Raw genomic sequence first — 57,671 nt, forward strand, 5'->3', positions numbered from 1 at the left:
CCGGAAGACCCCGCCTCGCCCCTGCGGTTTCACCGCAGCGATGCCACGGAAACCCGCGACAGCATCACGCGCTTTGCCGCAGCGCAGTCGGTGCGCCCGGGCAGCGTGGCGCGCGCGGCCTGGAACGAGCGCACCCTGACCGCGCATGCGGCCCAATCGCAATCGCAGGTCCGGGTCGAGACGCTGCCCGTGCTGGAGGACTACGATTACGCCGGCCACGGCCGCTACGCCGATGACGCCGCCGCCGAGCAGAGCGCGGCGCGTTCGCTGCGCGCGCACGAGTCGCGGCTGCTGCGGTTCGAAGGCGCCGGCACGGCCCGCTCGCTGGCGCCCGGCCGGATCTTCGCCTTGAGCCAGCATGACCGCTACGCGCAAGGCGGCGGCGCACAGGCCATCGACGAGCTTGCCGGCAATCGATACGTGCTGCTCGAAGTCACGCATGAGGCCACCAACAACTTGGGCGGCCAGGCCGCGCAGGTCCTGGACAGGCCGGACCTGGAACACGGCACCTATCGCAACCGTTTCAGCGCGCAGCCCGAGGCGGCGGCGCTGATGCCGGCGTGGCGCGCGCGCCCCACGGCGCCCGAAGGCCTGGCCGCCGTGGTGGTCAGCGCCAACGATGCGCCCATTACGTCTGACCGCGACCTGCGCGTGAAGGTGCAGTTTCCCTGGCAACGCGGTGAGAAGCCGCTGAGTGGCGGCCTGCCGCAGCGCACGCATGGCGACACCCGCGGCAACGCGCCCGGCGACGACCGCTCCGGCACCTGGCTGCGCGTGGCCAGCGCCCAGGCGGGGCCCAACTGGGGCGCCCACCATCTGCCGCGCGGCGGCACCGAAGTCATCGTCGAATTCATCGACGGCGACATCGACCAGCCTGTCGTGGCGGGCCAGCTATACAACGACGCCGATCTGCCGCCCTGGTCCGCGGGCGAAGACGGCGACGCCAATCACGCGGGCGTGCTGAGCGGCTGGCATAGCCAGGGCCTGGATGGCGCCGGCCGCAACCAATGGGTCTTCGACGACACCAAGGGCAAGCTGCGCACGCGCCTGGCCAGTTCCACCGCGGCCACGCAGCTGGGCCTGGGCTATCTGGTGGAACAGGGCCTGGACGAGGCCAGCCGGGGGCCATGGCGCGGCACGGGTTTCGAACTGCGCTCGGATGCCTGGGCCGTGGCACGCTCAGGCCAGGGCATGCTGGTGTCGGCGACGGCGCGCGAACAAGGCAAGTCGACCCAGGCCGATGCCCAGGAGGCCCTGCTGCTGCTGCGCGGCGCGCAGGACGCCTCGCGCCGGCTCAACGACAGCGCCGGCCAGCATCAGGCGCGCCCCTTGGCGGCGGCCGCGGGCTACGACGAACTCCTCCAGGCGCTCGACCCGGAACAGGACGGCCGCTATGCGCCCCAGGTCAATGGCCAGGCCGCGGGAAAGGCCGTCAATGGCCAACGCTCGGCCCAAGCCCACATCGAACGCATCAATGGCCCGCACCTGCTGGTCGACTCCCCCAACTCGCTGAATCTCGCCACGCCGGCCAGCGCCGTGCTGCACGCGGGCGAGCATCTGCATGCCACCGCGCAATCCGATGCGCATGTGGCGGCCACGCAGACGTACGCCGCCGTGTCGGCCCGCTCCGCGAGCGTGTTCGCGCAACAAGGGCCGATCCGCGCGATTTCGGCGCAGGCGCCCGTGTCGCTGCATGCGCACACCGACATCCTTGAAGCACTGGCGGGACAGGAAATCACCGTGACCTCGTCGGCCGAAGGCATCGAAATCCTGGGCAACCAACGCGTCACCCTGCAGGCGGCGGGCGGCAGCGTCACGCTCGACGGTGCGGACATCGTGTTCAAGGGACCCGGCCTGTTTTCGGTCAAGGGCGCGACGCACAACTTCGTCGGTCCCGGCAGCGATGCCGCCAGCCTGCCGGCATTGCCCAGCACCACCGTCGACGATCCGCTCATCGTGAGCGCGGAACTGGTGCACAAGGACGGCGCCTTCGCCAAGACGGCCAAGAAGGCCGGAGCCAGCCTGATGGCGGGCTTTGGCGGCGCAACGGGCGCCCTCGGCGATATCGTGCCGGAGGGCCTGGGCGAAACGGCCGCCAGCGCGGCCGGCAAACTGTCGCAGTTGGCCGGCCAGGCCAATGCGCTGGCCGACCTGGCGAAGCATCCCATGGGCGCGCTGTCGGCCGCACCCGGCCTGCTGGGCCAGGCCAGCCCCGCCGCCGGCGGCCTGCTGGCCAAGGCCAGGAACGCCATGGGCCTGGTGTCGCAAGCGCAGGCAATGGCCGCAAATCCCATGTCGGCGCTGCCCGCGGCCAACGGTCTGCTGGGCGCCGTGGCGCCGGGCGCAGGCGGCATGCTGGACAGCGCCGCGTCCGCCGCGGGCGCCGTTTCCCAGGCGGCCGCTCTGGTCAAGGACCCGATGTCCGCCCTGCCCGCCGCCACCGACATGCTGGCAGCCGCCGCGCCGCAAGGTGCGTCCTCGATGATCAGCGGCGCGGCGGGCCTGGCGGGGATGGGAGCGGGCACCGCTGGCACGGATGCCGCCCTGGGTACCGGTGACGCGGCGCGCGCCGGGGCCGGCTCCGCCGCCGCCGCCCCCGTCGCGGCGACCTCCGCTACCGAAGCCACCTCCGCCGCGGGAGCGACTTCTGCTACAGGAGCTACTTCTGCTACAGGAGCGACTTCTGCTACAGGAGCGACTTCTGCTACAGGAGCTACCTCTGCTACAGGAGCTACCTCTGCTACAGGAGCTACCTCTGCTGCAGGAGCTACCTCTGCTACAGGAGCGACTTCTGCTACAGGAGCTACCTCTGCTACAGGAGCCGCCTCGACTGCCGCTGGTGCGCCTGTCGCCGCATCGGCATCTGCCCAGACATCGGCGTCGGCGTCCACCACCGCACCAGCAACGGCTTTCGAAGCCACGGCTTCCTCGCCCTCCCCTTCGGCCAGCGCCGCTGCCCTCGCGGCGCCTGGCGCGGCGACGCTGCAGGCCGCCGGAACGCCCACCGTGTCCGTCCCGGCCTCGCCCGCGACGGGCACGACCTTCGGCGGCGCCCCCGCGACCGCCCCCGCAGCCACCGGCGAGTCCGCCTTCTCCGCCACGGCGGCCGCATCGGCGGACAGCGCCAGCGCCCAGCCGGCGAACGCGGCTCTGGCTGCCGGCGGGGCGCAGACAGGCGCTGCGGCGAATCTCCCCTCGGCCGGCATGGCCGGCGCCGACCTGCCTGACGCGGGAACTGGCGTCCACACCCACAGAGGGGCTCTCGCTGACGCCGGCAGCAGCGCTGGCCTTGCCTCGGCCACGGCAGACGTCAGCAGTACGCCGGGGCTCGCGGCCAGCGCGACGGGCCTGGCCGCCCATGACGCGGGCATGCAGGCGGGCGCTGCCGCCGGCCTGACCGCCCCGAATCCGGCGGACGGCATGCTCGCTGCGGCATCCGCCGCCACCGATCCTGCCGCCACGCCAGCCGCGCCAGCCTCCGCCCCTGACGCGTGGCGCCCCACCGCCCGCCTCGCCGACGCCGCCTTGCAGGACATGGGCCAGGCCGGCGCATCGACAGCGGCCCCCGGCGCACTGGCGGCCGCTGCCGGCACAATGGCGGCCACCGGCCCGGCGCGCCCCCGTCTCGAAGACAGCAGCCCTCGGGCCGCTGACGGGCGCCATCTTGTCGCCGGCCGGGCCGACGCCCATGCCACCCCGGGCGGGCCGGCCAACCCGGCCGCGCCAGGCATCCCGACAGCCACGGGCGCTGCCGCCGCCTTCGCCACGCCGGCATCGTCCACTGCGCTGGCCTTCGTCGCCCCGGCCAGCGCGGCGCCAGATGGCGCCACGCCACCATCCGGATCGGCGCCGGCCCGGCACGCCGCGCAAGCCGCGCCGCAACGGTTCGCCGCCGCCCCTCCGGGCGATTCCCTCGCGCCGGCCTCCGGCAAGCCGAACCACCACGACGCCGCCCGGGCCACGCTTGCCGCCACCGCCCCGACTGGCGGCCACGCGCCACAGGCAACGGACGGCGCCCTCCGGTCCCATCCGGCCACGCCGCCGAACGCGGCCTTGCTCGCCTCGCTCGCTGCGGGCGCGGGCAGCCTGCTCGGCGCCACGACGGCGGCCGCCAGCGAGGCCGCACAACTGGCGCACGCCACGTCCGCCTCGCATGGCGGCTTGCCGGCCGCGGCGGAACCGCCGTCCCTCTCCGTGCCGTCTGGCATGGCCATGCCCGGCGCCGCGGGCCGCGATGTCCCGCCAGCCGCCATGCCGCAAGTCGAGGCGGCAGCCACGCTGTCCGCGGCCATGCCGCAAGGCGAAGCCGCAACCGCGCTGCCGGCGTCCGGCGCGATGGCCCAAGGCGCGCCCGCCATGCCGACGTCGGACGCCATGCCAGGCGACTCCGTGTCCGCCATCGGCGCCCCTGGCGCGCTGCCGACGGCCTCGCCAGCGCCGGCAGTGGACGCGGCGCCCCCCGCCACGCCCTCCTTGGCGGAAACGTCCGCCCCCCCTCCCAGCTTCGTGCCGGGCGCTGGCGCCGCCGACCTGCCGCAAGGCGCGGGACTGCCTGACACGCAATCTGCCCCAGCCGCTGGCCTCACGGGTATTGGCAGCGGTACCGCTACGGGTATCGCCGGCAATGCTGCTGCGGCGGCGGCCGGCGCTTCGCTCGCAACGGCGGGCACCTCCCCCACCGCCACCACCAGCGCCGTCGCCTCCGCCGCCAGCCCCGATACGGTCCTCGGCAGCACCACCGCGCGCGCGGCCGGCATGAGCGCCAGCGCACCGGCTACCCGCGCCACCGACCTGTCGGCCGCGGGCGGCGCCGCCACGGCAGCAAACGCGGGCGCGCCCGCCAGCGCCAATGCCGTCGCCGGCTCCGCGACGACGGGCGGCGTCGGCGCCACGGGCGTCTCCGCGGTGGCAGGTGGCGGCGGACTCGCCACCTTTGCGCAACAGGCCGGCGCCGCCTCCACGGCCATGAGCGGCGCGTCGACGTTTCTGTCCAGCGGGGTCAGCGCCAACGTGGGCGCGGCCATCGTGCCCGTCATGACGCAAGCGCTGAACAGCGCCGGCGACCGGGCCGCCGCCCTCGGGTCGGCCGTCGACACCCTTTTCACGCTGCCCGACGTCAAGCAGGCCAACATCCCGGCCGTCGCCGGCGCCATCCTCAGCATGCCGGGGCTGTCCTCATCGGCTGTGCCGGGCGTGATCGGCGCCATCCTGCAATCGCCCACCCTGGCCACCGAAACACTGCCCAAGGTGGCCGAGGTGCTGATGAAAATCCCGGGCGTGGCCGATTCGCCCCTGCCGCAGATCGCCCGCGACGTGCTGGACACGATCGGCCTGGGTCCCGTGGCGCGCACGCAGGGCACCCATCTGCCTGGCGATACGCCCGCGGCCGGCGACGCCGGCCGGGTGGTGCCCGGCGTCTCGACCTATCGCGGCCGCCAGGACAGCGCGCGCCTGCAGTACGTGAACCTGGAACGCGCCGACGAGCGCTGGAACGACGGCAACGCGCTGACCACCACCGAGCGCCAGACCCGCCGCCCGCGCATCCACGTGGAATTCAACCGTCCCGGCTCGCACCGGTTCACCATCACCGTCAAGGCCGACCCCGGCAACATCGCCTATTCCAGCCGCGAACGCGGCCGCCGCGCCAGCTATCAGGAGCCGCACGCCAACCCGCGCAGCTATGTCACGGACGCGGACGGCACCCGCATCGTCGACGACATCGCCCTGCCCGCCGCCGGCCGCAACGTCTATCTGTTCGAAGTGCGCGACGAACGCGGTCAGTTGATCAAGACGGAACGCGTCGAGACCGCGCGCCGCCTGTACATCCAGGAAGTCATGTGCATGAGCGCGCGTCCGGCCGCCCATCTGGCCGACGTCACCCCGGTCACGGCGGAGTTCGCGCTGCACGGCATCGACATGATCCAACTGCCCCGCCTGCGATTCCGCGGGCGCTCGGCGGTCGACGCGGCCGACAGCCCTACCGCGCAGCAGGCCATCATGGACGCGGTGCGCCGCGTGTACGCCAGTTCCCCGGGCAAGCAGCGCGAGCCCTACACCCTGGTGGTCTGTCACGTCGACCGACTGGCCGCGCCCGGCACCAGTGGCGACATGCGCCTGCCCGTTCCAGCCGGCCCGGGCGGGCGCGTCATGACCGTTCCCATCCTCAACGACGATCGCACGCTTGCCAGCCTCTGGTACGAATTCGACGACGGCGACGATTGGTTGGTGCATGCCCGCTACATCCATACGGACGCCTCGGGCGTGGAGCGGTCGATCCCGATTCCGCGCCACCTGATGACGCCGGTCCGCGAAAGCTCCGGCGCCGTCTTCTCCGTCACCGTCGACCTGACCCGGATTTCCGCCACGCCCTTGCGCGGCATGCTCAATATCCAGTTCAACACGGTGGCCGCGAGCTACGCGGGCCTGGCGCTCACCGGCACCAACCTGCTGTTTGTGTCCACGCTGGACCCGTACGAGCCCAACTCGCAGGCCTACCTGACCGAAACGCTGGCGCACGAAATGGGCCACCTGCTCGGCATGGTGCCCAGCGGCCCGGATTGGCCCGGTCTGCGCGATGAAGACCCCTCGGCCGACGACTCCAAGCTGGATCCGCCGCAACACTTCTACTACAACATGGGAGGCCACTGCTACTTTGGCCTGCCCGACCAGAATGGAGAGTACAGCGACGAGATCGGACAATGCGTGATGTACGGCATCACCTGCGCCAACATCCACTTCTGCCCGAGCTGCAGCAAGGCCGTGCGCAAAGTGGACTGCTCCGAAGGCTGGAGTTCATTCTGATGCCATTCTCTCCGCCACCAAGAATCCTCGCTGCCTGACACATTCAAGATGCCCATCATGACTACCGACTGGATCGAGCCCGCCACTTTCGCCTCGGTGCCCCCGCATTCGCAGCAAGAGCATGCCTGCATGCCGCCGCTGCAGGGCTACGACGCGCAGATGCGCATTGCCGCGCCTTCGCGCGTGAAGATCCGCGACGGCAACACCCTGACGATTCCCATCTGCGCGCGCGGCATCCTGCCCGCGGTCGAGAACCCGCAACTGCCACGCTTCGTGGCGGTGGATACACGCAGCGGCAAGGTCTATCGCGGTGTCGCGTTCGACTACGTGCGTCCCAAGCTGCCCAACGTTGCCGTCGATCCCAGCAAGGGCCCGACACCGCCCAAGATCGCGCTGCCCCCGGGCATGACAGTGGAAACGCGCTTCACCACCGACATGGCCGGCGTGCTGCACCTGCCCGCCACGCCGGCCACGTACGAGGTCTATATCGAGGCCGAGGACGTGAAATCGAACACCGTGACCATCGAGGTCGAAGACGGCGCCAAGTAGGGCGCCACGAAAAAAAAGCGGCCCTGCTTTCCAGGGCCGCCGCCATCACCGCCACGCCGCCGCTCAGGGCCGCGCCGGCGTCATCTGCCGCAGGTTCTGCTCATTGCGCGCGGCCTGGCCTTCCACCCGCTCGGCGTTGCGCATGTCGTCGGCGCGCTGCGCCATCTCCGCCTTCGCATCAGTCTTGGCGAACACGTCTTTGTCGCGCACGCGGAAGTACATCGTGGTGCTGGCCAGCAGATGGTCGGGCCAACTGCTCAGCATGGCGTCGTGCACCAGCCAATCGAACAGCGTCATGACCTTGGCCGGCAGTTGGGTCTTGCCGTCGCGCGCTTCGCGCCAGGCCGTCAGCAGGCGCTGCTGCATCGCGCGCTCGGCCTTCATGTCGGCCAGCGGATCGACCCGCTTTTCCGGCGTGCCGCCGCCGCGCCGGATGATCTCGTCGCGCATGTCCTGGCGGTCGCGCTGGTCCTGCTCCATCTGCTCGATGGCGCGCAGGACCTGCGGGTTATTGCGCGCCAGGTCCTGGCGGCGCTGTTCGGTCGCCGCATCCTGGCGCTCGCTGTTTTCCAAGCGCTTGTATTCCTCTTCCAGGCGCTCCCATAACGGCTTGAACCGCTGTGGCGGCGCCTCGCCCCGACTGGCGTCGGCGCGTTCGCGGCGCTCTTTGACCAGCGCTTCCAGTTCACGCGCCCGCGCCGTGGTCTCGGGCTTGGCAAGCGCTTCCGAAGAGAGCATCGACAGGCGGCGCTGTTCCTGCATGAGCTCCTGCTCAGGCGTGAAGAAATCACGATCCTTGATCCATTGCTCGGCCGGATCGGACAGCCCCGCGCGGAACACCGGGTCCTGATAGCGGACCGCCAGCCAGCGCAGAAACACCTCCATGTGTGGCGCAAAGTCGCAGCCCGGCTCGTACTTGACCAATTCGCGGTAAGCGGCCACCAGATCCTGCACATAGTGCTTCTGGCCCTCGGCCTCGATGGGGCTGGCCAGCGTCAGCATGCTGTAGGCCGTGATATTGGTCTCGTACAGCGACTCCATGCAATGGATGGCGGCGCCCTGCGCGATGGCCAGATTCATCATTTCTCGCAGCGGCACGCGCGACAGCGATGCCCGCGTGCCCAGCGACCCCTGCGGCGCCACGCCCGTCACGTCGCCACTGGAGCCGGGATACAGATACTGCAAACCGCGCGTCTTTTCCAGCGAATCCATCCGCTGGTTGCGGCGCAGTTCATGCGCCGCCGCGAAATGCACCGCCTTCTCCACCGCCGCGGGCACGGCCAGGTTGCGGTCCTTGTGGCTTTGCTTGATCAGGTCGGTGACCGGCAGGAACCCCAGGAAGGTGTTCTCATCCATGATCGAGGCCACGGAATCGAACAGCCCCAGGAAGCGGATACGGATCTGCGCATTGGGCGCGCCGTCTTTTCCAATGATTGCCAGGTCCTGATCGTGGCGGCGCTTGTATTTCTTGACGATATCGTTGACGAATTGCTTGGCGATAATGCCCCCGCGGTCGCCGCCGAATACGGAAATCTCGATCCGCACGACCTTTTCCGTGCCGGCATTGGCCTGCTCGTAAGCCTGCTCGAACTGGCGCTTGGCCGCGTCCAGGCGCGTGTCCACCCCGGTTCCCATCAGGTAGGCCACCGTCTGGTTGTCCCGCACCACCGGCACCCCTTCCAGCAGCGTCGCCTTGGCGACATTCTTCCCCGCGGTCCAGGCCACCTTCAGCGGATTTTTCCTGAAGTCCGCCCAGAACCCGCGCACCGTGGCGCGCGCCCGGTTGCCCAGGCGCTCCGGATCCATCGCATTCCAGATCCGCACCGTCTTCTCGGGCAGGCTCTTGACGTCCTTGATGACATCCTTGTAGGCCTTCACCATGGGCTGGTAGGAGCCGTCCTTGATCGACTGCTTGGTGGCCTTTTTGAGCCGCCCCATGCCATCCATGTCGGGCACTTCATCCAGCCGCGTAATGTTCTTCGCCGCGTCCTTCACGCTCGCCGCCGCCTTGTCGGCCATCTGCCCGCCCGCGATCGCCATGGCGTTGATGATCACATCCCGCTTAGCGTCCTCGTTCAGCTCCACGCCGATGCCGGAATAGTAGAATCGCAGCCAATGCTGCTTCTTCGGCCGGTCGCGGTCGCCCTCGGAAAAGTGCGCCATCCACAGGCGGCTGACGTTCGACAGGAAAGTGGGGTTGGCCTCGTCCAGGTCCTTGTTCCGGCCAAAGCCGTCGAAGAAGAATCCCATGCGCAGCGTCAACCCGCATTCGGTGCAGGAATCCTTGGGATAGGCGGCCGCGTTCTCGGCCATGGCCTTCAACACCGACGCGGGCGTGCGGTCCTGCTCTGGCACTTGCAACTCAGACATTCTTGTCTCCGGGCGCGGTTCCCGCCGCCTTGATCTGCGCGATCCGCTCCTTGGACAGGCGGAACACCGCGCGGCCGAAGTCGCCGGGCTTTCTATTCGCATCCTTCAACAGGGCGGAAAGCGCCGCGTCCTTGTCGAAATCCGACGCGACAACGAAATACAGGTACATATAGCCGCGCATGTCCTCGCCATCCTCGATGCGATAACGCGTCCAGGCCTGCCGGGCGACCTTGCCCAGCACATTGCCGACTTCATGGATGTTCCGGTAAGCGCCGAGCGCATCGCGATGGTTCTCGTAGAGCCAGCGGGTGGTATCGACGATCGGAATCCGCACCTGCCCCAGCAGCTTGCGGCTCAACGCCAGCTCCATGTGCTCGTCCGGATAGATATGCAGTTCAAGAATCACCGGACCTTCGCCGTCCGGCACGCTCGCGGCGGGAAAGTGCACCTTGGTTTCCTTGTTGAACACCACGTCGTCGAGCTTGCCGTCGAACAGGTGCTTGCGCATTTCGTCCACGTCGCCGCCACGCCACTTGACGATGAAATCGGTGCCCTTCAGGGTGTAGCAGCAAGTCACGCTGCCCGCGCCCCCGCCGGACGGAATGGCCGACGTGCCGGCGGCCGCGCCCGATGCGTCGACCAGACGCACCGATGACAGCTCCCACGGCGTGTAGTTGTACGTCACGAAACTGACGCCCTGATAGGTGGGTTCGCCATTGCAGCCGGCCAACAGGCCCAGCCATATCAGCACGCCGATCAAGCCTTTACGCATTCCTTGCTCCCGAATTGTCCGGCTTCATGCCATCTCGTTGCGGCGACGGCGCTTCACGCATCACCTATCTCCCTGGCGGCCCGCTGCCGCGCCTGCACCTCATCCCACACGGCGTCCGGCACGTCCGCCAGCGCTTTGGCCAATCCGCCCTCGACGCCCGGCCGATACGCGCGCAGGCATTCCCGTATCCGCGCGTGTTCGTCAAAGCACGGCGAGATCGACACGCCCCAGGCGACGTAGTCGAACGTGTCCTTGTCGCCCGCCACGCCATGCGCGCGCGCGCGCTCCAACTGTGCCTGCACACGCGGCACCAGCGCGTCCTGGTCGGGATTGCCGGGCAACAGGCCCGGATACAGGCGGCGCAACTGCACCGCCAGTTTGTCGGGGTAATCCAGATCGAACAGCATCTGGTGCTGTTCCGGTGTGAAGCGCTCGATGCCTTGCGCGCGCTCGGCGGGCAGCCGTCCCGTGCCCGGCAGCTCGGCCTGCGAACCATCGCGCAGCGCGTAGCGCAGCGTGATCATGGGCGCCGCGAAACGCGCGCGCTGCTCGGGAGTCCACACCAGCAGGGCGCGCGCGAGAATGCGGCTGTCATACCAGTGCAGGAAGAACTCGCTGGCGTCCGGCAAGGCGTAGTCGCAGAAACGGCCAAAGTGCGCGAGCAGCTTTTCCAGCGGCACCGCCGAGGCAAAGCACTGCATCGCATAGCGGCCGCCGGCGCGCTCATGCAGCGCCTCCAGCACGCGCACCAGCACCGTGTTGAAGCCCGCGTAGCGCGGTCCCCGCAACACGCCCTGCGAGGCGCCATCGATTTCGATCAGCAAAGGCGCCACGTCGGCATAGATGTCCAGCCCTGTCTGCGCCCAGATCGAGCCGAAGCTCAGGTCTGGGGTGGCGCGGATGCGCGCCAGCAGATCGGGGTGGCCGCGGAAATCGACGATCGCGTAAGCGCGCGCGGCTTCGCCGTGGGGGCCGCGGTGATGCGGCAATTCGGAGAACGTGGACCGCAGCGCGTCCTGCCAGGAATAAGCCATCGCCGTCACGCCTTGTCGGTGATGGACTGCACGCTTTCCTGGGCGTCCAGAATGCAGGTCTTGCAGACGGTGAACTGCGGGAACGGATAGGGCATCTGCGTCGGCCCGGCGAATTGCTTGTTGCCGGTCTTGACGTCAATGCGGCCCGGCGCCGTCACGGTGATGTTGCCGCCTTCGATCACGATGCTGGCGCCCGCCGCGTTCGCGATGCGGATGCGCTGGGGCGAGGCGTACTCGATGCCGGCATTGGCGCTGACCATGCGCAGGTCCTGCCGCGCCTGCACCGTCAACACGTCATGTTGCGAAATGACGTCCACCTCGCCAGTACCGGCGATGAGATCCAGGCCGGATTCCGCACCGCCCTTCTGCACCCCCGCCACGATGCCCAACGCCTGGCCCGTATGCACGCGCAACGCGCCGATGACGGCCAGGTTGTGGTCCCGCCCCGATGACCAGTGCACCAGTTCGCCAGCCGCGACCTGCACGTTGCGCCCCGCCGCCTGCGTCAGGCCCGCGCGGCCGGCCATCAACACCAAGGGATCAGTCAGGTGCGGCACCTTACCTTCGGCCGCCTCAGTGTGCTTGGCCGACACATCGCCGACCGCGCCGCCAATCGCCTCGCCCGCCACGGTGCCCGATACCGCATGCGTCATGGCGGCCAGCGGCGGGCGTTCGCCATCCAGCCGGCTCGCGCCCGCCGCGGCAGTGCCGCGCGCCGAAGCCAGCCGCACGCCTTGGTGCGCGCCGATCACCCCGTCGAACGACTGCGCCATGATGTCGGCCTGCCCAGCCAACGCCAGCGGCGCCGCCGCGTCGCCCGCAGGCTCGCTGCCGCCGGCGGCATACGTGGTGAGCAGCACGCCGCCCCCGCCACGCACGGCGCCAAACGCGTCGGTGCGCAGCTCCGCGCCCACGCCGCGCACATTGCCGCGATAGTTGCCGCTCTGGTGGATCAGGTGCCCCAGATTCAATTCGCTAGCCGCCTGCGTGGACTTGATCTGCATGCGCAGCTGGCCATCGCTGTCGTCGAACACGATCTGGTTGTAGCCGTCGCCGCCGAATTCCTTGCTCTTGAAACCGCTCAGGGCGGCCGCGTTGCGATGCTGATCGTCGCCGCCCGCCGCGCCATGCCACGCAGGCGCATTGCCGCTGGCCAGGTTGGCCTGCGCGCTCGGTTTGCCATCGGAAGCGGCCGCGTACACCTCGGCATTCATCGGCTCGCCCGCCCTGCCGCCAGGCGTGGACGGAATGCCGCCTTCGCCGCGCCCGTTGTAGAGCGCGCCGACGACCAGCGGCTGGTCGATGTCTTCATCCAGGAATCGAACCAGCACCTCCTGGCCGATGCGCGGCACGAAGCTCATTCCCATGCCCGCGCCCGCCTGGCGCTGCGCCACCCGCACCCAGCGGCTATTCGCCAAACCCTCGCCTGTGGATTGCCAATGGAAACGCACCCGCACATCGCCCCGCGCATTGCGATGGATCTCGTCTTCACCGCTGGCCTCGGTAGCGCCTTCGGCATTGGTGACGATGGCCGTGTGGACGCCAACGGCGGAAGGCGCGCCCGCCAGCCTTGCGCCACGCGCGGCCACTGGCAAGGCGCGCCACGGCCGGTCGCAGCGCAGCGCGCGAAAGCGGTTGGCGTAGCCGACTTCATGCGCGCGCGCCAGCACCGCCGCGTCGGGGCGTTGCGCATCGAACGCGGCCTCGTCCCGGTCTGGCGAGCGCGACTGGCCAAGCCCGTCGTCCAGTTCGACCAGGGCTCCAGCTCCCGCGTCCGGATCGTCTCCGGCGCCGGCCTCGAAATCCGCGCCGCGGGCATGTTCATCGTCAAAGCAGAGAAAGTCGTCCAGCGCGCCCAACCGGTCAGCCAGGCTGGCATCGTTCTGCCCGGGCAGATTGTTGACGCCCACGTGTTCCACGCGGTCCAGCGCGAACACCGGCTCAAAGCCCGGCTCGCCCGCCGGGCCCAGCGGCGACATCTCGCGCAGCGTAAACCGCGTGCCCGAACGGAAAGTGCGCACATTGCCGCGCCCGATGAAGGTCTCGGCGTGGGCCTGCGTCGCCTGCATCAGCAGGTTGGCCTGGAACTGGGCATGCGCCTGGTTCAGCAGCCCGCCCTGCCCCAACGGCTCAAACCATTCCAGCCCCGCGCGCTCGTCATCGGCGCCGCTGGCGGGGCCGGCCAGCGCCTGCCCGGTGATGGCGTACTTGCCGGTCTCATGCCAGGCCAGCAGCGTCACCCGCTCCACGCTCCGGCGCCGCCGGCGCGCGATGGCCTGCACGCCATCGCGCGATTCGCTCGCATGGGCGCGCTGGAACCGCACGCCCCCGCCCGCCGACTCGGCGTCCTCGCCCAGAACGCGACTGTCGGCAAAGATCAACACGGCGTGACGCGCCGGGGCGCTATCGTCCTCGACCGTGGTCCAGCCCAGCCCGGCTTCCGCGAGCAGACGCGACAGGAAGGCGTAATCGGTTTCACGATACTGCGTGGTGTAGGCGCGCGCGGGCAGTCCGGCCAGGTGGCCCTCGACGTCTGGAGACACTTTGTAGGTGTAGCCCTCGTAGCCGTCCAGCACGTGGCGCACGATATCGAGCACGGACTGCTTCTCATAGATGCGGCTGTCGCGCCGCTGCGTGGCCAGCCACAGCCATGGCGCCAGCGTCAGGCGATAGCGCGCCATGCCCGCGTTGCCGCCCAGCATTTCGGCCGCGCGCACCACGCCGCTGCGGCCGGCCTCGCTGCCGTCGGCGCGTGTGGTCCACAGGGTGGCGGGCCGCGACACCATGTCATTCAGATCCAGCGTGGCGTCCTCGGCCAGCGCCACCACGCGCATCTCGCCGAGCGTGGACAGCCCTTCGCGCGCCACCCAGCCTTCGACCTGCAGGGCCGACAGCGCGCCCTCGCCATCGAGGCGGTAGAGGCGGGACTCGGCGCTGAAACCGGCGTTGCTAGCGTTGACAGCCATGGAACGAAAACCTCGTGCGGACGTGGGCGATGCCGGCCGCTGCGGCCGGAAAGAATTCAGGGTTCGATGTTGGCTTGCGGCGTCGGGCATTCCACCGCGGTGCCCCACTGGCCCGCGCACACGCGCAGGCGGCATTGCTCGCTCTCGATGAAACTCAATCGGCGGCATTCCTTCAGCCGCTCGGACAAGGGCGAACCCGGCATCTCGCGTATGAAGATGCCATCCGATTTATAGACGCGCGTTCCTGGTGGCGATGCGGGCGGCAGGCCATAGCTCATCAACGCCGACAATAGCGCGGCATCGGTATCGGCGGGCTTTGCGTTCTTGCGCGGCGCGGCGGCGGGCTTGGCCGCGCGCGGCGCATTCGCCGATTGCGCGCCCTGGCTCGCGGCCTGGCGCGTGGGCCCGGGCGCCGGCGCCGCGGCGGCCGGCGGCGTCATCGCCAGCACGGACAGCGGATTGGTCGGCGCGCCTGGCGGCTCGGGCTCACCGCGCCCCAGATTCTCATCGCGCGCGGGCGGCGCCTCGTCAATGATGGACGCCACCGCGGGCGGCGCTTCCAGGGCGCTAAGCGGATTATTGCCGGTGGGTGCTGCCGAAAGCGATGCCCGCGGCAATGAAGCGCCGGCGGCCGCTGTGGGCACGGTGCCGGACACGGCGGCGGGCGCCTGCGCCACCATGGGCGCCGCGCCTTCGTCGTGGATCACCCACGCGATGCCGCCCGCCAGCAAAGCCAGCACCAACGCCAGCGCGGTCCAACGCCGCGCGCGCGAGCCATGCGGCGTTGCCATGTGTTTGACCTCGGCTTCCGGCGCGCGTCCTTCCAGCGCGGCCAGGATGCGCGATGAGTCGGCCTCGCCACGCGCGGCCGGTGAAGCGCTGAGCAGACTCGGCGCGGTCATCGTAGGGCGAGCTTTTTCTTTCTCTTCTGCCATGCGGATTCCCGTGTCAGCAGGAGGCGTGTGCAGCCCCCCTGTAACCAAGCCCGACGAGAATACCCGATAGGCTTATCTCGATCATTGCTCCTTGTTACGATTCCTAAGGGTCGGACGCTGTTTGCAACGCCGGATCGCTTGCCTCATGCGCGAATAGAACAAAAGATTACGCCTTCACATGAGGGACCTACCTTGCTGTTACTGCTGCCTCTGTATTTTTTGCTGGCGGTGGGCGTATCCGCTCTCCTGTTTTTCCCCGCTCTGCGCCAAGGCGCGGCCCGGGGTGTGCGCGCGTGCGTAGCAGGCGTGGCACGGGGCGCAACGCGCAGCGCGAGCCAGGTCGGTGACGCCGTGGGCGGCACGGCCGGCGCTGTTGGCAGGGGGGTCGGCGCGTCGCTGGAGTGGGTACGACGCTATCGCTGGCAGGTGCTGATCGGGCTGGCAGTTGTGTCGCTTCCGTCACTTTTTGCTTTCGTCATGCGACACAATCACACATTCGTTTACAGCACCCAGACCACCGGTCCGGACCGCCGGATCCAGGCCTTGCTGGAAGGCGAACGGCTCGCGCCGCCCCCTGCCCTGCCACCCGAAGCCTTCACCACGCGCGAGGTCGAACTGGTGCGTCCGAAGCTGGCTGGCGCGAGCCGCAACTGGGACCTGCTGGACGCCGATTTCCGTCAACGGCTGCTGTTGGCCTACCGCATCATGCGTGAGCAGCACGGCTACGAAATGGCCCTGATCGAAGGCTACCGCAGCCCCGAACGGCAGGAAGAACTGGCGGGCCTGGGATCGCATGTGACGAACGCCGGCGCCTTCCAGAGCTACCACCAGTTTGGCCTGGCCGCGGACAGCGCGTTCTATCGCGATGGCAAGATCGTGATCTCCGAAAAGGATCCCTGGGCCATGCGTGGCTATGAACTGTTCGGCCAGACGGCCGAGCTGGTTGGCCTGACCTGGGGCGGCCGCTGGAAGATGATGGACTTCGGCCATGTGGAACTGCGCCGGCCGGGCGTCATGCAACGTGCGCGGGAGGCCGCGCAATAATGCTCCGCCTGCTCAAAAAAGGACTGATCGTCCTGGCCCTGTTCGCCGTGGTGTGGCTGGCCGTCATCATCTGGTGGCAAGAGTCGCGCACGCTGCCCACCGGCGTGGACATCGGGCTGTACCTGTTCGCGTTGCCGCTAGCGCTCCTGGCCGCATTCTGGCTCGGTGCGCGCCTGGTGCGCGCGGCCCGCGCCCCCCGGGCCGCACCCGCAACGGCCGAGGCCGCGTCGCCGGCCAACGCGCCGCCGCCCGCCGCCGAGTTGCGCCTCATCGCCGTCGCCGCGCGCGCCGCGGTGGGCGCCGACACTGCCGCCATCGCCACGGCGCTGGCCGAACAGAAGCGTCCAGAGCTGGACGCCGAACTCAAAACACCGCAGGGCTTTCCGATCTTCGCCGCGCGCGTGCCCGGCATGGACGATATGGAACTGTACGCCGCCGCGCGGGAACAGGGCGCGCCCGCCGACGCCCTGGCCACGGCCACGCTGCGAGCCACGGCGCTGCTGGCCGAGGTCGCGCGCGCGCTGACCCAAGAGGCGCATGCGCGCGTCACGGATCTGGATGTGCCGGCGCGCGAGGCAGATTGGCCGTTGCTGCGCTTCGAGGTGCTGCTGCCGGCGCACTGGTCCGACGCGGCGCGGCAACGCGCGCTCGCGGCGGTGCGCGCGGCCGCCGGGGTCTGGCCCGACGCCCGTATCCGCGCCGCCGGCCACCCGGCGCGCGACACCATGGCCGCCGAGCAGTTGTTGCGCCAGCTTGCCGCCGAGCCGGGCGATGCCCAGGCCGAGCCGCAATGGTGCATCGTGCTGGCCGGCGATGGCTATCTCGACGCCGAGCAGGTCGCCAGTTGGGACGCCTCGTCGGCGCTATTGACGCACGCCAATCCGCAGGGGCGCGTGCCAGGCGAAGCCGCCGCCGGCCTGCTGCTGGCGCCCGCCGGGACCCAGGCCGAACTGCAGCTCACGCTGTCGCCGGTACTGCCACGGCAGAAGCCGGCCGACGCGCGGGGCGCCCAGGCCGAAGCGCCCCTGACGGACCTGGCGCGCGACCTGCTGCAGGCCGCCCGTGTCGCGCCCGACAGCATCGCCCATATTCTCAGCGATGCCGATCACCGCGGCAGCCGTCCCCTGGAACCGTTGAGCGTGGCCACGCAGTTGTTTGCCCATCTGGATGGCGGCAAAGACTGCCAGGCCCTCGGCGTGGCCTGTGGCCACACGGGCGCGGCGGCCTCGCTGCTGACGCTGGCCGTGGCCGGCGAAACCTGCATGCAGTTGGACCAACCCGTGCTCACCCTTACCCTGCAAGACCCCGCATTGCGCGCCGCGGCGCTGGTCTCCCGACCTGCCGCCAGCGCGACCGCCTGACCCCAAAACAAAAGCGAAAACCATGCGTAGCCCATCAGGATTGCTTTCTCGATTTTCCAGCGCCATGAGCGACTTCCGCTACTGGAGCGGACGCGTGTTCGCCAACCCGCGCACCTTCATGCTGATCGGACTGGTCGCGCTGATCGTGTTCCTGTTCCTGTTCGCCGACACCATGCAGATCGCCATGACCTGGGCCGGCCTGGTGCTGGGCGTGCTGCTGTGCCTGTGGCTCTGCGCCTACCTCTGGCGCCGGCGCCGCGCGCGGCGCGCCAACCAGAAGCTGGGCGACATGCTGGAGCAGCAGGTGCAGACCGGCGCCGCCGCCAGCCCCGCCGCCAACCGCAGCGAAATCGACGCGCTGCGCGCGCGCCTGACACAGGCCGTGCGCACCATCAAGACCTCCAAGATCGGCCAGACGTCGGGCAACGAAGCGCTGTACGAGCTGCCCTGGTACATCGTCATCGGCAATCCCGCGGCGGGCAAGAGCAGCGCCGTCATCAATTCGGGCCTGCAATTTCCCTTCGCCGACAAGAATGGCGCCGCCGTGCGGGGCGTGGGCGGCACCCGCAACTGCGATTGGTTCTTCACCACGGAGGGCATCCTGCTGGACACGGCCGGCCGCTATTCGGTGCACGAAGAAGACCGCAACGAGTGGATGAGCTTTCTGGACCTGCTCAAGCGGCACCGCCCCAAGGCGCCGATTAACGGCATCATCGTGGCGGCCAGTATCAGCGAGCTGACGGATGCCGGCCCGGAATTCGCCATCAACCTGGCCAAGAACCTGCGCCAGCGCGTGCAGGAATTGACCGACAGGCTGGAAGTGTTCGCCCCGGTATACGTGATCTTCACGAAAGCGGACCTGATCGCGGGATTCTCCGAATTCTTCGCCGATGCCGACGCGCGCGAGCGCGACCGCGTCTGGGGCGCAACGCTTCCGTACGGCGCCGACGAAAGCCGCGATGTGCTGACGCTGTTTGACGAGCGCTTCGATGAACTCTACGAAGGCCTGAAGGAAATGGGCACGGCGCAGATCTCGCTGCGCCGCAACGGCGCCCTGCCGCCAGGGCTGCTGACCTTTCCGCTGGAATTCGCCGGCATCAAGCCGGCATTGCGTACCTTCCTATCGACGCTGTTCGAAACCAATCCGTTCCAGTACAAGCCGGTGTTCCGCGGCTTCTACTTCACCAGCGCCTTGCAGGAAGGCGCCTCGCGCAGCACCTCCACCGACAAGCTCGCCGAGCGCTTCGCGTTGCGCCCGGCCTCGCGTGAAGCCGCGCGCAGCGTCGCCTCGCACAATGGATTTTTCCTGCGCGACCTGTTCTCCAGCGTGATCTTCGCCGACAAGAAACTGGTTCGGCAGCACGCCAGCCCGAACAAGGTCCGCATGCGCTACCTGGCGTTTTCCGGCCTGGTGCTGACGCTGGGACTGGTGCTGGGCGGCTGGAGCTGGTCCTATCTGGGCAACCGGCAACTGGCCAGCAATGTGCAGGCCGACCTGGACAAGGTGGTGCGCCTGCAAAGCGAGCGCACCGACCTGCAGAGCCGGCTGGAAGCCATGGAGATCCTTCAGGACCGCATCGAGCAATTGGACCGTTATTCCAACAGCCGGCCGTTGTCGCTCGGGTTGGGCCTGTACCAGGGCGACGTGCTCAAGCAGCGCCTGCTGGCCGAGTATTACAACGGCCTGCGCCAGTTCATGCTGGTGCCGGTCAAAGCCAGCCTGGAGGATTACCTGGGCCGTGTCGACGTGTCGCAGGCGGCGGCCGCCGGCGCGGCTCGCCCGACGCCGCCCCAGGCTCAGCCGGTACGCGACAATGCCGGCGACACCCTGTTCCAGGATGCCTCGCCCACGGACGTCGACGACGCCTACAACGCGCTCAAGACCTATCTGATGATGGCCAATCGCGAGCACGTGGACCCCACTCATCTGTCCGACCAGATCACCCGCTTCTGGCGCGGATGGCTGGAGACCAATCGCGGCGCCATGCCGCGCGACCAGCTGATCCGCAGCGCGGAGCGCCTGATCTCGTTCTACGTGGCGCGCGCGGCCGATGCCGACTGGCCCCAGATCGAAACCAATCTGGCCCTGGTCGAGCGCACGCGCGGCAACCTGCGCAGCGTGATGCAGGGCATGCCGGCGCGCGAACGCGCCTATGCCACGCTCAAGGCGCGCGCGGCCACGCGCTTCCCCGCCATGACCGTCGCCCGCATCCTGGGCGAGGCCGATGCCGCCGTGGTCGCGGGCAGCTATGCGGTGCCGGGCACGTTCACGCGCGAAGCCTGGGAACAATACATCGAGCCGGCAATCGGCGAAGCCGCGCGCCGCGAAGTCCAAACCAGCGACTGGGTGCTGGGGGTGAACGCGCGCGACGACCTCACGCTGGAAGGCAGCCCCGAGCAGATCCAGAAAAGCCTGGCGACGATGTACAAGACCGAGTACGCGCAGGAATGGCAAAAGATGCTGCGCGGCGTCACCATCAAGCCCTTCACCAGCTTCGAGCAGGCGGTGCAAGGTATGAATCGCCTGGGCGACCCGCAGAACTCGCCGCTGGTCAAGCTGATCAACACCACCTATGAACAGACGTCGTGGGACAACCCGTCGCTGATCAATACCGGCATTGCGCAGGCCCAGACCGGCGTGGTCGCCTGGTTCAAGCGCGTGATCCTGCGCCAGGGCCAGCCGAAGCCGGCCGCGGTGGCGCCCGGCGGTGAACAGATCCCGATGGGCCCGGTGGGCCGCGAGTTCTCCGACGTGGCGCGCCTGGTGGTCACGCGCGACAACCAGTCGCTGCTGGGCAACTACATGAACGCGTTGTCCAAGATCCGCACCCGTTTCAACCTGATCAACAACCAGGGCGACCCGGGGCCGGGCGCGTTGCTGCTGATGCGCCAGACGCTGGAAGGCAAGGACTCGGAACTGGCCGATGCGCTCAAGCTGGTGGACGAGCAGATGCTTGCCGGCCTGACGCCGGCGCAGCGCGAGACGCTGCGCCCGCTGCTGGTGCGCCCACTGATCCAGGGCTACGCCGTCGCCATGCAGCCCGCGCAGGTCGAACTGAACAAGGTATGGAATGCCCAGGTCTACCAGGGCTTCATGCAGAACCTGGCCGAAAAGTACCCGTTCTCGACCAAGGCGGGCATCGAGGCCAGCAGCGAGGAGATCGCCCAGGTCTTCGGCCCGCAGGGCAGCATCGCCAGGTATGTCAATGAAACCCTGGGGCCGCTGACGGTGCGCCGGGGCGACATCCTGACCGCCCGCACCTGGGGCGACATGGGCATCGACCTGCAACCGTCCTTCACCGCCAATTTCGCGCAGTGGGTCGCCCCGCTGTCGGGCGGCGCGGCCGGATCGGGCGCGGCCAGCCAGCCGCAGACACTGTTCCAGATCCAGCCCAAGCCGGCCAGCGGCGTCACCGAGTACACGATCGAGATCGACGGCCAGCAGCTGCGCTACCGCAACACGCCTCCGCAATGGGTCAACTTCATCTGGCCCAACGCGCAGGGCGCGCCGGGCGCGCGCATTACGGCCACCGCCTTCGACGGCACCGTGGTCGAAATCGTCAACGAACCAGGCCGTTTCGGCCTGGAGCGCCTGATCTCCGGCGCCCAACGCAAGCCCAACCCGGATGGCAGTTTCGAGATGAGCTGGACCCGATCCAACATCACGGTGCCGGTCAGGCTGCGCATCATCAGCAATGCCCAAGCGGCCAGCGCCGGCGGCACCGAGCCGGGCAGCCAGGGCCTGCGCAACCTGCGCCTGCCCGCCACGGTCGCGGGCGTGTCCCCTCAACCCTCCGTCGCCCCGACGCCTGCCGGAGCGCAGCAATGAGCCATCCGCAGTCCCCCATGTTCCGTACGGCCTACTTCGGCAAGATTCCGTCGCGTGGCGACTTCGTCAAGAACACCTCGCATCCGCAGCTGATGGCGACGCTGGATGCCTGGGTCGCGAACACCATGGAGATCCTGGCCCAGGACCCGCACTGGAAAACGCTGTACGACGAGGCGCAGCCGGTGCCCTTCGCGGTGCTGGGCTCGCGCGGCAAGCTGGCCATCGCAGGCCACTTGCAGCCCAGCCGGGACCAATCCGGGCGGCGCTTCCCGTTCATCAGCGCGACCTCGGTGGAAGTGTCGCGTCCGCTCGACTTCATCGCGCGCAGCCCGCTGGCCTTCAGCCGCATGTGGAACCGCATGGGCAGCGCCGCCGCGCAACTCATGCAGGAAGGCGACCCCGCCGCCGCGCTGCAGACGCTGAACGATCTGGAAGGCGAGATCCGCACCGCCGCCGACGACGGCTTCGACGCCTTCATCGATTTGCAGACAATCGAGCGCGTGCAGGCGATGCTGCGCGGCAACGGCCATGCCGCCAGCATGCACGACATCGTGCTGGCCCTGGGCATCCTGTTGGCGCCGGTCATGTCCAGCGGCTCGTCGCAACTGGACACCGGCCTGGCGCTGCCGCTGCCCGACGACCCGCTCTATATCAACCTGGTGGCGACGTACTGGATGACGCTGATCGCGCCGTTTCTCAACCGCGCCGACTTCGAGATCGCCATGTTCATCGGACAGATCGCGGGCAAGCACCGGCTGGTGGTGGGCTTTCGCGGCGCATCGCCGCAGACGCTGGCAACCCTGCTGTCGACGCCGCAGGCCTTGGCGCAGCATTACATCGTGCTGGAGGATGCCCCCTGGGTGCGTGACCATGTCAGCGCCAGCCACGGCCTGGCCAAGCTATCGAGCTATCTGGATCAACCGCGGCTCTCCCTGCGCCAGGCGCTGGAGACCTTCCGCGAAGTTTTTATCGGAGCCTAGGACATGCGCATAATTTCACTGCTCCTGGCCATCGCCTGCGCCGGCCCGCTCTATGCCCAGGACGCGGCCACGGTGGTGCCCGCCAACGTCATTCCCCAACCCGGCCAGGTCGTCGCCAGTGGCGCGGTGCCCGACGAGGCCACCAAGGCCGACGTGCTGCAACGGCTGCAGAAAGTGTATGGCGTGGGCAATGTGATCGACCGCATCGATGTCGGCGGCGTGGTCGCGCCGCCGAACTGGTCGCAGCACGTGGGCAAGCTGCTCGACAGCCCCCTCAAGCAGATCAATCGCGGCCAACTGGAAATCGACGGCACCCAGATCCGGCTACGTGGCGAGGTGGACAACGAAGCCTCGCGCCAGCGCATCGCCAGCACTTTCGCGACCGCGCTCAACCCCACCTACAAGATCGTCAACGGCCTGCGCGTATCGGCCGGCAAGGACGAGCAGGACGTGCTGGACAACCTGCTGAGCAACCGGGTGGTGGAATTTGAGACCGGCAGCGCCCGCTTGACCGCGCGCGGGCGCGAGTTGCTGGACCGCGTGGCCGACGCCGTGCCGAAGCTGCGCGCCGACAAGATCCAGATCATCGGCCACACCGACAGTTCCGGCAGCCGCAGCACCAACCTGGCGTTGAGCCAGGCGCGCGCCGACGCGGTGCGGGACTACCTGGCGGACAAAGGGCTGCCGGTCTCGCGCTTCGAAGCGGTGGGCGTCGGCCCGGACCAACCGGTGGCCACCAATGCCACGCCGGAAGGCCGCGCCAAGAACCGGCGCATCGAGTTCCGCGCGGCGCGCTGAGCCCCCCGGGACCGCCCCCCGGCGCCGCCGGGGCCGGGAGCGGGCTGACCCGCCCGCCTGGCCGGCCAGGCGCCTCAGTTGCCCTCGCCGGCCTTCTTGATGCCGAGCAGTTCTTCCAGGCCCGACAAGGTCTCGTCGTTCTTGACCACCGTGCGCAACCACAGGTGCAAGGACATTTCACCCCAACTCGCCGCCTTGTCGGCCAGATAGGCCACCGGACTGTGCGGCTCGGTGCGGCGGAAGAAATCCGCCACTTCGCGCAGCTGCGCCAGCGCCTGCTCACGGGTCTGGATCGGGCCGCGCGCGGCGGCCGGCGGCGCGCCATGGGCTGGCGCATCGGCAACAGGAAAATGATCGGCGGCGGGCAAGGTGGGCTCCACACGAACGGGAACGGCGGGCGCGGAAGGCGCGGACGGCGGCGCCAGGTCGGCACGCACCAGCAGGCCGGCGTCGCGCGCGAACCGATGCGCCAGTTCCGTCACATTGCGCAGCGACTCGCGCACCCGGGAGAACGCCGGGCTGTCTTCGCCCAGCCGCTCATCCAGCGTGCGCTCCAATTGCGCGAGCGCCTGCGCGCATCCCTCGAGCTGCGTGTCCAGCTCGGAATAGAACGATGGCGGCGTATCGCGCCGCGCGGCATCGAAACGGTCCAGCGTGAGCTTGCCGCGCGTCAGTTCGTTGGCATTGTCCGGCGTGCGCTTGACGGCATTGGCCAGTTGGCTCGCCGCCTCCCACAGCACCGCGCCGTAGCGCGCGCCATCGGCCTGGGTCAGCGGAATCTCGCCGATGAGTTGCTGCGAGCGCGACAGCAGCCACGCCAGATTGCCGACGCGCTGCTGCACATCGCCATCTTCCGGCACGGGATGCAGCCCGTCCCAGTAATCGCGGCACAGGCCGTCGATCAGCACATAACCATCGCGCAGACCCGCGAACCCGCGCGTCTTGGCCCAGGCCTCGGCAAGCCACGACGCAATGCGTATGTCCTTGCTGCGCTCACGCAGCACCGTGGAGCAAATACGCATCACCTCCGGCCAGTCGGCCTCTTTCAGGTCGATGACCCAATCCCCCTGGTCGAGCTGGGGATCATCGTGCCGGCGGGCCTCGCGGATCGCGTCGAATTCGGGCGAAAACACCAGATCGACGCCGCATGGCGCGTCACCGGGTATCGGTTGCAGCAAAGCGTGGATGTCAGTCATAGGCGCAAGTCGGTGAATAGGCGCAAATCATCCCACAACGGCTTACGTATAACGTTCAAAGATGACACGTCCTATTACAAGGCGCATCACGATGCTTCGCTATGATCTGCGCACCTACCCAAGGAGCATTCATGACGACCAAATCGATCCGTATGCTGCCCGACGGGCGCTTCATCGCAGGCACCCCGCGCCGCGCGCCCGATGGCACCATCGTCGGTGGCGACGGGCCCATCACCCGCGCGCCGGATGGCACCTATGTGGCCGGTACGCCGCAGCGCGCGCCGGACGGCAGCTACAAGGGCGGCGGCGGGCCTGTGCGCATGGCGCCCGACGGCACCTTCGTGGCCGGCCCGGCGCGGCTGGCGCCCGACGGCACGTATCTGTAAACAAATATCTCTCGCGCAACATGTCCCAACGCCCTGTCATCCGCAAAGGCGATAAGACGTCGCACGGCGGCGTGGTCGTGACCGGCGATGAAACCGTCGTCATCTTCGGCCAGCCCATGGCCCGTCTTGGCGACCGTGTCACCTGCCCCAAGTGCGGCGGCACGCACACCATTGTTGAAGGCGTGCAGAACGTTGCCTCGGACCGCATGACCGCGCTGGAAGGCATGCGCACGTCCTGCGGCGCCACCCTGATCGCCAGCCAGCATTTCTATCAGCTGGAATACGGCTGAGCACGCGCCGGAACGGCAGCATCACCGTTCCCAGACCAGCTTTTCGTTGGACAGCACCTCTTCGCCATCCCAACGGTAAGCCACCAACGGCCCTCCCGCCGCCGCCGACCAGTCCAGGCAGGCCAGCTTGCCGCTCTCGATTCTGGGCTGCCCCTTGAACCAGTGATGTCCGATGAAAATGGGCGCGCCGGTGATCGGTGTCCGCCTGAAGTTCTCGGGCAATGCCAGACCATGAATCTGCGGCTCTTGGCCAGCCGGCACCAGGGCGACCTCATGCAGGGCATTGGCCCAATCGCGCCAATTGGCAAGCCGCACCTGGTAATGGCGGTGCCCCTCCTTGTCCTCGATGTAGCGGCCGTCCGGCAAGGCCAACTCCATCCCTGACGTGAGCAGCTTCCTGGCTTGCTCCAGATCCGAGCCCTTTTGGTGAACGGCCAGCAGCACGGCATCGTCCAGTGATTTGCCAGGCGTCCAGCCGGCATCGGTCAGGACCTCGACTGCGCCGTCGTCCCAGCAGGCGTGCGCAAGCCGGATGCCGCCCAAGTCCATCCAGGGCGGCAGTTGGCGAAACCACGCCACCCAGGCGGCATGCTCCGGACTGCCTTCACCGATCTGATTGATGAATGCGCTGTGCTGCTTGCGGTTCTTGCGGCTCGTTTCCGAGTCGCCACGATTGGGCCGCAGGAACTCGCCTGGATTGCGCGGGTCTTCGGTGGCGTAGCCGATGGCGTTGAATTCATGGTTACCCATGATGCACAAGGCCTGGCCGTCATCCATCATGGCCCGCACGATTTCCAGGACCCGCCGCTGCCCCGCGCCTCGATCCACCAGATCGCCAAGAAACACCGCCTGGCGGCCCCGGGGAGCCTGGTAGCCCCTGCCTGCCGGCACGTACCCGAGATGGCGCAACAGGCCCTCGAGCTTCAGGTCTTCGCCGTGAATGTCACCGATGACGTCATACATATGGACTCCATGCGCTGTGTGTTGCCCGCCGTGCGTCAGAGGTGCGGTCGAGCAAGAGAGATCCCGCCAGGCGCACGGTCAAAATCCCCGGAAAGCAAAAAGCCCACCGTTTCCGGTGGGCTTGACGCTTGATACTACTAGAGAATTCTGGTGGGCTGTGAGTGGCTCGAACACTCGACCTACGGATTAAGAGTCCGCTGCTCTACCAACTGAGCTAACAGCCCTGCATGTTCATTCACGACTCCCGCTTTGGAAACCCTGCTTTCGCCAAGTTTTGCCGCGTTTCGTTGTGTTTGATCAGCGAAGAAGCGAGATTATAGAGAGCTTTTTTTGATTGTGCAAGTCAGTGTCCTGGCGATCACAAAAAAGTCGCTAGCCACGAGGATCAGGCCGCGTAGCCGCCGTCCACCGCCAGGCTCGCCCCCGTCACGTAGCGGCCATCCGGCCCGGCCAGGAAAGCCACCATGCCGGCGATATCGCGCGCTTCGCCGTAATGCGGCAAGGACAGCACCGCCACCAGGTCACCGGCGCGTTCGCCGTTGGCCGGGTTCATGTCGGTATCGATCGGTCCCGGATGGACCACGTTGGCCGTGATGCCGCGCGCGCCCAGGTCGCGCGCCAGGCCGCGGGTCATGCCCAGCAGCGCGGATTTGCTGGCCGCGTAAAGCGTCACGCCGGCGCGGCCCGAGCGTTCGGCCAGGCAACTGCCGATGTTGATGATGCGGCCGCCCTGCGGCATCGTGGCCAGCGCCGCCTGGACCGCGACGAACGGCGCGCGCACGTTGATGTTCATGGTGCGCTCGTAGTCGTCCGGCGTCACCTCGTCCAGCGGGCCCGCCAGGAAGATGCCGGCATTGTTCACCAGCACGTCCACCGGCCCCAGCTCGGCGATGGCCTGGCCGACCGCCTGCCGCACCTGCGCCGCGTCGGCCGAATCGGCCTGGATGGCGCGCGCGCGGCGGCCGCCAGACTCGACCTCGCGCGCCAGCGCCGCGGCAGTGTCGCGCGATGCCTCGCTGACATAGGTGAAAGCGACGTCGGCCCCGTGCGCCGCCAGGCGGCGCACGATGGCCGCGCCGATGCCGCGGCTGCCGCCGGTCACGAAAGCGACTTTTCCGTCCAGGTTCTGCATGGCTCAATCCTTATTTGTAGTGATCAATACAAAATATATTCCAATACCGCCGCACGGCCGTCAACAGTTTTTTATCGATCAACACAAAATATCTCCCGCGGGTAAAATTCCCGCTATATGGCAGAACGTGGGCGCCCCCGGAACTTCGACCGAGCCCAGGCCTTGCGCAAGGCCATGGAAGTCTTCTGGTCGAAGGGATACGAAGGAGCATCGCTAACCGATCTGACGGCCGCGATGGGTATCAACTCGCCCAGCCTGTATGGCGCATTCGGTTCAAAAGAGGGGCTCTTTCGCGAAGCGGTTCAGCTTTACCGCGACACCGATGGCGCCGCCTCGCGGCAAGCGCTCGCTGCTGGCGCCACCGCCCGCGAAGGCGTGCGCGGCATGCTGCTGGCGGCGGCCGAGCGCTTCACCGCCCCCGGCGCCCCGCCTGGCTGCCTGATCGTGTTGGGCGCGCCATCCGGCGCCAACAGCCACGACGGCGTCGGCGCCTTCCTCGGAGACAACCGGCGCGACATGCAAGGCTGCATCCTGGCGCGCCTGACCGCCGCCGCGGCCGCGGGTGAACTCCCCCCCGGCGCCGACCTGAAAGGGCTGGCCGCCTTCTACACCACCATCCTGCACGGAATGTCGATCCAGGCGCGCGACGGCGCCAGCCGCAAGACCCTGCAAGCCGTGGCGCGCCAGGCGATGTGCGCCTGGGACGCGATCACCGGCGGCTCGCCGCCGTCCGGCCTTCCGCCCGGACGCGCCCAAGCCTGAAGGGGCTGACCATGTTCCGCATCGACCTGCGGCGCCTCATCCTCTGGGTCAGCCTGCTGTCGATCTTCCTGGTGCTGGCGGCGGGGCTGCACGCCAGCTATCTCGTGCAACGCGACCTGCTGCTGCACAACGCGCTCGAGAGCAATCGCGTCTACGCCGCGAAGCTGGCCGCCACCACCGAGTACTTCCTGGGCGATCTGCGGCGCCACCTGGCCTACAGCGCCGATGTGCTGGCCGATATGGAAACCCAGCCCGGGCTGATGACGGCGGAGGCCCGCCGCCAGGAGGAGCAGCTCGGCCATTTCAATTCCAGCTTTATCGTCTCGTCACAGGGCAAGGTGCTGGCGGCATCGACCTCCTATCCGCAACTGCTGGGCCAACAGATGACCAGCGATGCCGCCCGCACCGCGCTGAGCACCCGCCGTCCGGTCATCAGCGAACCGTTCCGGGCCCGCAACGGCCGCTGGCTCATCCTCTGCACCCACCCCATCTTCTCGCGCGACTATCGCTATCTCGGCTATATCGCCGGCACGCTCTATTTGCACGAAGACAATGTGCTCGACCGGTTGCTCGGCCAGCACTTCAACCGCGACGACTCGCTGCTGTATGTGCTGTCGCGCGACGGCACCCTGATCTATCACCCCGACCGCAGCCGCCTCGGACAGGCTTCCGCCGACAAGGACGCGCTGCGGGCCGCGCTGCGTGGCGAAACCGGCGAATTGCGCTTCACCGATGCCGCGGGGACTGCGATCCTGGCCGGCTATGCCCCGGTGCCCAGCGCTGGCTGGACCATCATCGCGCAACGGCCGGTGGCCAGCACGCTGCTGCCGCTCAACGACCTGCTGATGGCCACGGCCCGCAATACGCTGCCGCTGCTGCTGATTTCGATTGTGCTGCTGTGGCTGCTGTCGCGCTGGATCGCGCGGCCGCTCGGTGAATTGGCCGGCATCGCCAGACACATGCAGGATCCCGACTCGGCCGAGCGCATCCGCAAGGTGCGCTCGTGGTATTTCGAGGCCACCCAGCTCAAACGTGCGCTGTTGATGGGGCTGACGTCGATCCAGCACAAGATCCGCGACCTGCGCCGCGCGTCCACCACCGACACGCTCACCGGCCTGTTGAACCGCCGCGGCCTGAATGAGGCCATGACGCTGCTGCAGGCGGCGGAGACGCCGCTCGCCATCGTGGCGTTGGACATCGACCACTTCAAGGCGATCAATGACCGCCATGGCCATGCCGCCGGCGACCAGGCCCTGCGGGTGCTGGCGAAGCTGCTGGCCGACGGCTCGCGCCAGGGAGACACCGTGGCCCGCAGCGGCGGCGAGGAGTTCGTCATGCTGATGCCGGGCGCGCCCCTGGCGGCGGCGGTGGCCTCGGCCGAACGCCTGCGCCGCAAACTGGCGCGTCTGGGAACCGAAGCGGGCCTGCCCGCGCCCATCACCCTGTCGGCCGGCGTGGCCGGCTATCCGGCCCATGGCGCCACGCTGGACGAGGTCATCCAACGCGCCGACCGGGCGCTCTACTATGCCAAGAACCACGGCCGCAACACGGTCTGCGTCGCCGACAACCAGGCCGACGGCGGCGCGCGCGTGGCGCTGCCGCGCTGACCGCGCTACCTGCCCTTGGGCGCTGGCGCCTTGGGCGGCGTGCGCATCTGCTTGAGCAGCATGCCGCAGGAATTATCGTCGCTGGTGCTGGGCGCGATCAGCGCCAGCAGGCCCGCCGCCGGCGTCAGGATCACGCCCAGCGCCACCATGCCCGCGCCGCGGGCCGCCAGCGGCCCCACATGCACGCCCACGTCCGGCTTGCCGAAGGTGCCGCGCACATACAGCGGCGACCGCAGCGAGAAGATGCGAAACCCCTTGCTGTCCGGCGTGATATCCAGATCGAGCTTCTCGTCCTTGAAGTCGGCGGTGCCGGTGATGTTGATCAGCGCATTCTCGGTGTCGAACACGAACACGCGCGGCGTCATCAGGCCGCGCTTCATTTCCAGGTCCGCGGCGCCGCAATTGATCTTGACCTCGTCGTCGCCGAACAGCTTGGAGACGACGTAGTTGCCCACATTCAGCCCGGCAATCTCCATCAGGCTGCGGCTGATCACGCCATCGTTGACCAGCATCTTCACATCGCCGCTGGCCGACCCGAGCAGCGCGGCCACGGAATTGCCCGTGCCGGAAAGCGCTAGATCGCCATTCAACTCGCCCAGTGTCTTCTGCATGGCCTCGGTAGCGGGGAACAGTTGCTTCAGGCGCAGGCGCCGCGCGTGCATCTCGACGCGGCCGGTCAACGGCGCGTCGGCGCCGTCGAGCCGCACGCTCGCGGCCATGCTGCCGCCCGCCATACCGAAACGCAGCGGGTCGAGCGTCAGCTGGCCGTCCTGCAGCACCAGATGCACCGACAGGTCGGACAACGGCAGCTTGGCGTCATGCACGATGCGGCCGGCCTCCAGCGCCACATCGGCATCCATGTCGCGCCAGCGGTCGGTGCGAAATGCCTGCGTAGGCAGCACCTTGCCGCCCGGCGGCTTGGCCGGCGCATCCTTGGCCTTGTCCTGCGGCGGCGTGGCCTTGCCGGACTGCACGCCGATCAACGGCCCCAGATCGGCCATGCGCAGTTGCCTGGACGACAGCTTGCCGGTCAGCCGGGGACGCGGCGCGGCCAACGAGAACGACACGTCGCCATGCAGGTCGCTGTCGCCGACGCGGCCGTTGAAATCGCGGTAGTCGAACACCGCGCCGCCGGCGTTGCGCAGCCTGGCCACCAGATGGCCGTCGGTGGAATACGGCGGCGTGTCCGGCAGCGTCACGCCGGTCAGCGGATACAACTGCGCCATGGATCCGCCCGACAGCCTCAGGCGCAGGTCCAGCGCGCCCAGGTTGACCGGATCGGTCAGGGTGCCGGCCACGGCCGCCCTGGTGCCGCCGATCGTCACCTCGGCCTGTACCGGAAACGGCTGCCGGGGCTCCTGCAGGGCCAGCATGCCGCCGACCTTGCCCTCGCCCTTGGCGGGCAGGCCCTTGTACCTGCCCGCCACCTTCCAGCCGAAAACGTAGTCGCGCGGCGCGGCTTTCGCATCCTGCGCGGCGAAAGCCGCACCGGCCACGTCGGCGAACGGCACCGGCTTGCCGAGTGGATCGACCTGCACGGTCAGATCGGCCTGCAGGATCGCGTCGGTCAGGCCAATGCGGCCCTTGTCAAAGCCGATTTCATTGATATCCAACACCCAGGGGGATGGCTCGCCGCTCTCTGGCAGGGTAAAGACCCAATTGGCGCGGCCGTCGGCCAGGCGCTCCAGGTCAGCGGACGGCTCGGTCAACTGGATCCGCCGTATCACCACCCGCTGACGCAGCAGGGGCAGCGGCGCCAGGCTGAACTCGCCACGTTTGAGGGTCGCGAACTGCGGCGCCTTGGCCCAATCGGTGTTGCCGATGCGGATATCGTTGGCCACGATGTGCGGCCACGGCACCCAGGCGCGCCATCCGCCCTGGTCCGGTTCCCGCGACCACGCGACGCTCAGGTCGCCGTTGATGGCGAAGGGCCGTCCGATGGCCGCGCTGACGCGCTCATTGATCATCGGCCTGGCGCGATTCCAGTCGAACGTGGCAATCACCACCACCGCTACCGCCACCAGGAGGGCCAGCCCCCCCACGATCCCGCCCACTATTTTTGTTCTGCGCGTCATCGTTATCATCCTTGCCGTTGCCGCCGGCGCGCCGCTGCCCCGGCCCTATTTACCCTCAAGGGTAGCGCGCTGGGCCGGGCGGGTTAAGCTTGCCGGCCTCATAATGTGTACGGATTTTTCCGTGTCACAGAGAGCCCGGTCGGCAAAAGTTACAAAGCGGGCTGGCCCGGCCGGAGACTTCGCCGGACGGGAAGGCATGATTCCTACCGTTTTTTTGACGCCGGCCCTGTTCAAATGCGCGGGGCGATCGACCCGCCGCCGCCGCGCGCGGAACCGCAGTACTACCAGGAGGCCCGATGCGGCATTCAAGCTTGATCTTCGTGGTGGCAGCCTTTGCCCTGCTGACCCTTAGCCGACTGGCCCTGGCCGCCTGGCAATGGCGGCGCGTGCGCGATGCCGGCGGGCTCGCGCCCCTGCTGCTGGGCGGCCTGCGCATCGACGCCCACCAGATCGGCGTGCTGGCGGCGTTGCCGGCGGTGCTGTCGCCCTGGTTCGGCCACCTGCCGTTCGCCGCCACCGCCGCCGGCATCTGGTACCTGGTCGCCTTCATCCTGCTGGCCTTCCTGGAAGTCGCCACGCCACCATTCATCCTGGAATACGACACCCGTCCCAATCGGCTGTTCGTCGAATACCTGAAACACCCGCGCGAGGTTTCCGGCATGCTGTGGCGCGGCTACAAGGGCGCGCTGCTGGGCGGTTTCGGCGCCCTGGGCCTGATCGGCTGGGGCGCTTACAGTCTGTTCGGCCACGCCGCGCCCGACGCGCCGCTGGCCTGGTGGCAAATGCCGCTGGCGAGCCTGGCGATCCTGGCCGTGGTGATCCTGGCGATCCGCGGCACGCTCGGCCACCGCCCGATCAACCCCTCGTCGGTCGCCTACAGTTCCGATGGCATGCTCAACACCCTGGCGCTGAACTCGCTGTACAACGTGTTCTATGCCGTCTACAGCATGAAAAACGAGAAGTCGGCCTCCGCCGTCTATGGCGACATGGACGACGACGACATGCACCGCCGCGTCCTGGCGCGCGCCGGCCTGCCCTATCCCCCGCCCGACGCGCACCATCCCAGCCTGCATCGCCAGCCCGCCAGCCGCCAGACCTCGCGCCCGCTCAACCTGGTCATCATTCTCGAGGAAAGCCTGGGCGCCCAATACAGCGCCAGCCTGGGCGGCATGGACCTGACCCCCGAGCTCGACGCCCTGGCACGAGACGCCTGGACCTTCACCCGTGCCTATGCCACGGGCACACGCTCGGTGCGAGGCCTGGAGGCCGTCGTCACCGGCTTCCTGCCGACCCCGGCCCAGGCGGTGCTGAAACTGCCGCGCTCGCAGCGCGGCTTCTTCTCGCTGGCCGACCTGCTGGGCCGTCACGGTTATCACTCGCGCTTCATCTATGGCGGCGAATCGCACTTCGACAACATGAAGGGCTTCTTCCTGGGCAATGGCTTCAGGCAGATCGTCGACCGCGAGGACTTCGTCGACCCGGCCTTCGTCGGCACCTGGGGCGCCTCGGACGAAGACATGTTCAACCAACTCGACCGGCTGCTGCGCGAAGACGGCGACCAACCCACCTTCACGCTGGCCTTCAGCGTCTCGAACCACTCGCCCTGGGAATACCCGGCGGGGCGCATCCAGACCGAAGGCAACCCGGCCACCGTGGAGAACACCGTGCGCTATGCCGACTGGGCGCTGGGCCGTTTCTTCGAACGCGCCAAGGCCGCGCCCTATTGGGAAAACACGGTGTTCCTGATCGCCGCCGACCATGACTCGCGCGTGTTCGGCGCCAGCCTGGTGCCGGTGCGCCATTTCCATATTCCGGCGGTGATCCTGGGCGCGGGCATCGAAGCGCGGCGCGACGACCGCCTGATCAGCCAGATCGACCTGGCGCCGACGCTGCTGTCGCTGATCGGCGTCGACACCGAACATCCGATGCTCGGCCACGACCTGACCCGCAGCACGCCGGGCCGCGCCATCATGCAGTACGACAACACCTATGGCTACCTGAAGGAAGACCACCTGCTGGTGATGGCGCCGAACAAGCCGCCGGTGCAGTACCGCTATACCGCGCCGCAAGACTACGCCCCGGTGCCGCTGGACCCGGACCTGGCCGGCGAGGCGCTGGCACACGCGCTGTGGCCCAGCTGGGCCTACCGCGAAGGCCGCTATTGCCTCCCGGGCGCGGCCCGCTGACTCCCTACGCTGGCCGGCGGAACGCCTGGCGCGCCTGCTCGCTCGCGCGGTGGCAATGGCAATCGGGATGATGGTCGTTGACCATGCCTACCGACTGCATGAACGCATAGACCGTCGTCGGCCCAACGAACTTCCAGCCCAGCTTCTTGAGGGCCTTGGACAAGGCCTCGGACTGCGGCGAAGTCGACGCGCCGCGCGTCGAAGGCTCCCCGGCCGGCGCTTCGAAACGCCAGAAGAACGCGCCCAGCGAGCCTTCACGCGCGATCATTTCAAGCGCCCGCCCGGCGTTGTTGATGACGGCTTCGATCTTGCCGCGATGCCGCACGATGCCGGCGTCGGCCAGCAACGTCTCGACCTGCCTGTCACCGAAGCGCGCCACCTTGGCCGGGTCGAACCCGGCGAACCCACGGCGGAATGCCTCGCGCTTGTTCAGGATGGTGCGCCAGCTCAGGCCCGACTGGAACCCTTCGAGACACAACTGCTCGAACAGAGCGCGGTCATCGCCTTGCGGACGCCCCCATTCGGTATCGTGGTACGCCATGTATTCGGCGGACGTATCGACCCAGCGGCAACGGGCAAGGCCGTCGGGGAAATCGGAATTGGCTGTCATGGGAAGCGTCCTGGCGGCTGTCGGGTGTCAAATGCTACCGCAGCAACGTCCCCGAAAAAAGGCATGGCGGCCGCATAGCGAATCCCGCTACTATCTCCACCCCTGATCCCGCGCCGGCCCTGTCCTCGCGCGCCCCGGGTCGAGCAGGCGGGCTTGCGACATGCAAGCCCGTTGTGCGTCATGCCGGGCTGGACAGGTATCCGGATACCCCCATGTCCCTGCTCGAGACTGCCGCCCTGACTCTGGTATCGCCCGCCCTGCTGGCCGGCGACAGCAACCCCGCCGCCAACCCCTGCCTGGACTGCGGCGCCTGTTGCTCGCATTTCCGGGTGTCGTTCTATATCGGGGAATTGGCCGGGGAAAACGGCGGCCACGTGCCGCTCGAACTGGTCACGCAGATCAGTCCGCTACGGGCCTGCATGAAAGGCACCGAGATGGGAGCCGGCCGCTGCGTCGCACTGCGCGGCCAGTTGGGACGGCCGGGGATCCATTGCGCCATCTACGAAAACCGCCCCACGCCGTGCCGCGAATTCGATATCTGGCAGCCCGACGGTTCGCCCAATCCGGATTGCCAACGGCTGCGGCTGGCGCTGGGACTGGCGCCGGTGCCGCCACGGCCCGATGCGGAAAACGACCCGCAAGGCCCCTCGCACCCCAACCAGCCCGACCAGCCCGCCGCCGCCTGATGCGGCGCCGTCCTTAGCGGGCGGCGGCCAGCAGGCCCTCGGCCTGTCGTGGCGCCTCCTCGCCGACACGACAGGCGCGGGCCGCGCTGGCGCGCCGGCGCGGCCGCACGATGCCAGGATCCTTGCCCAGGAAACTCAACACGTTCTGCATGACGCGTTCGCGCTCATGATCAACGCAGATCATGTGATAGCTGTCGCGCAGCAACACCACCGACGCGCCGGGAATCCGCGCCCCCAGCAGCCGCGCCGAGCGCGGGCTGGTCAGCTCGTCCTCGATCGCGTGCATCACCAGGACCGGACAGCGCATACGTTCCAGCCCGCGCTTGACCATGCGGCGCAGCCGGTCGACCTGGCGCACGCAGGCCAGCGGCACCCATTGGTAATGAAAGCCGTCGCCACGCGCGAAACCGGCCTTGATGAACGCCCGCACCAATTCACTCTTGACGCCGTAGGGGTCTTCTTCCTCGACACGAATGCGGCGCGGCACGCCCGGAACGTGGTACAGCAGGTGGCGCAAGGCGCGATACCAAGGCGTGCTCCAGCCATCCAGAAACACCGGCGCCGACAGCGCCACCAGCGTGCCACGGCTATGCGACTCGCGCTTGCACAGTTCCACCGCCAGCAACGCGCCCAGGCACATGCCGATGACGTGCACCTGCTCGTACTGCGTGCATAACTCGCGGTAGCGGCAGGTGACCACCGCCATCCAATCCTCGACCCGCACGTCCAACAGATCTTCGGGGCGGCCCGCGTGGCCGGGCAGCGTCACGCCATGAGTGTCCACGCCCGCGCGCCCCAGCACCCGGTGCAGCGACCCCATGTCGAATTCGGTGCCACCCAGCCCGTGGATCAGCAACGCGGCGGTGCGCGGCGCCGTCATGGCGTGGCTCCGGCCGTGGCGTCGAGCTGCCAGGCGCGGCGGGTGGCCGTCAGCAGGCGCGCCAGGATCGAGGCGAAGACAAGTGCCGGAGCCGGCGGGGCGCCGCCGCCAGCCTGCGGCGGGGCGAGCAATGGTTGGCAATTCATGGAACACCCTTGATGCATGACGGGCGGAACGGGAAGCCCTGTCCTACCCTGACGCCATGGTAGGCACGCGGCGCGCGCGAAGATCCGCACATCTGTCGGAAAAACGTGAAGATCCGTAAAGGGTGGACCGCGACGGGGCAGCGCCCTGCCCGCCTGCCTCGCGCGCATCCCGGCGGCCGGAGGCGGTCCGCTGACGCGCGCTTATTCGCGGCCGGCGAGGTAGCGCGTGGGGGTCATGCCGAAGGCGCCGCGGAAACTGCCGATGAAGGCGCTGGTGCTTTCGTAGCCTACCGCCAGCGCCGCCTCGGTCACGGAGTCGCCGCGGCACAGCATCTCCAGCGCCCGCAACAGCCGCGCCTGCTGGCGCCACTGACCCAGCGTGACGCCGGTTTCCTGGCGGAAGCGGCGCATCAGGGTCCGCGGCGACATGTTCAGGCGTTGCGCCCAATCGTCGATGCCCGATGGATCGTCGGGCGTGCCCAGCAGGGAATTGGCCAGGTCCTGCAGGCGCGGATCGTCCGGCATTGGCAGCAGCATCGGGGCGTGATCGCGCTGCGTGATCTCGGCCAGCAGCACGTCGAACAGCTGCGCCAGATAGGCCTCCGACAGTTCACCGGCCTGGCTGGTGGTGAAGCGCTCGATCAAGGCGTCGATCAGGCGCGACGACGGCCAGGAACGGCAGTGATCCGGCAATCGCTCGCAGGCGTCGGCCCGCACGTACAGGAACGAACCGCGCGCCTCGCCGAACCAGCGGGCGGCATGCTGCACGCCCGGGGGAATCCAGCCGAGGCTGCCTGGCAGCACCGTCCAGACCTGGCTGCCGGCCTGCACCAGCACCAGGCCGGCATGCACCAGCACCAGCATGCCCTCGTCGTGAGCATGGTCAGGCACGGCGATGCCTTTGGACGTCCGCGGGTGCCGGATGCTGAAGGGCGTCAGCAGAACGCCGGGAAGGGCGTGGTGGACCACGGCCAGGTCGGGCATGGTTGGCAGGTTCGAGCTACAGGTTGACGGGTTCGCGTTAGCGGGCGTTCTTGAAAATGTACATCATTCTCATCATTGAGGCATCGCCCCCGGCACGGAGAATCATCATGGACCATACCCGCTTGCGCGTGGCCGGCATCAAAGCCACTTTCCCACGCCTGAAGATCCTCGACATCTTCCACCAGCACGCGGACCAGCACCTGAGCGCCGCGGATATCTACCGCAACCTCATCTCGGAGCACAGCCGCATCGGCCTGGCCACGGTCTATCGCGTCATCACGCAACTCGAGGACGCCGGGCTGCTCAAACGGACTCAACTCGACTCGCATTCCACCGTGTATGAGCTGAACGACAAGGGACATCACGACCACCTGGTCTGCCGCCACTGCGGCCGCATCCAGGAATCCAGCGACACCGCCATGGCGCAACGGGTTCGCAAGATCGCGAAGGACAGCGGCTTCACGCTGGAGTCCTACAGCCTGGTGCTTTACGGCGGCTGCGGCTGCCGCAAGGACGCCCCCATCCCCTCCATTGGAGCATTCGAATGAACCGCGACCAGTTTTTCTTCCACGACCTGTCCCAATTCCCCATCGTCACCGCGCGGCACGGCAGCGCGCCGGCCGGTTACGCCGCCAGCTGGATCCGCGAGATGGAAATGCTGGTCGACAACCCACAGACCTTCGTCATGGTGGTGCCGGACATGCGCCAGCAAGCCAGCCATGACGATCGCAAGGCCATGATCGAATGGCAGACCAGCAACATGCCGCGCCTGAAGGCTCGCTGCCGCGCTTTCATCGCGATCGAGCGCGATAGCGCCGCGCTCGCCCAGATCCGCAAGCGCGGCGAGAAGATGGCGCGCGCGTTCGGCATGCCCTTCCTGGCCGTGGCCACGCCGCATGAAGCGGTGCAATGCGCGCGTGAACTGCTGGGGCAGGCCGGCCCCGGCGGTTTCCGGGTGGACTGAACCGGACCGCCACTCTCCCCGCTTCCAGACGCGCCTTCGGGCGCGTTTTTTTTTGGCGCACCTCCCCGATCCGGCCACAAAGTCCGGCATCCGGGGTTATTGCTGAAATTAGAATGCAATATTGAGAAATTTGCGATTGTGGCAAAAGGTGTTGCTGGACTAAATTCCACGTCAGGCCCATCGCCTGTCCCGCAGGCTCCCGGGATCGGTCTTCCGGCGCCCCGACACCCTCCGGAAAGCGCTCCCGTCCCGCCCGCGGCGCAACCCGCGCCCGCTTCCATGGTCCGACACTGTTGATCGCAGTGTCCGCCAGACGCCACGGCGCGCGGCACCCCCACGGACCGCCACCGCCCGCGCTGTCCGTAGCGCTTGCCCGCCGCCCGGACTCGACACTGCGATTTACGGCACTCATACCAATGAAGCGATTCCAATTTGACAGCACCGCGCTTCGTTACTTTCTCACCGTCGTCGACACAGGTTCCGTCAATGGCGCCGCCGCGCGCCTCAACGTCGTCAGTTCGGCCGTCAGCCGGCAGATCGCCGGCCTGGAACAGCGCCTGCAGAATCAGCTGTTCGAGCGCCACCCCAAAGGCATGCGGGTCACCGAAGTCGGCCGCATCCTGGCCGACCATGCGCGCCGCGTCGAGGCCGACGCCGCGCGCACCTATGCCGAAATCGACAGCCAGAACGGCCGTTATATCCAGACCGTGAAAATCGCTGGCGCGCCCGGCTTCGCCGCCTATGCCCTGCCGCGCAAGTTCGCGGCGTTCCAGGCCGAACACCCGTCCATCCGGTTTCACCTTCATATCCTGGATGCCGGTCTGGTGGCCGAGCGCGTCCGCTCGGCCCAGGCCGACATTGGCGTCACCTACAGCCACGCGGCGGAAAAGGACATCGCCGTCATCCATTCGCACCCGGCCGAAATCGTCGCGGTCATGCGCCCGGGCCATCCGCTGGCCGCCTGCGACTCGCTGCACATCACCCAACTGTCCGCTTATCCGCTGGCCCTGCCCGATAGCGGCAGCGCCCTGCGGCAAGTGCTGGAAATGGCCTGCAGCCTGTATAACATCACGCTGTCGCCGGCCTTTACCTCAAACCTGCCGGATGCGGCCTATCACTACGTCCTCATGGGCGACGCCATCACCCTGTGCGCCCGCCTGACCGCCGCCGACCAGCTCGAAGCCGGCCGCCTCATCTGCCGTCCAATCAACGACGCACTGCTCAACGCCGGCCAGCTCCAGTTCCAGACCCACGCTTCGCGCCCGCTGTCGGACGCCGCCCACCGCTTCCTGCGCTTCATCCGCAGCGACACCCCCTGACGGCCCCTGACCCAGGCATTGCCGAAAGCAGAATGCCCGGGTGAAAAATAATTAATTGTTAGATTTGTAATTCAAATTTACATTGGCTCCGGTTTTCAGGGTGCCCGGTTCGCCAGGTCGCCCGCGTCATACACAGGAGCCCACCATGCTGAAGAATCTGAAGATACGCACCGGTCTGCTGGCCGTGCTGGCCCTCTTCGTCCTGGCGCTGGCGGTCGCCACCGGCATGGGGTGGCTGTACGCCAAGGCCGCCGATCGCGCGGTCGACGACCTGAACTCGGTCGCCGCCGAACAGACCCGGCCGCTGTATGAAGCGCAGACATTGCTGTTGCGCAGTCGCCTGACCCTGGTGGCGGCGTACCTGGACATCGTTTCCGGCAAGGGCAGCCAGGCCCAGGCCAGCATCGACCAGGCCAATCAGGCGCTGCAGGAGGCGCGCAAGCGCTTCGCGGTGTACCAGCGCGTGTCCAAGGCCACCGCCGCGGGCACGAAGCTGGCGAGCGAACTGGACAGCGTCTTCAACGCCTACGTCGGCAGCATCCAGACACTGGAGCAGGCCTTGCAGAAGCAATCCGCCGAGGGCTATGCAAGCGCCGTGGCGGACACCCGGAGCGCCGACGCCCGCTTTGCCGAGCGCGTGACCGCCTTCCTCGAACACACCGAGCGCCGCAGCGCCTCCATCAACACCGCCTCCGACCTGCGCTACGAACGGGCCCAACTGTCCGCCATCGTCATGCTGGCACTGGCCGCGGTACTGGCGCTGGGCTGCTGGCGCTTCATCGGCCGCCAGGTGCTGCAACCGCTGAAGGACGCCGCCGTGCATTTCGACCGCATCGCCTCCGGCGACCTGACCCAGCGGGTCGCGGTGAACAGCGACAACGAGATCGGCATCCTGTTCACGGCGCTCAAGCGCATGCAGGAAAGCCTCACGCGCACCGTCAGCGAAGTGCGCCGCAGCGTCACCGAGATCAACACCGGCGCCGCCGAGATCGCCTCGGGCAACACCAACCTGTCGGCGCGCACCGAGGAACAGGCCGCCTCCTTGGAACAAACCGCCGCATCCATGGAGGAACTGGCCACGACGGTCAAGCAGAACACCGAACACGCCCATCAGGCCAATACCCTGGCGGCCGAGAGCCGCAGCATCGCCCTGCGCGGCGGCGAGGCCGTGGGCCAGGTGGTGACGACCATGGACCGTATCTCGGAAAGCTCGCGCCGCATCGCGGAAATCGTCTCGGTGATCGATGGCATCGCCTTCCAGACCAACATCCTGGCCCTGAACGCGGCGGTCGAAGCCGCCCGCGCCGGCGAACAGGGCAAGGGATTCGCGGTGGTCGCCGGCGAAGTGCGCACCCTGGCGCAGCGCAGCGCCCAGGCGGCGCGCGAAGTGAAGGACCTGATCGAACAGTCATCCGGCAACGTCGCCAGCGGCGCCGAGCAGGTGCGCGCCGCCGGCGACACCATGCAGGAGATCGTGACCTCGGTGCAGCGCGTTACGCAGATCATGGCGGAAATCACCGAAGCTTCGACCGAACAGGCCACCGGCATCGACCAGATCAACGGCGCCGTGACGCAGATGGACGACGTCACCCAGCAGAACGCCGCCCTGGTCGAACAGGCCGCTGCCGCCGCCGCCTCGCTGGAAGAACAGGCCAAACGCCTGGCGGCCACCGCCGCGTTCTTCAAGCTGCCGGTCGAAACGGTGATCGACGTCACGCCCCAGGCAATTGCGATGCCGCTGCGGCCGGCCATGGTGAACTGAACGCGGTTCCGGGCCGGGCCGCGGGGCCCGGGGCTTAAGACTCCGCCCGATCGGCCGTTGTCCGTAGGTCAGGCCCCGCGGCAGCGCCGCGGCCGGCCTTCATCCGACCACGAGCCCACGACGCATGAGCCGCGCCCTCGCCTGTCAATTCTGCCTCTCGACGCTGGCCCAAGGCGCCCCGCTGCTGGAACGCAACGGCGCCGCCATCTGCAAGACCTGTGTCGACGCCTTCTCGGTCGAGTTCGCCGAGCGGGCCTGGGCCATGGCCTCGTCGCTGGATGAACAGCTCGACGTGCTGCTGATCGAAAGCCAGCGGGCGCTGGAGCAAAGCGCCACCCTGGCCGAACGCGCGCGCGGCTGCGGCCTGAGCCTGGCCGATCTGTCGGCGATGCCGCCGCGCCCCCTGTCCTGATCCGTCGGCACGGCCGACAGGTGATGGCGGCGACCGATCCCTTGACCTCAACCGCGGTTGAGGTTCGATACTGCGGCTTCATCAATACGGTTTGTCCACGGAGCCCCGCATGTCGTCCCGCATCACCCCCGCCCTGTCCTCGCTCGCCTTCATCAATCCGCCTGGCCTGTATGACCCTCGCCCCAATGGCTACTCGCACGTGGCCGTGGCCGACACGCCCGCCCGGCTGGTGTTCGCCGCCGGCCAGGGCGGCGAAAACAGTCGGGGCGAACTCTCCCCCGATTTCCTCGCCCAAGTGCGCCAGGCGCTGGACAACGTCCAGACTGCCTTGCAAGCGGCCGGCGCCACCCTGTTCGACGTCGCCAAGCTGACGGTGCTGGTGGTCGACCACAGCCAGGAGCGCCTGGCGCTGTTCTCCAACGAGATCAAGTCGCGCTGGGGCATCCACCTGGCGCCCGCTTGCACCTTGATCCCGGTGCCGCGGCTGGCGCTCGATGGCATGCTGGTGGAGATCGAGGCAACGGCGCTGCTGCCGCTTTGATCTGCGGTTTTGATCAGCGGTTTTGATCAGCCTTTTGGATCACGGTTGGGTCAACGCTCGAGCTCTCGCCTCGGCCCATATAGGTGGCGCACAACGTACTCAGTGCCCGTATGTGGGCCCACGCCCCGCCCGCTCCTTCGCCACAAACAAAAAGCCCCTGGTTGCGAAACCAGGGGCTTTCGTCGCACATCTGCATTTTTGCAGATCTGCAATTTGCACATCAGAGATCCAGCAAGCGCTGAACCAGAAATGAGTGGTGGGCTGAGCGAGACTCGAACTCGCGACCAACGGATTAAAAGTCCGCTGCTCTACCGACTGAGCTATCAGCCCGACTGAAGCCCGAAATTATGGCTGATTTCGCCAGCCTTGTCAAAAAAATGACGGCGCGCTCGCCCCTGCCCCAATGCAAAACGGCCGCTCGCGCGGCCGTCCTGTTATGAGGGTGACGCTTCCGGCTTACCAGGCAGCGACCACCGCGCCCTTGAACTTGGTCTCGATGAACTGCTTGACCGCCGGGCTGTGGTAGATGCTGACCAGCTTGGCGAATTCGGGACGGTCCTTGTCCTTTTCACGCACCACCAGCACGTTGGCGTAGGGCGAGTCGGGCGACTCCTGGGCAATCGCGTCGGTGGCCGGATTCAGGCCGGCTTCCAGCGCGAAGTTGGTGTTCACGGCCGAGGCGTCGGTGTCGTCCAGCGAACGCGGCAGTTGGGCGGCGTCCAGTTCGATGAAGCGCAGCTTCTTCGGGTTCTCGATGACGTCGATCGGCGTGGCCTTCAGGCCCGCTTCCGGACGCAGCTTGATCAGGCCATTGGCCTGCAGCAGCAACAGGGCGCGGCCGCCGTTGGTGGGATCGTTCGGCAGCGCGATGCGGGCGCCGTCCTTCAACTCCGCCAGCGACTTGATCTTCTTGCTGTAGATGCCGATCGGGAAAATCACGGTCTTGGCGATGCTGACCAGCTTGTAGCCACGGTCGGCGTTGGCGTTGTCCAGGTAGGGCTGGTGCTGATAGCTGTTCATGTCCAGGTCACCGGATGCCAGCGCGACGTTCGGCTGCACGTAGTCGGTGAATTCGATCACCTGGACGTTCAGCCCCTGCTTGGCGGCTTCCTGCTTGACCACGTCGAAGATCTGGGCGTGCGGGCCGGCGGTGACGCCAACCTTCAGCGGCTTGTCCTGCGCCAGCGCGGGCTGGGTGAATACGGCGGCGCCGAGGGCGAACGCGGCCAGCGACTTCAAAACCTTGATGCTCATGTTGCGAATATCCCGAATGTCGGAAGGAGAGGGAAGAATGGATGGCGCCCGCGCTCAACGGTGCGAGATGCGGCGCACGTAGCGGTCGCCCAGGCTCTGGATCAGTTGCACCAGCACGATCAGCACGATGACCACGGCGGCCATCACGTCGGACTGGAAGCGCTGGTAGCCGTAGCGGATCGCCAGGTCGCCCAGGCCACCGCCACCGATGGCGCCGGCCATGGCCGAGTAGCCGATCAGGCTGACCACGGTGACGATCGTGGCGGCGATCAGGCCGGGCAGCGCCTCGGGCAGCAGCACCTTCATGATGATCTGCATCGGCGAGGCGCCCATGGCGCGCGCGGCGGTGATCAGGCCCGGATCGACTTCGCGCATGGCGTTCTCGGCGATGCGCGCCATGAACGGGATCGCGGCCACCGACAGCGGCACGATGGCGGCGGTGGTGCCGATCGAGGTCTGCGCCACCAGGCGCGTGAACGGAATGATGGCGACCATCAGGATCACGAACGGCACCGAACGGGTGGCGTTGATGACCGCGCCCAGCGCGTGGTTGACGGCCTGGTTCTCCAGCATGTTGCCGCGCGCGGTCACGGTCAGGATCACGCCCAGCGGAATGCCGACCAGCACCGCGATGGCGCTGGCCACCCCCACCATCAGCAGGGTATCAAGCAGCGACGTAATAAGCAGGTCGATCAGTTGCGGGCTCATGAGCGATTTCTTCAACGGTGATGTCACGGGCGGTCAACGCGGCGAGGGCGTCCTTGACCGCGGCGGGCGTGCCTTGGGCCAGCACGAACATCGTGCCGACGGCCACGCCCTGGATGTCTTCGACGCGCGCCTGCACCAGGCCCACGTCCAGCGAATACTGCGTCGCCAGGTCGGACAGGAACGAGCCCGACGCGTCGGTGCCGGTCAGCGACAGGCGCAGCAGGCGCACGGCCTGGCCCGGTTTGGCGGCGGCCAGTGTCTCGATGCGCTGCTTGACCGCTGCCAGCGTGGCGTCGCTCAGGTCAGACGCGGTCGCGGCCGACACCATGGCGCGGGTCACTTCATGGCGCGGCTGCGCGAACACTTCGCGCGTGCTGCCCATCTCGACCACTTCGCCCTGCGACAGCACGGCCACGCGGTCGCAGACCTCGCGCACCACTTCCATCTGGTGCGTGATCATGACTACGGTGATGCCGGTCTTGCGGTTGATGTCGCGCAGCAGCGCCAGGATGTTGTGGGTGGTCTCGGGATCGAGCGCCGACGTGGCCTCATCGCTGAGCAGCACGTCCGGATTGTTGGCCAGTGCGCGCGCGATGCCGACGCGCTGCTTCTGGCCGCCACTGATCTGGCTGGGATAGCGGTCGCGCAGGTGCTCCAGGCCCACCAGGGCCAGCAGGCGTTCGACGCGGGCCGGGATCTCGCTCTTGGCAACGCCGGCGATTTCCAGCGGCAGCGCCACGTTGCCGTACACCGTGCGGCGCGACAGCAGGTTGAAGCCCTGGAACACCATGCCGATGCGGCGGCGCTGGGCGCGCAACTGCGCCTCGCTCAGCCCGGTCAGGGCCTGCCCGCCAATCGAGATGGAACCCTCGTTGGGGCGTTCCAGCAGGTTGATGCACTGGACCAGCGTGCTTTTACCGGCCCCGCTGGGGCCGATGATGCCGAAGACCTCGCCCTGCTGGATGTGCAGGTTGATGCCCCGCAGCGCCTGGAACTGGCCATGCGGCGTGGCGTAGGTCTTGGATAGGTTCTCGATCTGAATCATGGCAAGCGATTTTGTATCTTTTCTCTTCTGAAGAGAACGACCGTTTTTTCCATTTTTAATAACTTACAGTAATATAAAATGCGCCAGCGCAAAGACGTAAAGGGCAGTCGGGAAGGAAAGCCTTCCTGACTGCCCTTTTTTTCGATGGCCGGCGAACCGGCCCCAGCCGCCTCAGCGCGCGCGCGAAATACGGACTTCCGCGCCGCGGCGCTTGACCTCCAGCCCCTCGGACGGCGAGATGCGCAGACCTTCCAGCCCCTTGATATAGCTGGAGCCCTGCATCTGCATGACACGGATCTTGTTGCGCATGACCACTGGGTTGTGCACCGGCATGCCGAACATCCAGACTTCATCCAGGATGCGGGCCGAATTGAATTCACCCGTGTGCTGCGCCGCCGGACCGAGACAGAGCATGTGCCCTTCGCGCCCGAACACCGGGAACTGGCCCAGGTCGCAATCGATGGTCCAGGTGGTGCCGCCTTCGTAGCGGTGGCCGGTGTTCAGGTCCCACCAGGCATCGCCCTTGGGCAGATACACCCGCTGCTGGCTGCCCGGCGCGGTGATCGGCGCCACCAGCAGGGCCGGACCCAGCAGGTATTGCAGATCCCATTCGTGCGCGTGCGGGTCGTTGGGGAACGACATGGCCATTGAACGCTGCACCGGTAGGCCGGTGCGCGCCGCGTCCTCGATGGCGCCCAGCACGTAGGGCACCAGGCGATAGCGCCACTGCATCCAGGTCTTGACGTGCGCCAGCGTCTCGTCGCCAAAGTCCCACGGCAACAGGCCCGCCACGCCCTGGAAGGAGAAATTCGCCGAGAACACGCCGGCGGTCAGCCAGCGCAGGTACAACTCGGGCGTCATGTCGGCGGTGCCGCGCGAGCCGGTGCCAATGCCATGCACCTGGACCGGCAGGCCCGAGGCGCCGATCGACAATGCGGTGCGCAGGGTATGGCGCAGGCCTTCCCAGGTGTTGTCGACCTGCGGCCCCACCTGCCACGGCAGGCGCTGCGCGGCGGGGAACAGGTCGGTGCTGGGCACCACGCCTTCGGGCGGCACCTTCAGGCCGGCGACGGCGTCGAACAGCGCGCGGCGCACCAGCAGCGGATACATGCTGCGCAGCGCCGGGCCGGTTTCACCGTTGCGCGCGGACACGCCGTCGGGAATGGCGATCTGAGCATCGCAGGCGGGCGCGTCCAGGCCGTCCTCGACCAATTGGCGATGGCGCTCGACCCACAGGTTGTAGATGTCGCGATAGGTCAGGTCCAGCAGGCCGTACGGCTGGCCCGAGGTGGCGCGGTTGCCGTCGAACACCTGTGCCGAGCCATCTTCGCGCGTGAGCAACCAACCACGGTCTTCGAGTTCCTCGAACAGCGGGCTGGTCTTGATGACGCCGGGAAAGCCCGACGCGGCCACATGCACGTTGTGCTTGTGAAACAGCGCCAGCATCTGCTTGGCATCCGGGAAGCGCTGGGCGTCCCATTCGAACACGGTCTTGTCGGCCTGGAAGCCCCATGCCGCCGGCTGCGCCAGCGTCACCGCGTCGACCGGGATCTGGTGTTCGCGCATGCGGCCCAGCAGCGCCACGGTCTGCGTCGGCATTTCGCCGCTGGCCTGCTGCAGCCAGGCGCCCATGGCCCACAGCACCGGCTGGCCGGCGCGGCCGGTCAGCGCGGTGTACTGGTTCAGGATTTCGGCGGGCTCACCGGCGAACAGGAACACGTCCAGGACCACGTCATCGACGCTGACGACATAGGCCGAATCGGCCGGCGCCACGCCCACCGCGTGTTCGACGCGACGCATCGTGTTGACATACACGCCCCAGCCGCGCGGGCTCCATGCCAGCGGCAGGGCTCGGTGTTCCGGGTCGTCGGAGACCACGGATTCCTCGCGGCGATTCAGGTCGCCCGGGGTTTCGCCCAAGCCATAGACGCGCTCTTCGGGCAGCAGGGTGAAGCCCGCCGTCCATACCGCGTCGTCGGCCTGGTCCAGCGCGTTGTACCCGAATGCGGGCGTATGCGCGGAGACCTCGGACTCGAACACCCGCTCTTCGTTGCGATAGAGCACGAAGCGTACGGGGTTGGATTGGATTTCCAGGGCCACGTCGCCCTGGGTGATGCGCCAACCGTCCCCGCCATCGCGTGGGGCGATGGCGGCCTCGCCCACCGCCTCCTGGCGCGCGAGCAACATCTCGGCCACGGCGCGCGCACGCGCGCCAGGCTTGTCATCGGTAAGGTGGTTCGCCTCGCCGCAGCGCAGGCGAAACACACCAGGCGCATGCGCCTCGACTACCAGGTGCAACCCATCGCCCGCGTCGAAATCGATGCGACTGGGGCGGGACGTCAGCAGCTCTACATTCTCGAGCTGGGTAGTATGGGCAAAGTCGAACTTGGGCGGCACAGAGCATCCCCCGGCTTAAGCCAAAAACCATCAAAAGACGCTATTTTGACGGATTTGAGCTTTGAAATAAACTCGGTCCCTCTTTTGGACAGCGATATCATCCAAAAAAGGGGTCGCAAAGCCCCCGGCCGGCCCTAATCCGACGCATCGCCGGCAAGCCGCCGCAACGCCAGGTTCGCGCCCAACACGGGCCTATCTGGCGCCAAATCCTGGCATTTTTTGCCATTCTACGCCTGTGCGCCCGCGCCCGCCGCCCCCGCTTTTCAGCGCGGAGCGATCAGCGCGGACAGATCGGTTTCAAGAGGTGACGGCTCGCCGCCCAGCCGCGCCGCGATCAGATCGCCCATCAACGCCGACCACGACAACCCGCGCGACGCATAGCCGGCAGCCAGCCACAGGCCGGGCGCATGGGCGAGTTCGCCCACCGCGGGCAGGCGGCCTGGCAGCACCGCCCGCCATCCCGCCCAGCCCGGCAACGTGCCCGGCGCCAGGGCCCGCAAGGCGCCAGCGCCCAGCAGGCCGGCCGCCTTGTCCAGGGTGACGCGCTGGCCTTCGGCGCCGACCCGCGCCTCCGCGGCGCCATGCACGTAGGTGCTGCCCGCCACGCACCCGGCGCCGGTATCCGGCAACAGGTAGCCTTCGCCGCCCACCACGCAGCGCGGGCCGCCGCCCAGCGCGGCGGCAGGGATCAGCGTGACTTCTCCCGCCAGCGCGTGCATCTGCGCCACCCGCGGCAACGGCGCCAGCAGGCCGCTGGCGTCCAGTACGGCACGCGCGCCAAATGCATTGGCGAGCACCACGGTATCGGCCTGCGCCAAGATCGAGTCCGCCCCATCCCGCGCGCACCAGCCGCTGGCCGCGCGCGTCAGCCGCGCCACCTGGGCCGGCACGACCCGCACGCCCGGTGTCGCCAACAGGGCGGGAATCAACAGGCTGGGCTGCACCAGCATGCCCTGGCCGAAAAACACCCCGCCGCGCGCCAACGGCAGGCCCGCCAGCGCGCTGGCCTCGTCCTGGCTCACCGCGCGCACCCAATCGGCGGGAAACGCCAGGGTTGCCAGGGTGTCCGCCAGCGCCGCCGCGCGGCCCGCGTCCCGATCCAGTTGCACCGTGCCGCAGACCCGCGGCGCGGCGCCGCCCGGCAGGCCGGCCCATCGGGCCAGGGCGCGCCCGCTACCGGCGCGCGACAGGCGTGCGCGGGCGTTGTCGTCGCGCGCCAGCACTGGCGTCAACGCCGCCGCCACGTGGCCGGCATGCGCCGCCTCCCCTTGCCCCAGGGCCGCATCCAGCACGGTCACGCGCCAGCCGCGCAAGGCCAGCGCCTGCGCAATGCCCGCGCCCGCCAGTCCGGCGCCCACCACCAGCGCATGGCGCGCGTCATCGTCCGCCGCCGGCGCGGCGTCCGCGCCCCCGCTCGCCGTTGCCACCGTCATGTGCCATTTGCCGCCATAGCCCGGCGCTCGCCGCGCCTCGAAACCCGCAGCCTGCAACGCCCGCCGCAGCTCTCCGGTGCAGGCCCAGGTGGCAAGCGTGGCGCCCGGCGCCGCAAGCCGGGCCAGATTTCGCAGCAACGGCGTATCCCACATGCGCGGATTGCGTTCGGGCGCGAAGCCATCGAGGAAATAAGCATCCACACGCGCCGCGATGCGCGGCGCCAGGGCCTGCGCATCGCCGAAACCGAGCGTCAGGGTCACCGCGCCCGCTTCGAATTCGAGTCGATGCAGGCCCGGCAACAACGGCGGCCATCGCGCCGCCAATTGCGCCGCCAGGCCCGCGAGCGGCTCCGGCGCATGCCGCGCCAATAACGCCGCCAGGTCCTCGCGGCCGAAGGGATGCGCCTCCAGCGAGACCATATGCAATCGGCGCGGGCGCTGCGGATCGTCGCGCCAGGCGCGCCACAACGCCAGGAAATTCAGGCCCAGGCCGAAACCGGTCTCGCATACGGTGAACGCCCCGCGTCCCCGCCAGCGCTCCGGCAACCCGTTGCCACGCAGGAACACCTGCTCGGCCTGCCCCAGCGCGCCCGAGGGCGAGTGATAGACGTCGCCATATGCCGGGCTGTAAAGCCGGCCTTGCGCGTCGAATCCGACAACGGCGGGGGTCAGGGGCACATAGGACGAAGACATGGAAACCGGCTCAGGAAATATCGGGAAAGGCGGAAAAAAAGGATTATCGGCTGACGCGTTCCTTCCGCGTTGGATGTACGCCACGCGCGGCGCGGCTTTTGGCTCTCCGCAACGGTTTTGACGCATGCCTGGGCTTACACTGGTTTCATGGAAACCTATGATCCGCCCCGCTCGCTGACCTCGCCCATCGACCTGTGCGCGGCGCTCGACGCCGCGGTCACTGCAGCCCATGCCGGCGCGGCCATCCTGCAATCCTACGCGCATCACCGCGCCGATCTCGTGATCGATCGCAAGGCGCGCAACGATCTGGTGTCGCAAGCCGACCGCGAGGCCGAAGCCGCCATCATCGACGAATTGCAGACGCGCACGCCGCAGTTCGGCATCGTCGCCGAGGAAACCGGCGGCCAGGCGCAGGGCGCGGCCACTTGGTACATCGATCCGCTGGACGGCACCACCAATTTCCTGCACGACATCCCGCACTATGCGGTGTCGATCGCGCTGATCGCGCATGCCGGCACCGCCATCTCGGCCAACGAACGCTTGGCGCGGGACATGCCGGTGGCCGGCGTGGTCTACGATCCCTGCCGCGAGGAATTGTTCACCGCGGTGTATGGCCTGGGCGCGTGGCTCAATGGCCGCCGCATCACCTGCTCGCGCACCCGCACGCTCGACGACGCGGTGCTCGCCACGGGCTTCCCATTCCGCGATTTCTCCTTCGCCAGCCAGTACATGCCGATGCTGCACGACGCCATCAACCGGGCGCGCGGCGTGCGGCGCATGGGCGCGGCCGCGCTCGATCTGGCCTGGACCGCCTGCGGCCGCTACGACGGCTATTGGGAAATGGGCCTGGCGCCCTGGGACGTGGCCGCCGGCACGCTGATCGTGCGCGAGGCGGGCGGCGCCTGCAGCGATATGCACCAGCGGGATTCCTGGCCCATCGGCGGGCGCGTGGTGGCCGGCAACCCGGACATCGAACGCGCCCTGCATGGGATGATCGCGCCGCACCTGGACCCGCCGGGCTGACGCCCGGCGGCCCCGTGGCGTCAGGCCGCCTGCCCCTGTGGCGCGGCGGCCTCGGCGCCGGGCCGCAATTCACGCCGCAGGATCTTGCCGACGTTGCTCTTGGGCAATTCGTCGCGGAACTCCACGAAGCGCGGCCGTTTGTAGCCGGTCAGCTTGTCCTTGCACCATTGCTGCACCTGCGCCTCGGTCAGCGACGGGTCTTTCTTCACCACGAACACCTTGACCGCCTCGCCCGAATGCTCGTCCGGCACGCCGATGGCCGCGCATTCGAGCACGCCAGGCATCTGCGACACCGCCGCCTCCACCTCGTTCGGATAGACCTTGAAGCCTGACACCGTGATCATGTCCTTCTTGCGGTCGACGATGCGCGTGTAGCCCTTGTCGTCCATGATGCCGATATCGCCGGTGCGGAAGAAGCCGTCGGCCGTCATGACGTGGCGCGTCTCCTCGGGCTTCTGCCAGTAGCCGGCCATGACCTGCGGTCCGCGAATGCTGACCTCGCCACGCTCGCCCAATGGCACCTCGTTGCCGGCGTCGTCCAGGATGGCGACATACGTGGACGGCAACGGCAGGCCGATGGAACCGGAATAGGCCGTGGCGTCGCACGGATTGACCGTGGCCACCGGCGAGGTCTCCGACAACCCGTAGCCTTCGATCAGGGGCCGCCCGGTGATCTTCAGCCAGCGCTCGGCCACCGCCTGCTGCACCGCCATGCCGCCCCCCAGGGCCAGGCGCAGCCCCGAGAAATCCAGCCTGGCGAAATCCTCGTTGTGCACCAGCGCGTTGAACAGCGTATTGACGCCGGGAAACACATTAATGGGCGTCTTGCGCCAGGCCTGGACCAGTGATGGTTGGTCGCGCGGATTGATGATCAGCACGTTGCGCATGCCCGCATACATGCCATACAGGCCGCAGACCGTCATGGCGAACACGTGGTACAGCGGCAAGGCACTGAGCACAGTGATCTGGCGGTCGGTCATGTCGCGCAGCGCGGGCGCCGCCACCGCCTCCATCTGCTTCACATTGGCGGTGAGGTTGCGATGCGTCAGCATGGCGCCCTTGGGCACCCCGGTAGTGCCGCCCGTGTATTGCAGCACCGCCAGATCGTCCATCGAAATGGCCGGGGCGGTGAACGGCAGGCCGGCTCCTTTGGCCAGCACCTTCGGCAGCATCAGCGCGCCATCGATATGCCAGGGGGGCACCATCTTCTTGATGTAGCGCGCCGCCAGGTTCACCAGCGGCGCCTTCAGGCCGCCCAGCAGGTCGCCCGGCCCGGTCACCACGACGTGCCTGAGCTGACCGCGCTCGGACACGTTCTGCAGGGTATGGGCGAAATTCTCAAGAATGACGATGACCGCCGCGCCGCTGTCGAGCAACTGCCGCTGCAATTCCTCGGTGGTGTACAGCGGGTTGACATTGACCACCGCATGACCGGCCCGCAAGGTACCCAGCAGGGCCACCAGATAGGCCGGCACGTTGGGCATCATCAGCGCGACCCGCGATCCTTTGGGCAGGTCCAGACTCTGCAACCAGCCGGCGAACGCGCGGCCGTGCGCATCCAGTTGCGCATAGGTGATGTCGCTGCCCATGGCGGTGCAGGCGACGCGCCCGGCATATTGCTTGCAGGCCCGGTCCAGCAGGTCGGTAAGCGATGCGTACTCGTCGATGGAGATATCGGCGGGAACCCCCTGCGGGTAATGGGCAAGCCACGGGCGAGTCATGGTGTTTGTCTCCATTAAATTGGCTTTTGATTGATGATAACCTTGTTGCGTTCCCAAATTCCGCCCGAAGCTTCCCATGAAACTGCTCGATCCCATCGTCGCCTGGCGCGACGAGATCTCCCAGATCCGGCGCGATATCCACGCGCACCCCGAATTGGCGTTCGAGGAATTCCGTACCGCCGACGTGGTCGCGGCCAAGCTCGAGGAATGGGACATTGAAATCCACCGTGGCCTCGGCGGCACCGGCGTGGTCGGCATCATCCGCGGCAACCGGCCGGGCGAACGCGCGGTCGGCCTGCGTGCCGACATGGATGCGCTGCCCATGCAGGAAGCCAACACATTCGCCCACGCCAGCCAGCACGCCGGCAAGATGCACGCCTGCGGCCACGACGGCCATACCGCCATGCTGCTGGCGGCGGCGCGCTACCTGTCGCAGCACCGCGATTTCGCCGGCACGGTCTATGTCATCTTCCAGCCCGCGGAGGAAGGCGGCGGCGGCGCCAAGCGCATGATCGACGACGGCCTGTTCACCCGCTTTCCCATGGAAGCGGTATTCGGCATGCACAACTGGCCCGGCATGGCACCCGGCCAGTTCGGCGTGACCGCCGGCCCCATCATGGCCTCCAGCAACGAGTTTTCCATCGTCATCAAGGGCAAGGGCACGCATGCCGGCATGCCCAACCTGGGCATCGATCCGGTCATGGCGGCGGTGCAGATGGCACAGTCGCTGCAGACCATCATCACGCGCAACCGCAATCCGCTCGACGCCGCGGTGCTCAGCATCACCCAGATCCACGCCGGCAGCGCCGACAACGTGGTGCCCAACCACGCCGAACTGCGCGGCACGGTGCGCACCTTCACGCTGGACGTGCTGGACCTGATCGAACGCCGCATGGAAGAGATCGCGCGCCACACCTGCGCGGCGATGGACTGCGAAGTGGAATTCACGTTCCAGCGCAATTACCCGCCCACCATCAACCATCCGGAAGAAGCGGCTTTCTGTGCCGAGGTCATGCGCGACATCGTCGGCGACGACAAGGTCAACGACCATGTCCAGCCCACCATGGGCGCCGAGGACTTCGCCTTCATGCTGCAGGAGCTGCCGGGGTGCTACGTCTGGATCGGCAATGGCGTGGGCGACCACCGCGCCGCAGGCCATGGCCTCGGTCCGTGCATGCTGCATAACGGCAGCTATGACTTCAACGATGAACTGCTGCCGCTGGGCGGCACCTACTGGGTGCAACTGGCGCTCAAGCGCCTGGCCAAGCCCTGAGGCCGCGCTCCCCGCGCGCTGGCGGCCAACGTCCGGCCCGCGCGCGGCGCCCCGGAAGCGCGGCCGGCCCTAGCCTTCCGCCGGCCCGTTCCGTACCGCCTGGCACATGGCCAGGAAGCGCTGGGTGGCGCGAGCGGCGGCGTCGGCATGCGGCACCAGAATGCTCAAAGTGCGCGTCAGGGGCCGTGGCAACAACCGCAACGCCGCCAGCGCGCCATCCTCGTGCCGCATCGACATGGCCGAGACAAAACCCACGCCCAGCCCGGCCCGCACCGCCTGCTTCACGCCCTCCACCCCGGCCAGTTCCAGCCCCACCGACGGCGCCAGGCCGGCGTCGGCGAAGGCGCGCTCGACCAGCCGCCGCACGCCCGACCCGGGCTCGCGCATCACCAGCGCCGAGGCCGCCAGGTCCCGCAATGTCACCGCGCCCTTGCCCGCCAAGGCATGATCGGCGCGCACGATCGCCACCACCTCGTCCTGGCGCCAGGCATGCACGGCGGTATCGGCGGGCAGACCCGCGGGCACGTCGCCTTCGATGAAGGCCAGATCCAGCGCCGGCAGGCGTTCGACGATTTCACGGGTATTGCCATCGGACAGGTGCAGGCTGACGGCGGGAAAGGCGTGGCGGAAATCCGCCACCAGCCCGGGCAGGAGATAACTGGCCGGCGTGGTGCTGGCCCCCAGGCGCAACACCCCGGTTTCCAGGCCGCGCCAGGACTCCCGCACCGCCTGCGCCTGGCGGTACACCTGGCGCAACTGGCGCGCCTGCTCAGCCAAACGCTCGCCCGCCTCGGTCAGCGCGATGCCATGGCCGCTGCGGCGATACAGTGGTTCGCCAAACCATTCCTGCAACGCCCGCAATTGGCCCGAGACCGCGGGCTGCGACAGGTGCAGTTGCTGCGCCGCGCGGCTGATATTGCCGGCGTCGGCCACGGTGGCGAAGGTTAGCAATTGGTCCGGGGTCATGGGCACGGGCGGCGTGCCACGGCGACGTGGCGGCACCTAACTATCAGAATTCCCGATATTTCATATCAAAAATGAAAATTTTCCAAATAACGGGCCTGAAATTATTATTTCGTCTAGTTATTTAGATATGCAGAAAGGCCCGCCATGAGCACTGCCACCACCACCGCCCCCCAACCTGCCGCTCCCACTGCGGCGCCCGCCGCCACGGCCGCCGCCACGCCCTGGCGCGACAAGCTCAACGGAGTCCTGTTCGTCGGCCTCATGTCGGCGGCGGTCATGCAACTGGCGGACCTGCCCGCCATCCGCCAGCTGGGCTTTTCGCCGTTGGTGGTGGGCATCGTCTGCGGCATGCTGTATGGCAACTTCCTGCGCGGCACCATGCCGGTCGACTGGGGCGTGGGCGTCAACTTCACTGCGCGCCGCTTGCTGCGTATCGCGGTGGCTTTTTATGGGCTGAACATCAGCATTCAGCAAATCGCTGCCGTCGGCCTGCCGGGCCTGGCGGTGTCGGTGGCGGTGGTGGTGGGCACGCTGCTGCTCGGCACCTGGGTCGGCCAGCGCATGCTGGGGCTGGACCGCGATACCGCCATGCTGACCGCCGCCGGCAGCGCCATCTGTGGCGCGGCCGCGGTGCTGGCATTCGAGCCGACCCTGCGGGCGCAGCCGCACAAGAGCGCCGTGGCGGTGGCCACCGTGGTGCTGTTCGGCACCCTGTCGATGTTCCTGTATCCGGTGCTGTACCACGCGGGCTGGCTGCATTTCGACACCCAGGCCCTGGGCATCTACATCGGCGGCACCATCCACGAAGTCGCGCAGGTCGTCGGAGCGGCCAGCAACATCGACCCCGCCACCACGGAAGTCGCCACCATCGTCAAGATGACCCGGGTCGCGCTGCTGGTGCCGGTACTGCTGGTGCTCGGCCTGTATCTGCGCAGCGCCGCCAGCCACGCCGGCGGCGGCGCCAAGGGCGCCAAGCTGCCGATCCCCTGGTTCGCGGTCGGCTTCCTGGCCCTGGCCATCATCAATTCGCTCAACATCATTCCGGCCGACGCCGTCGCCGCGATCCGCCGCCTGGATGTCTTCGCCCTGACCATGGCCATGACCGCGCTGGGCATCGAGACCCGCTTCGCCAACATCCGCAAGGCCGGTCCCCGCGTGATGGCGTTGGGCCTGATCCTCTACGCGTGGCTGCTGGTCGGCGGCTACGGCATCGTCAAGCTGGCCTCCTGATCCGCGCCCGCTGCCACGAAGCGCGCCAACGTGGCGCCGGCTCGCGCCGGCGCCACGTTTTTCCTGCATAATCGGCTGGTTGCCTTGCATTGGAGCCGGCCGCATGACCTCCAGCACCCAAACCCCCTTCACGACCCTGCCCGCCAATCGCGAGGCGGTATTGCGCGTCATGCCGATGCCCGCGGACGCCAACATCCATGGGGACGTCTTCGGCGGCTGGATCATGTCCCAGGTCGACATCGCCGGATCCATCCCGGCCGCCCGCCGCGCCGCCGGCCGGGTCGCCACCGTCGCCGTCAACGCCTTCCAGTTCAAGCAGCCCGTGTTCGTGGGTGACCTGCTCAGTTTCTACGCCGCCATCGTCAAGACCGGCACCACGTCCGTCACCGTCTCGGTCGAGGTCTACGCGGAACGCCAGCGCCTGGACGCCGAGGTGGTCAAGGTCACCGAGGCCACGCTGACCTACGTCGCCACCGACGAAGCACGGCGCAGCCGCCCTCTCCCCATTCTTTGAGTCGTAACGCATGACGCAGTCCGCCGCCGCGCAGAAACCGCCCGCGACGCCCCGCCGCCTCGACCCGGAAGACGCGCAGCACGCCCTGGCCGAAGTCCAGGAATGCCTGCGCCGCCAGCAACTGGTCGCCGACCTGGTGCACCGCCAGGAAGAAGGCGATTCCAAGGCCAACCTGGTCGAGGACCTGGTGCACCGCCAGCACGAGGCGGAACTCAAGACGCTGCTGGACGGCCTGCATCCCGCGGACATCGCTTTCATCCTGGAATCGCTGCCCAAGGACGAGCGCCAGGCCATCTGGAAACTGGTCAGCCCCGAGCACGATGCCGACGTGCTGCTCGAGGTCGAGGACTGGGTGCGGGAATCGCTGATCGAAGCGATGGACCGCCAGGACCTGGTGGCAGCCACCGGCAACATGGACGCCGACGAACTGGCGGACCTGGCTCCCGACCTGCCGCCGGACGTCGTGGCCGAAGTGCAGAAGGGCCTGACCGAGGAAGAACGGGCGCAGTTGCTGGAAGCCATGGGCTATCCGGAAGACAGCGTCGGCGCCATCATGGACTTCGAAATGGTCCGGGTGCGCGAGGACGTCACGCTCGAGGTGGTGCTGCGCTACCTGCGCCGCCTGCACGAGTTGCCCGACCACACCGACCAGATCTTCGTGGTCGACCGCCAGGACAAGCTGCAGGGCATCCTGCCGCTGTCGCGCCTGCTGGTCAGCGAGCCCGAGACCGAGGTGCGCGCCGTCATGAACTCCGATTTCCTGACGCTCAACCCGCTCGACTCGGACGCTGACGCCGCCGGCGCATTCGAACGCTACGACCTGGTCTCGGCGCCCGTGATGGACGACCAGGGCCGCCTGATCGGCCGCGTCACCATCGCCGACGTGGTCGACGTGATGCGCGAGGACTCGCAGGAACAGGCCCTGTCGCGCGCCGGTCTGCAGGAAGAAGACATCTTCGCGCCGGTCAGCACCGCGCTGCGCAACCGCGCCCCGTGGCTGCTGTTCAACCTCTGTACCGCCGCCACGGCCTCGTTCGTGGCTTCGCAATTCGAGGGCACCGTCAGCCAGATCGT

The 57,671-nt window shown here is 68.0% G+C and carries 44 protein-coding genes and 2 tRNA genes (2 of these 46 running past the window's edge); 24 read left to right on the forward strand and 22 right to left on the reverse strand.

The window, feature by feature from the left end; genetic code table 11:
* Both tssI and K2W61_RS03885 read left to right on the forward strand, forming a co-directional pair.
* Nucleotides 1-6,801, forward strand: partial view of a type VI secretion system tip protein TssI/VgrG gene (tssI, locus tag K2W61_RS03880; RefSeq protein WP_236755083.1) — the 3' portion only. 630 nt of this gene lie to the left of the window's left edge; only the last 6,801 of its 7,431 coding nucleotides appear in the window; its start codon lies beyond the left edge, outside the window; it ends in the stop codon at nucleotides 6,799-6,801.
* A gap of 57 nt (nucleotides 6,802-6,858) precedes the next feature.
* Nucleotides 6,859-7,350 (forward strand): hypothetical protein, encoded by a 492-nt coding sequence (locus K2W61_RS03885; RefSeq protein WP_236755084.1) that lies wholly within the window; start codon nucleotides 6,859-6,861, stop codon nucleotides 7,348-7,350.
* Between the two features lie 63 nt (nucleotides 7,351-7,413).
* On the opposite strand, the gene K2W61_RS03890 is transcribed toward K2W61_RS03885, so the two are convergent.
* From K2W61_RS03890 to K2W61_RS03910, 5 genes are read right to left on the reverse strand one after another with little or no spacing between them, the layout of a single operon-like run.
* Nucleotides 7,414-9,720, reverse strand: coding sequence for a phospholipase effector Tle1 domain-containing protein (locus K2W61_RS03890; protein WP_236755085.1), 2,307 nt, complete (start codon nucleotides 9,718-9,720; stop codon nucleotides 7,414-7,416).
* Nucleotides 9,713-10,492 carry a hypothetical protein gene (locus K2W61_RS03895; RefSeq protein ID WP_236755086.1) on the reverse strand — a complete coding sequence of 260 codons (780 nt, stop codon included), beginning with the start codon at nucleotides 10,490-10,492 and terminating at the stop codon, nucleotides 9,713-9,715. Before K2W61_RS03895 ends, K2W61_RS03890 begins: the two co-directional genes overlap by 8 nt.
* Nucleotides 10,493-10,545: 53 nt before the next feature.
* Nucleotides 10,546-11,526 (reverse strand): DUF4123 domain-containing protein, encoded by a 981-nt coding sequence (locus K2W61_RS03900; RefSeq protein ID WP_236755087.1) that lies wholly within the window; start codon nucleotides 11,524-11,526, stop codon nucleotides 10,546-10,548.
* Nucleotides 11,527-11,531: 5 nt separating this feature from the next.
* Complete coding sequence (locus tag K2W61_RS03905; RefSeq protein ID WP_236755088.1) at nucleotides 11,532-14,492, reverse strand: type VI secretion system Vgr family protein; 2,961 nt, start codon at nucleotides 14,490-14,492, stop codon at nucleotides 11,532-11,534.
* 56 nt (nucleotides 14,493-14,548) lie between these two features.
* Nucleotides 14,549-15,427 (reverse strand): hypothetical protein, encoded by an 879-nt coding sequence (locus K2W61_RS03910; protein ID WP_236755089.1) that lies wholly within the window; start codon nucleotides 15,425-15,427, stop codon nucleotides 14,549-14,551.
* Nucleotides 15,428-15,619: 192 nt separating this feature from the next.
* Between K2W61_RS03910 and K2W61_RS03915 the strand changes: the two genes are divergently transcribed.
* The 5 genes from K2W61_RS03915 (at nucleotide 15,620) to K2W61_RS03935 (ending at nucleotide 23,439) form a co-directional block, all read left to right on the forward strand.
* The gene (locus K2W61_RS03915; protein ID WP_236755090.1) at nucleotides 15,620-16,471 is read left to right on the forward strand and encodes a M15 family metallopeptidase; all 852 of its coding nucleotides are present in this window, start codon (nucleotides 15,620-15,622) and stop codon (nucleotides 16,469-16,471) included.
* Nucleotides 16,471-17,832, forward strand: a complete 1,362-nt coding sequence (locus K2W61_RS03920; RefSeq protein ID WP_236755091.1) for a hypothetical protein — start codon at nucleotides 16,471-16,473, stop codon at nucleotides 17,830-17,832. Before K2W61_RS03915 ends, K2W61_RS03920 begins: the two co-directional genes overlap by 1 nt.
* Before the next feature lie 64 nt (nucleotides 17,833-17,896).
* The gene (gene tssM, locus K2W61_RS03925; RefSeq protein WP_236756944.1) at nucleotides 17,897-21,661 is read left to right on the forward strand and encodes a type VI secretion system membrane subunit TssM; all 3,765 of its coding nucleotides are present in this window, start codon (nucleotides 17,897-17,899) and stop codon (nucleotides 21,659-21,661) included.
* Nucleotides 21,658-22,641, forward strand: coding sequence for a type VI secretion system-associated protein TagF (gene tagF, locus K2W61_RS03930; RefSeq protein WP_236755092.1), 984 nt, complete (start codon nucleotides 21,658-21,660; stop codon nucleotides 22,639-22,641). Before tssM ends, tagF begins: the two co-directional genes overlap by 4 nt.
* A 3-nt stretch (nucleotides 22,642-22,644) precedes the next feature.
* Complete coding sequence (locus K2W61_RS03935; protein ID WP_236755093.1) at nucleotides 22,645-23,439, forward strand: OmpA family protein; 795 nt, start codon at nucleotides 22,645-22,647, stop codon at nucleotides 23,437-23,439.
* 74 nt (nucleotides 23,440-23,513) lie between these two features.
* On the opposite strand, the gene tssA is transcribed toward K2W61_RS03935, so the two are convergent.
* Nucleotides 23,514-24,635: a type VI secretion system protein TssA gene (gene tssA, locus K2W61_RS03940; protein WP_175134815.1), complete on the reverse strand. Its 1,122-nt coding sequence runs from the start codon at nucleotides 24,633-24,635 to the stop codon at nucleotides 23,514-23,516.
* Between the two features lie 131 nt (nucleotides 24,636-24,766).
* Here tssA and K2W61_RS03945 point away from each other — a divergent pair, with 131 nt between their 5' ends.
* Nucleotides 24,767-25,021: a hypothetical protein gene (locus tag K2W61_RS03945; RefSeq protein WP_236755094.1), complete on the forward strand. Its 255-nt coding sequence runs from the start codon at nucleotides 24,767-24,769 to the stop codon at nucleotides 25,019-25,021.
* A 20-nt stretch (nucleotides 25,022-25,041) separates the two neighbouring features.
* Nucleotides 25,042-25,311, forward strand: coding sequence for a PAAR domain-containing protein (locus K2W61_RS03950; protein WP_175134814.1), 270 nt, complete (start codon nucleotides 25,042-25,044; stop codon nucleotides 25,309-25,311).
* Between the two features lie 21 nt (nucleotides 25,312-25,332).
* On the opposite strand, the gene K2W61_RS03955 is transcribed toward K2W61_RS03950, so the two are convergent.
* From K2W61_RS03955 to K2W61_RS03965, 3 genes are all read right to left on the reverse strand, one after another.
* On the reverse strand, nucleotides 25,333-26,274 hold the full coding sequence (locus K2W61_RS03955; RefSeq protein ID WP_175134813.1) for a metallophosphoesterase: 942 nt from the start codon (nucleotides 26,272-26,274) through the stop codon (nucleotides 25,333-25,335).
* A gap of 148 nt (nucleotides 26,275-26,422) precedes the next feature.
* A tRNA-Lys gene (locus K2W61_RS03960) sits at nucleotides 26,423-26,498 on the reverse strand.
* A 161-nt stretch (nucleotides 26,499-26,659) separates the two neighbouring features.
* Nucleotides 26,660-27,406 carry a 3-oxoacyl-ACP reductase family protein gene (locus K2W61_RS03965; RefSeq protein ID WP_236755095.1) on the reverse strand — a complete coding sequence of 249 codons (747 nt, stop codon included), beginning with the start codon at nucleotides 27,404-27,406 and terminating at the stop codon, nucleotides 26,660-26,662.
* 117 nt (nucleotides 27,407-27,523) lie between these two features.
* On the opposite strand from K2W61_RS03965, the gene K2W61_RS03970 reads away from it, so the two are divergent.
* Together K2W61_RS03970 and K2W61_RS03975 are read left to right on the forward strand one after the other, a co-directional pair.
* Complete coding sequence (locus tag K2W61_RS03970; RefSeq protein WP_175134811.1) at nucleotides 27,524-28,168, forward strand: TetR/AcrR family transcriptional regulator; 645 nt, start codon at nucleotides 27,524-27,526, stop codon at nucleotides 28,166-28,168.
* 11 nt (nucleotides 28,169-28,179) lie between these two features.
* The gene (locus tag K2W61_RS03975; RefSeq protein WP_236755096.1) at nucleotides 28,180-29,775 is read left to right on the forward strand and encodes a GGDEF domain-containing protein; all 1,596 of its coding nucleotides are present in this window, start codon (nucleotides 28,180-28,182) and stop codon (nucleotides 29,773-29,775) included.
* Between the two features lie 5 nt (nucleotides 29,776-29,780).
* Here K2W61_RS03975 and K2W61_RS03980 read toward each other — a convergent pair whose 3' ends face one another.
* Entirely contained in the window at nucleotides 29,781-31,850 is a 2,070-nt protein-coding gene (locus tag K2W61_RS03980; RefSeq protein WP_175134809.1) for an AsmA family protein, read from the reverse strand.
* A 296-nt stretch (nucleotides 31,851-32,146) separates the two neighbouring features.
* On the opposite strand from K2W61_RS03980, the gene K2W61_RS03985 reads away from it, so the two are divergent.
* On the forward strand, nucleotides 32,147-34,036 hold the full coding sequence (locus K2W61_RS03985; protein WP_236755097.1) for an LTA synthase family protein: 1,890 nt from the start codon (nucleotides 32,147-32,149) through the stop codon (nucleotides 34,034-34,036).
* 4 nt (nucleotides 34,037-34,040) lie between these two features.
* Here K2W61_RS03985 and K2W61_RS03990 read toward each other — a convergent pair whose 3' ends face one another.
* Nucleotides 34,041-34,646, reverse strand: a complete 606-nt coding sequence (locus tag K2W61_RS03990) for a DNA-3-methyladenine glycosylase I (RefSeq protein ID WP_236755098.1) — start codon at nucleotides 34,644-34,646, stop codon at nucleotides 34,041-34,043.
* A gap of 212 nt (nucleotides 34,647-34,858) precedes the next feature.
* Here K2W61_RS03990 and K2W61_RS03995 point away from each other — a divergent pair, with 212 nt between their 5' ends.
* The gene (locus K2W61_RS03995; RefSeq protein ID WP_236755099.1) at nucleotides 34,859-35,332 is read left to right on the forward strand and encodes a YkgJ family cysteine cluster protein; all 474 of its coding nucleotides are present in this window, start codon (nucleotides 34,859-34,861) and stop codon (nucleotides 35,330-35,332) included.
* A gap of 13 nt (nucleotides 35,333-35,345) precedes the next feature.
* Here K2W61_RS03995 and K2W61_RS04000 read toward each other — a convergent pair whose 3' ends face one another.
* The 3 genes from K2W61_RS04000 to K2W61_RS04010 all read right to left on the reverse strand — a co-directional run bounded on the left by K2W61_RS04000 (nucleotide 35,346) and on the right by K2W61_RS04010 (nucleotide 37,342).
* Complete coding sequence (locus K2W61_RS04000; protein WP_236755100.1) at nucleotides 35,346-36,212, reverse strand: alpha/beta hydrolase; 867 nt, start codon at nucleotides 36,210-36,212, stop codon at nucleotides 35,346-35,348.
* A complete protein-coding gene (locus K2W61_RS04005; RefSeq protein ID WP_175141792.1) occupies nucleotides 36,209-36,358 on the reverse strand; it encodes a hypothetical protein in 150 nt (49 codons plus the stop codon). The genes K2W61_RS04000 and K2W61_RS04005 overlap by 4 nt, the downstream gene beginning before the upstream one ends.
* 201 nt (nucleotides 36,359-36,559) lie before the next feature.
* A complete protein-coding gene (locus K2W61_RS04010) occupies nucleotides 36,560-37,342 on the reverse strand; it encodes a helix-turn-helix transcriptional regulator (RefSeq protein ID WP_175134803.1) in 783 nt (260 codons plus the stop codon).
* 107 nt (nucleotides 37,343-37,449) lie between these two features.
* Here K2W61_RS04010 and K2W61_RS04015 point away from each other — a divergent pair, with 107 nt between their 5' ends.
* The 6 genes from K2W61_RS04015 (at nucleotide 37,450) to K2W61_RS04040 (ending at nucleotide 42,340) form a co-directional block, all read left to right on the forward strand.
* The gene (locus tag K2W61_RS04015) at nucleotides 37,450-37,890 is read left to right on the forward strand and encodes a Fur family transcriptional regulator (protein ID WP_175134802.1); all 441 of its coding nucleotides are present in this window, start codon (nucleotides 37,450-37,452) and stop codon (nucleotides 37,888-37,890) included.
* A complete protein-coding gene (locus tag K2W61_RS04020) occupies nucleotides 37,887-38,306 on the forward strand; it encodes a hypothetical protein (RefSeq protein WP_175134801.1) in 420 nt (139 codons plus the stop codon). The genes K2W61_RS04015 and K2W61_RS04020 overlap by 4 nt, the downstream gene beginning before the upstream one ends.
* A gap of 416 nt (nucleotides 38,307-38,722) precedes the next feature.
* A complete protein-coding gene (locus tag K2W61_RS04025) occupies nucleotides 38,723-39,625 on the forward strand; it encodes a LysR family transcriptional regulator (RefSeq protein WP_175134800.1) in 903 nt (300 codons plus the stop codon).
* 145 nt (nucleotides 39,626-39,770) lie between these two features.
* Nucleotides 39,771-41,387: a methyl-accepting chemotaxis protein gene (locus tag K2W61_RS04030; protein WP_175134799.1), complete on the forward strand. Its 1,617-nt coding sequence runs from the start codon at nucleotides 39,771-39,773 to the stop codon at nucleotides 41,385-41,387.
* 124 nt (nucleotides 41,388-41,511) lie between these two features.
* Complete coding sequence (locus tag K2W61_RS04035) at nucleotides 41,512-41,799, forward strand: MSHA biogenesis protein MshH (protein ID WP_175134798.1); 288 nt, start codon at nucleotides 41,512-41,514, stop codon at nucleotides 41,797-41,799.
* A gap of 109 nt (nucleotides 41,800-41,908) precedes the next feature.
* On the forward strand, nucleotides 41,909-42,340 hold the full coding sequence (locus K2W61_RS04040; protein WP_175134797.1) for a RidA family protein: 432 nt from the start codon (nucleotides 41,909-41,911) through the stop codon (nucleotides 42,338-42,340).
* A gap of 254 nt (nucleotides 42,341-42,594) precedes the next feature.
* Here K2W61_RS04040 and K2W61_RS04045 read toward each other — a convergent pair.
* From K2W61_RS04045 to mnmC, 6 genes are all read right to left on the reverse strand, one after another.
* Nucleotides 42,595-42,670 (reverse strand) — tRNA-Lys (locus K2W61_RS04045).
* 126 nt (nucleotides 42,671-42,796) lie between these two features.
* On the reverse strand, nucleotides 42,797-43,594 hold the full coding sequence (locus K2W61_RS04050) for a MetQ/NlpA family ABC transporter substrate-binding protein (RefSeq protein ID WP_175134796.1): 798 nt from the start codon (nucleotides 43,592-43,594) through the stop codon (nucleotides 42,797-42,799).
* Nucleotides 43,595-43,648: 54 nt separating this feature from the next.
* Nucleotides 43,649-44,302, reverse strand: coding sequence for a methionine ABC transporter permease (locus K2W61_RS04055; protein WP_006388812.1), 654 nt, complete (start codon nucleotides 44,300-44,302; stop codon nucleotides 43,649-43,651).
* Nucleotides 44,259-45,347: a methionine ABC transporter ATP-binding protein gene (locus K2W61_RS04060; RefSeq protein ID WP_175134795.1), complete on the reverse strand. Its 1,089-nt coding sequence runs from the start codon at nucleotides 45,345-45,347 to the stop codon at nucleotides 44,259-44,261. Before K2W61_RS04060 ends, K2W61_RS04055 begins: the two co-directional genes overlap by 44 nt.
* A 171-nt stretch (nucleotides 45,348-45,518) precedes the next feature.
* Nucleotides 45,519-47,744: a glycoside hydrolase family 31 protein gene (locus tag K2W61_RS04065; protein WP_175134794.1), complete on the reverse strand. Its 2,226-nt coding sequence runs from the start codon at nucleotides 47,742-47,744 to the stop codon at nucleotides 45,519-45,521.
* Between the two features lie 263 nt (nucleotides 47,745-48,007).
* Entirely contained in the window at nucleotides 48,008-49,870 is a 1,863-nt protein-coding gene (gene mnmC / locus K2W61_RS04070; protein WP_236755101.1) for a bifunctional tRNA (5-methylaminomethyl-2-thiouridine)(34)-methyltransferase MnmC2/FAD-dependent 5-carboxymethylaminomethyl-2-thiouridine(34) oxidoreductase MnmC1, read from the reverse strand.
* Nucleotides 49,871-50,017: 147 nt separating this feature from the next.
* Here mnmC and K2W61_RS04075 point away from each other — a divergent pair, with 147 nt between their 5' ends.
* Nucleotides 50,018-50,893 carry an inositol monophosphatase family protein gene (locus K2W61_RS04075; protein WP_175134792.1) on the forward strand — a complete coding sequence of 292 codons (876 nt, stop codon included), beginning with the start codon at nucleotides 50,018-50,020 and terminating at the stop codon, nucleotides 50,891-50,893.
* 20 nt (nucleotides 50,894-50,913) lie between these two features.
* Here K2W61_RS04075 and K2W61_RS04080 read toward each other — a convergent pair whose 3' ends face one another.
* Nucleotides 50,914-52,614 (reverse strand): AMP-binding protein, encoded by a 1,701-nt coding sequence (locus tag K2W61_RS04080; protein ID WP_175134791.1) that lies wholly within the window; start codon nucleotides 52,612-52,614, stop codon nucleotides 50,914-50,916.
* 76 nt (nucleotides 52,615-52,690) lie between these two features.
* On the opposite strand from K2W61_RS04080, the gene K2W61_RS04085 reads away from it, so the two are divergent.
* Nucleotides 52,691-53,887 (forward strand): M20 aminoacylase family protein, encoded by a 1,197-nt coding sequence (locus K2W61_RS04085; RefSeq protein WP_236755102.1) that lies wholly within the window; start codon nucleotides 52,691-52,693, stop codon nucleotides 53,885-53,887.
* Between the two features lie 69 nt (nucleotides 53,888-53,956).
* Here the strand turns inward: K2W61_RS04085 and K2W61_RS04090 are convergent, their stop codons facing one another.
* Complete coding sequence (locus K2W61_RS04090) at nucleotides 53,957-54,853, reverse strand: LysR family transcriptional regulator (protein ID WP_175134821.1); 897 nt, start codon at nucleotides 54,851-54,853, stop codon at nucleotides 53,957-53,959.
* 144 nt (nucleotides 54,854-54,997) lie between these two features.
* Between K2W61_RS04090 and K2W61_RS04095 the strand changes: the two genes are divergently transcribed.
* The 3 genes from K2W61_RS04095 to mgtE form a co-directional block, all read left to right on the forward strand.
* A complete protein-coding gene (locus tag K2W61_RS04095; RefSeq protein WP_175141797.1) occupies nucleotides 54,998-56,083 on the forward strand; it encodes a YeiH family protein in 1,086 nt (361 codons plus the stop codon).
* Nucleotides 56,084-56,186: 103 nt separating this feature from the next.
* Nucleotides 56,187-56,597 carry an acyl-CoA thioesterase gene (locus K2W61_RS04100; RefSeq protein WP_175134789.1) on the forward strand — a complete coding sequence of 137 codons (411 nt, stop codon included), beginning with the start codon at nucleotides 56,187-56,189 and terminating at the stop codon, nucleotides 56,595-56,597.
* 10 nt (nucleotides 56,598-56,607) lie between these two features.
* Nucleotides 56,608-57,671, forward strand: the 5' portion of a protein-coding gene (gene mgtE, locus K2W61_RS04105) for a magnesium transporter (RefSeq protein WP_175134788.1). It continues 409 nt past the right edge of the window; only the first 1,064 of its 1,473 coding nucleotides appear in the window; the start codon lies at nucleotides 56,608-56,610; its stop codon lies off the right edge, out of view.

The organism is Achromobacter pulmonis, from assembly GCF_021733725.1.
GTDB lineage: Bacteria > Pseudomonadota > Gammaproteobacteria > Burkholderiales > Burkholderiaceae_B > Achromobacter > Achromobacter pulmonis.

Coding starts and splice junctions, on each gene's coding strand:
- K2W61_RS04050 (WP_175134796.1), bottom strand. CDS start 43,594: ATGAGCATCAAGGTTTTGAAGTCGCTGGCCGCGTTCGCCCTCGGCGCC.
- K2W61_RS04085 (WP_236755102.1), top strand. CDS start 52,691: ATGAAACTGCTCGATCCCATCGTCGCCTGGCGCGACGAGATCTCCCAG.
- K2W61_RS03935 (WP_236755093.1), top strand. CDS start 22,645: ATGCGCATAATTTCACTGCTCCTGGCCATCGCCTGCGCCGGCCCGCTC.
- K2W61_RS03975 (WP_236755096.1), top strand. CDS start 28,180: ATGTTCCGCATCGACCTGCGGCGCCTCATCCTCTGGGTCAGCCTGCTG.
- K2W61_RS03965 (WP_236755095.1), bottom strand. CDS start 27,406: ATGCAGAACCTGGACGGAAAAGTCGCTTTCGTGACCGGCGGCAGCCGC.
- K2W61_RS03985 (WP_236755097.1), top strand. CDS start 32,147: ATGCGGCATTCAAGCTTGATCTTCGTGGTGGCAGCCTTTGCCCTGCTG.
- K2W61_RS04075 (WP_175134792.1), top strand. CDS start 50,018: ATGGAAACCTATGATCCGCCCCGCTCGCTGACCTCGCCCATCGACCTG.
- K2W61_RS04035 (WP_175134798.1), top strand. CDS start 41,512: ATGAGCCGCGCCCTCGCCTGTCAATTCTGCCTCTCGACGCTGGCCCAA.
- K2W61_RS04100 (WP_175134789.1), top strand. CDS start 56,187: ATGACCTCCAGCACCCAAACCCCCTTCACGACCCTGCCCGCCAATCGC.
- K2W61_RS03895 (WP_236755086.1), bottom strand. CDS start 10,492: ATGCGTAAAGGCTTGATCGGCGTGCTGATATGGCTGGGCCTGTTGGCC.
- tssM (WP_236756944.1), top strand. CDS start 17,897: ATGAGCGACTTCCGCTACTGGAGCGGACGCGTGTTCGCCAACCCGCGC.
- K2W61_RS04095 (WP_175141797.1), top strand. CDS start 54,998: ATGAGCACTGCCACCACCACCGCCCCCCAACCTGCCGCTCCCACTGCG.
- K2W61_RS04030 (WP_175134799.1), top strand. CDS start 39,771: ATGCTGAAGAATCTGAAGATACGCACCGGTCTGCTGGCCGTGCTGGCC.
- K2W61_RS03950 (WP_175134814.1), top strand. CDS start 25,042: ATGTCCCAACGCCCTGTCATCCGCAAAGGCGATAAGACGTCGCACGGC.
- K2W61_RS03970 (WP_175134811.1), top strand. CDS start 27,524: ATGGCAGAACGTGGGCGCCCCCGGAACTTCGACCGAGCCCAGGCCTTG.
- K2W61_RS03990 (WP_236755098.1), bottom strand. CDS start 34,646: ATGACAGCCAATTCCGATTTCCCCGACGGCCTTGCCCGTTGCCGCTGG.
- K2W61_RS03910 (WP_236755089.1), bottom strand. CDS start 15,427: ATGGCAGAAGAGAAAGAAAAAGCTCGCCCTACGATGACCGCGCCGAGT.
- K2W61_RS04000 (WP_236755100.1), bottom strand. CDS start 36,212: ATGACGGCGCCGCGCACCGCCGCGTTGCTGATCCACGGGCTGGGTGGC.
- K2W61_RS03980 (WP_175134809.1), bottom strand. CDS start 31,850: ATGACGCGCAGAACAAAAATAGTGGGCGGGATCGTGGGGGGGCTGGCC.
- mnmC (WP_236755101.1), bottom strand. CDS start 49,870: ATGTCTTCGTCCTATGTGCCCCTGACCCCCGCCGTTGTCGGATTCGAC.
- K2W61_RS03890 (WP_236755085.1), bottom strand. CDS start 9,720: ATGTCTGAGTTGCAAGTGCCAGAGCAGGACCGCACGCCCGCGTCGGTG.
- K2W61_RS04040 (WP_175134797.1), top strand. CDS start 41,909: ATGTCGTCCCGCATCACCCCCGCCCTGTCCTCGCTCGCCTTCATCAAT.
- K2W61_RS04025 (WP_175134800.1), top strand. CDS start 38,723: ATGAAGCGATTCCAATTTGACAGCACCGCGCTTCGTTACTTTCTCACC.
- K2W61_RS03905 (WP_236755088.1), bottom strand. CDS start 14,492: ATGGCTGTCAACGCTAGCAACGCCGGTTTCAGCGCCGAGTCCCGCCTC.
- K2W61_RS03920 (WP_236755091.1), top strand. CDS start 16,471: ATGCTCCGCCTGCTCAAAAAAGGACTGATCGTCCTGGCCCTGTTCGCC.
- K2W61_RS03945 (WP_236755094.1), top strand. CDS start 24,767: ATGACGACCAAATCGATCCGTATGCTGCCCGACGGGCGCTTCATCGCA.
- K2W61_RS04060 (WP_175134795.1), bottom strand. CDS start 45,347: ATGATTCAGATCGAGAACCTATCCAAGACCTACGCCACGCCGCATGGC.
- K2W61_RS04055 (WP_006388812.1), bottom strand. CDS start 44,302: ATGAGCCCGCAACTGATCGACCTGCTTATTACGTCGCTGCTTGATACC.
- K2W61_RS03900 (WP_236755087.1), bottom strand. CDS start 11,526: ATGGCTTATTCCTGGCAGGACGCGCTGCGGTCCACGTTCTCCGAATTG.
- K2W61_RS04015 (WP_175134802.1), top strand. CDS start 37,450: ATGGACCATACCCGCTTGCGCGTGGCCGGCATCAAAGCCACTTTCCCA.
- K2W61_RS04090 (WP_175134821.1), bottom strand. CDS start 54,853: ATGACCCCGGACCAATTGCTAACCTTCGCCACCGTGGCCGACGCCGGC.
- K2W61_RS04005 (WP_175141792.1), bottom strand. CDS start 36,358: ATGAATTGCCAACCATTGCTCGCCCCGCCGCAGGCTGGCGGCGGCGCC.
- K2W61_RS03885 (WP_236755084.1), top strand. CDS start 6,859: ATGACTACCGACTGGATCGAGCCCGCCACTTTCGCCTCGGTGCCCCCG.
- K2W61_RS04020 (WP_175134801.1), top strand. CDS start 37,887: ATGAACCGCGACCAGTTTTTCTTCCACGACCTGTCCCAATTCCCCATC.
- K2W61_RS04010 (WP_175134803.1), bottom strand. CDS start 37,342: ATGCCCGACCTGGCCGTGGTCCACCACGCCCTTCCCGGCGTTCTGCTG.
- tssA (WP_175134815.1), bottom strand. CDS start 24,635: ATGACTGACATCCACGCTTTGCTGCAACCGATACCCGGTGACGCGCCA.
- tagF (WP_236755092.1), top strand. CDS start 21,658: ATGAGCCATCCGCAGTCCCCCATGTTCCGTACGGCCTACTTCGGCAAG.
- K2W61_RS04080 (WP_175134791.1), bottom strand. CDS start 52,614: ATGACTCGCCCGTGGCTTGCCCATTACCCGCAGGGGGTTCCCGCCGAT.
- K2W61_RS03995 (WP_236755099.1), top strand. CDS start 34,859: ATGTCCCTGCTCGAGACTGCCGCCCTGACTCTGGTATCGCCCGCCCTG.
- K2W61_RS03955 (WP_175134813.1), bottom strand. CDS start 26,274: ATGTATGACGTCATCGGTGACATTCACGGCGAAGACCTGAAGCTCGAG.